59 protein-coding genes and 1 tRNA gene (2 of these 60 cut by a window edge) are annotated in these 53508 nt (G+C 65.2%); 31 read left to right on the top strand and 29 right to left on the bottom strand.

Going from position 1 to position 53508, the window contains the following annotated elements; genetic code table 11:
• From ACSFC5_RS13500 to ACSFC5_RS13540, 9 genes are all read left to right on the top strand, one after another.
• A protein-coding gene (locus ACSFC5_RS13500; RefSeq protein WP_440765770.1) for an NADH-quinone oxidoreductase subunit J crosses the window boundary here: on the top strand, window positions 1–196 show its 3' portion. It extends 74 nt beyond the left edge of the window; only the last 196 of its 270 coding nucleotides appear in the window; its start codon lies off the left edge, out of view; its stop codon occupies window positions 194–196.
• Window positions 193–687, top strand: a complete 495-nt coding sequence (locus ACSFC5_RS13505) for a hypothetical protein (protein WP_440765771.1) — start codon at window positions 193–195, stop codon at window positions 685–687. The genes ACSFC5_RS13500 and ACSFC5_RS13505 overlap by 4 nt, the downstream gene beginning before the upstream one ends.
• Window positions 684–989 carry an NADH-quinone oxidoreductase subunit NuoK gene (nuoK, locus tag ACSFC5_RS13510; protein WP_440765772.1) on the top strand — a complete coding sequence of 102 codons (306 nt, stop codon included), beginning with the start codon at window positions 684–686 and terminating at the stop codon, window positions 987–989. The genes ACSFC5_RS13505 and nuoK overlap by 4 nt, the downstream gene beginning before the upstream one ends.
• Before the next feature lies 1 nt (window position 990).
• Window positions 991–3024, top strand: coding sequence for an NADH-quinone oxidoreductase subunit L (gene nuoL, locus ACSFC5_RS13515; RefSeq protein ID WP_440765773.1), 2034 nt, complete (start codon window positions 991–993; stop codon window positions 3022–3024).
• Window positions 3024–4547: a complex I subunit 4 family protein gene (locus tag ACSFC5_RS13520; RefSeq protein ID WP_440765774.1), complete on the top strand. Its 1524-nt coding sequence runs from the start codon at window positions 3024–3026 to the stop codon at window positions 4545–4547. Before nuoL ends, ACSFC5_RS13520 begins: the two co-directional genes overlap by 1 nt.
• Window positions 4547–6082 carry an NADH-quinone oxidoreductase subunit N gene (locus tag ACSFC5_RS13525; RefSeq protein WP_440765775.1) on the top strand — a complete coding sequence of 512 codons (1536 nt, stop codon included), beginning with the start codon at window positions 4547–4549 and terminating at the stop codon, window positions 6080–6082. Before ACSFC5_RS13520 ends, ACSFC5_RS13525 begins: the two co-directional genes overlap by 1 nt.
• 128 nt (window positions 6083–6210) lie before the next feature.
• Window positions 6211–7761, top strand: a complete 1551-nt coding sequence (locus ACSFC5_RS13530; protein WP_440765776.1) for a DHH family phosphoesterase — start codon at window positions 6211–6213, stop codon at window positions 7759–7761.
• A gap of 121 nt (window positions 7762–7882) precedes the next feature.
• A complete protein-coding gene (locus ACSFC5_RS13535) occupies window positions 7883–8689 on the top strand; it encodes a CBS pair associated ParBc domain-containing protein (RefSeq protein ID WP_440765777.1) in 807 nt (268 codons plus the stop codon).
• A 126-nt stretch (window positions 8690–8815) separates the two neighbouring features.
• Window positions 8816–9583, top strand: coding sequence for an NAD(P)H-binding protein (locus tag ACSFC5_RS13540; RefSeq protein WP_440765778.1), 768 nt, complete (start codon window positions 8816–8818; stop codon window positions 9581–9583).
• Window positions 9584–9751: 168 nt separating this feature from the next.
• Here the strand turns inward: ACSFC5_RS13540 and ACSFC5_RS13545 are convergent, their stop codons facing one another.
• On the bottom strand, window positions 9752–10684 hold the full coding sequence (locus ACSFC5_RS13545; RefSeq protein ID WP_440765779.1) for a hypothetical protein: 933 nt from the start codon (window positions 10682–10684) through the stop codon (window positions 9752–9754).
• 125 nt (window positions 10685–10809) lie between these two features.
• Entirely contained in the window at window positions 10810–11076 is a 267-nt protein-coding gene (locus ACSFC5_RS13550; protein ID WP_440765780.1) for a DUF7520 family protein, read from the bottom strand.
• Window positions 11077–11429: 353 nt separating this feature from the next.
• Between ACSFC5_RS13550 and ACSFC5_RS13555 the strand changes: the two genes are divergently transcribed.
• Entirely contained in the window at window positions 11430–11564 is a 135-nt protein-coding gene (locus tag ACSFC5_RS13555; protein WP_440765781.1) for a hypothetical protein, read from the top strand.
• A gap of 91 nt (window positions 11565–11655) precedes the next feature.
• On the opposite strand, the gene ACSFC5_RS13560 is transcribed toward ACSFC5_RS13555, so the two are convergent.
• The 3 genes from ACSFC5_RS13560 to ACSFC5_RS13570 form a co-directional block, all read right to left on the bottom strand.
• Window positions 11656–11892: a DUF6684 family protein gene (locus ACSFC5_RS13560; RefSeq protein ID WP_440765782.1), complete on the bottom strand. Its 237-nt coding sequence runs from the start codon at window positions 11890–11892 to the stop codon at window positions 11656–11658.
• 22 nt (window positions 11893–11914) lie between these two features.
• Window positions 11915–12310, bottom strand: coding sequence for a DUF7541 family protein (locus ACSFC5_RS13565; RefSeq protein ID WP_440765783.1), 396 nt, complete (start codon window positions 12308–12310; stop codon window positions 11915–11917).
• Between the two features lie 132 nt (window positions 12311–12442).
• Window positions 12443–13507 (bottom strand): polyprenyl synthetase family protein, encoded by a 1065-nt coding sequence (locus ACSFC5_RS13570; RefSeq protein WP_440765784.1) that lies wholly within the window; start codon window positions 13505–13507, stop codon window positions 12443–12445.
• 146 nt (window positions 13508–13653) lie between these two features.
• Between ACSFC5_RS13570 and ACSFC5_RS13575 the strand changes: the two genes are divergently transcribed.
• The 5 genes from ACSFC5_RS13575 to ACSFC5_RS13595 all read left to right on the top strand — a co-directional run bounded on the left by ACSFC5_RS13575 (window position 13654) and on the right by ACSFC5_RS13595 (window position 18423).
• Complete coding sequence (locus tag ACSFC5_RS13575) at window positions 13654–14964, top strand: M28 family peptidase (protein ID WP_440765785.1); 1311 nt, start codon at window positions 13654–13656, stop codon at window positions 14962–14964.
• 74 nt (window positions 14965–15038) lie between these two features.
• Window positions 15039–15827 carry an NAD(+)/NADH kinase gene (locus tag ACSFC5_RS13580; protein WP_440765786.1) on the top strand — a complete coding sequence of 263 codons (789 nt, stop codon included), beginning with the start codon at window positions 15039–15041 and terminating at the stop codon, window positions 15825–15827.
• A gap of 57 nt (window positions 15828–15884) precedes the next feature.
• Entirely contained in the window at window positions 15885–16238 is a 354-nt protein-coding gene (locus tag ACSFC5_RS13585; RefSeq protein ID WP_440765787.1) for a BsuPI-related putative proteinase inhibitor, read from the top strand.
• Window positions 16239–16347: 109 nt separating this feature from the next.
• Window positions 16348–17265 (top strand): CbiX/SirB N-terminal domain-containing protein, encoded by a 918-nt coding sequence (locus tag ACSFC5_RS13590; RefSeq protein WP_440765788.1) that lies wholly within the window; start codon window positions 16348–16350, stop codon window positions 17263–17265.
• Window positions 17266–17274: 9 nt separating this feature from the next.
• Window positions 17275–18423: a DR2241 family protein gene (locus ACSFC5_RS13595; RefSeq protein WP_440765789.1), complete on the top strand. Its 1149-nt coding sequence runs from the start codon at window positions 17275–17277 to the stop codon at window positions 18421–18423.
• Between the two features lie 15 nt (window positions 18424–18438).
• On the opposite strand, the gene ACSFC5_RS13600 is transcribed toward ACSFC5_RS13595, so the two are convergent.
• The 3 genes from ACSFC5_RS13600 to ACSFC5_RS13610 form a co-directional block, all read right to left on the bottom strand.
• Window positions 18439–19014 carry a DUF7524 family protein gene (locus ACSFC5_RS13600; RefSeq protein WP_440765790.1) on the bottom strand — a complete coding sequence of 192 codons (576 nt, stop codon included), beginning with the start codon at window positions 19012–19014 and terminating at the stop codon, window positions 18439–18441.
• A gap of 15 nt (window positions 19015–19029) precedes the next feature.
• Window positions 19030–19245, bottom strand: a complete 216-nt coding sequence (locus ACSFC5_RS13605; RefSeq protein ID WP_090304605.1) for a methytransferase partner Trm112 — start codon at window positions 19243–19245, stop codon at window positions 19030–19032.
• Window positions 19246–19323: 78 nt separating this feature from the next.
• Window positions 19324–20694: an adenylosuccinate synthase gene (locus ACSFC5_RS13610; RefSeq protein WP_440765791.1), complete on the bottom strand. Its 1371-nt coding sequence runs from the start codon at window positions 20692–20694 to the stop codon at window positions 19324–19326.
• A 403-nt stretch (window positions 20695–21097) separates the two neighbouring features.
• On the opposite strand from ACSFC5_RS13610, the gene ACSFC5_RS13615 reads away from it, so the two are divergent.
• Window positions 21098–21403: a hypothetical protein gene (locus ACSFC5_RS13615; RefSeq protein WP_008163294.1), complete on the top strand. Its 306-nt coding sequence runs from the start codon at window positions 21098–21100 to the stop codon at window positions 21401–21403.
• 289 nt (window positions 21404–21692) lie between these two features.
• On the opposite strand, the gene ACSFC5_RS13620 is transcribed toward ACSFC5_RS13615, so the two are convergent.
• The 5 genes from ACSFC5_RS13620 to ACSFC5_RS13640 form a co-directional block, all read right to left on the bottom strand.
• A complete protein-coding gene (locus ACSFC5_RS13620) occupies window positions 21693–24485 on the bottom strand; it encodes a DUF7527 domain-containing protein (RefSeq protein WP_440765792.1) in 2793 nt (930 codons plus the stop codon).
• 48 nt (window positions 24486–24533) lie between these two features.
• On the bottom strand, window positions 24534–24812 hold the full coding sequence (locus tag ACSFC5_RS13625) for a UPF0058 family protein (RefSeq protein WP_006089374.1): 279 nt from the start codon (window positions 24810–24812) through the stop codon (window positions 24534–24536).
• A 68-nt stretch (window positions 24813–24880) separates the two neighbouring features.
• Complete coding sequence (locus tag ACSFC5_RS13630; protein WP_440765793.1) at window positions 24881–25531, bottom strand: DUF998 domain-containing protein; 651 nt, start codon at window positions 25529–25531, stop codon at window positions 24881–24883.
• Between the two features lie 166 nt (window positions 25532–25697).
• Window positions 25698–26852 (bottom strand): ABC transporter ATP-binding protein, encoded by a 1155-nt coding sequence (locus ACSFC5_RS13635; protein WP_440765794.1) that lies wholly within the window; start codon window positions 26850–26852, stop codon window positions 25698–25700.
• A 166-nt stretch (window positions 26853–27018) separates the two neighbouring features.
• Window positions 27019–27489, bottom strand: a complete 471-nt coding sequence (locus ACSFC5_RS13640; protein WP_440765795.1) for a DUF5793 family protein — start codon at window positions 27487–27489, stop codon at window positions 27019–27021.
• Window positions 27490–27695: 206 nt separating this feature from the next.
• Here ACSFC5_RS13640 and ACSFC5_RS13645 point away from each other — a divergent pair, with 206 nt between their 5' ends.
• The 4 genes from ACSFC5_RS13645 (at window position 27696) to ACSFC5_RS13660 (ending at window position 32575) form a co-directional block, all read left to right on the top strand.
• Window positions 27696–29537, top strand: a complete 1842-nt coding sequence (locus ACSFC5_RS13645; RefSeq protein ID WP_440765796.1) for a type II/IV secretion system ATPase subunit — start codon at window positions 27696–27698, stop codon at window positions 29535–29537.
• 8 nt (window positions 29538–29545) lie between these two features.
• Window positions 29546–31657 carry a type II secretion system F family protein gene (locus tag ACSFC5_RS13650; RefSeq protein ID WP_440765797.1) on the top strand — a complete coding sequence of 704 codons (2112 nt, stop codon included), beginning with the start codon at window positions 29546–29548 and terminating at the stop codon, window positions 31655–31657.
• A gap of 45 nt (window positions 31658–31702) precedes the next feature.
• Entirely contained in the window at window positions 31703–32404 is a 702-nt protein-coding gene (locus ACSFC5_RS13655) for a class I SAM-dependent methyltransferase (protein ID WP_440765798.1), read from the top strand.
• A gap of 100 nt (window positions 32405–32504) precedes the next feature.
• Window positions 32505–32575, top strand: a tRNA-Gly gene (locus tag ACSFC5_RS13660).
• A gap of 193 nt (window positions 32576–32768) precedes the next feature.
• Here the strand turns inward: ACSFC5_RS13660 and ACSFC5_RS13665 are convergent.
• The 5 genes from ACSFC5_RS13665 to ACSFC5_RS13685 all read right to left on the bottom strand — a co-directional run bounded on the left by ACSFC5_RS13665 (window position 32769) and on the right by ACSFC5_RS13685 (window position 36163).
• Window positions 32769–33587, bottom strand: coding sequence for an ABC transporter permease (locus tag ACSFC5_RS13665; RefSeq protein ID WP_440765799.1), 819 nt, complete (start codon window positions 33585–33587; stop codon window positions 32769–32771).
• Window positions 33587–34264 carry an ABC transporter ATP-binding protein gene (locus tag ACSFC5_RS13670; protein WP_440765800.1) on the bottom strand — a complete coding sequence of 226 codons (678 nt, stop codon included), beginning with the start codon at window positions 34262–34264 and terminating at the stop codon, window positions 33587–33589. Before ACSFC5_RS13670 ends, ACSFC5_RS13665 begins: the two co-directional genes overlap by 1 nt.
• Before the next feature lie 111 nt (window positions 34265–34375).
• Window positions 34376–35101 carry a DICT sensory domain-containing protein gene (locus ACSFC5_RS13675; RefSeq protein ID WP_440765801.1) on the bottom strand — a complete coding sequence of 242 codons (726 nt, stop codon included), beginning with the start codon at window positions 35099–35101 and terminating at the stop codon, window positions 34376–34378.
• A gap of 42 nt (window positions 35102–35143) precedes the next feature.
• Window positions 35144–35512, bottom strand: a complete 369-nt coding sequence (locus ACSFC5_RS13680; RefSeq protein WP_440765802.1) for a DUF7344 domain-containing protein — start codon at window positions 35510–35512, stop codon at window positions 35144–35146.
• A gap of 96 nt (window positions 35513–35608) precedes the next feature.
• Entirely contained in the window at window positions 35609–36163 is a 555-nt protein-coding gene (locus ACSFC5_RS13685; RefSeq protein WP_440765803.1) for a hypothetical protein, read from the bottom strand.
• 210 nt (window positions 36164–36373) lie between these two features.
• On the opposite strand from ACSFC5_RS13685, the gene ACSFC5_RS13690 reads away from it, so the two are divergent.
• Both ACSFC5_RS13690 and fen read left to right on the top strand, forming a co-directional pair.
• The gene (locus ACSFC5_RS13690) at window positions 36374–36973 is read left to right on the top strand and encodes a GNAT family N-acetyltransferase (protein ID WP_440765804.1); all 600 of its coding nucleotides are present in this window, start codon (window positions 36374–36376) and stop codon (window positions 36971–36973) included.
• A gap of 314 nt (window positions 36974–37287) precedes the next feature.
• Window positions 37288–38265: a flap endonuclease-1 gene (fen, locus tag ACSFC5_RS13695; protein ID WP_440765805.1), complete on the top strand. Its 978-nt coding sequence runs from the start codon at window positions 37288–37290 to the stop codon at window positions 38263–38265.
• 62 nt (window positions 38266–38327) lie between these two features.
• Here the strand turns inward: fen and ACSFC5_RS13700 are convergent, their stop codons facing one another.
• From ACSFC5_RS13700 to ACSFC5_RS13715, 4 genes are all read right to left on the bottom strand, one after another.
• Window positions 38328–39116, bottom strand: coding sequence for an acetoacetate decarboxylase family protein (locus ACSFC5_RS13700; protein WP_440765806.1), 789 nt, complete (start codon window positions 39114–39116; stop codon window positions 38328–38330).
• 16 nt (window positions 39117–39132) lie between these two features.
• On the bottom strand, window positions 39133–40500 hold the full coding sequence (locus ACSFC5_RS13705) for an alpha/beta fold hydrolase (RefSeq protein WP_440765807.1): 1368 nt from the start codon (window positions 40498–40500) through the stop codon (window positions 39133–39135).
• 134 nt (window positions 40501–40634) lie between these two features.
• Entirely contained in the window at window positions 40635–41618 is a 984-nt protein-coding gene (mvaD, locus tag ACSFC5_RS13710) for a phosphomevalonate decarboxylase MvaD (protein WP_440765808.1), read from the bottom strand.
• A 74-nt stretch (window positions 41619–41692) separates the two neighbouring features.
• Window positions 41693–42466 carry a hypothetical protein gene (locus ACSFC5_RS13715; protein WP_440765809.1) on the bottom strand — a complete coding sequence of 258 codons (774 nt, stop codon included), beginning with the start codon at window positions 42464–42466 and terminating at the stop codon, window positions 41693–41695.
• 228 nt (window positions 42467–42694) lie between these two features.
• Here ACSFC5_RS13715 and ACSFC5_RS13720 point away from each other — a divergent pair, with 228 nt between their 5' ends.
• Window positions 42695–43447, top strand: a complete 753-nt coding sequence (locus ACSFC5_RS13720) for a sugar phosphate isomerase/epimerase family protein (protein WP_440765810.1) — start codon at window positions 42695–42697, stop codon at window positions 43445–43447.
• A gap of 139 nt (window positions 43448–43586) precedes the next feature.
• Entirely contained in the window at window positions 43587–44048 is a 462-nt protein-coding gene (locus tag ACSFC5_RS13725) for a universal stress protein (protein ID WP_440765811.1), read from the top strand.
• 20 nt (window positions 44049–44068) lie between these two features.
• On the opposite strand, the gene ACSFC5_RS13730 is transcribed toward ACSFC5_RS13725, so the two are convergent.
• From ACSFC5_RS13730 to ACSFC5_RS13740, 3 genes are all read right to left on the bottom strand, one after another.
• Complete coding sequence (locus tag ACSFC5_RS13730) at window positions 44069–44497, bottom strand: universal stress protein (RefSeq protein WP_440765812.1); 429 nt, start codon at window positions 44495–44497, stop codon at window positions 44069–44071.
• A 73-nt stretch (window positions 44498–44570) separates the two neighbouring features.
• Window positions 44571–45047 (bottom strand): universal stress protein, encoded by a 477-nt coding sequence (locus ACSFC5_RS13735; protein WP_440765813.1) that lies wholly within the window; start codon window positions 45045–45047, stop codon window positions 44571–44573.
• 53 nt (window positions 45048–45100) lie between these two features.
• The gene (locus tag ACSFC5_RS13740) at window positions 45101–45520 is read right to left on the bottom strand and encodes a universal stress protein (RefSeq protein ID WP_440765814.1); all 420 of its coding nucleotides are present in this window, start codon (window positions 45518–45520) and stop codon (window positions 45101–45103) included.
• Window positions 45521–45728: 208 nt separating this feature from the next.
• Here ACSFC5_RS13740 and ACSFC5_RS13745 point away from each other — a divergent pair, with 208 nt between their 5' ends.
• The 3 genes from ACSFC5_RS13745 (at window position 45729) to ACSFC5_RS13755 (ending at window position 47299) form a co-directional block, all read left to right on the top strand.
• Window positions 45729–46148 carry a universal stress protein gene (locus ACSFC5_RS13745; protein WP_440765815.1) on the top strand — a complete coding sequence of 140 codons (420 nt, stop codon included), beginning with the start codon at window positions 45729–45731 and terminating at the stop codon, window positions 46146–46148.
• A 94-nt stretch (window positions 46149–46242) separates the two neighbouring features.
• A complete protein-coding gene (locus ACSFC5_RS13750) occupies window positions 46243–46740 on the top strand; it encodes a universal stress protein (RefSeq protein WP_440765816.1) in 498 nt (165 codons plus the stop codon).
• Window positions 46741–46846: 106 nt separating this feature from the next.
• Entirely contained in the window at window positions 46847–47299 is a 453-nt protein-coding gene (locus tag ACSFC5_RS13755; RefSeq protein ID WP_440765817.1) for a universal stress protein, read from the top strand.
• A 73-nt stretch (window positions 47300–47372) separates the two neighbouring features.
• Here ACSFC5_RS13755 and ACSFC5_RS13760 read toward each other — a convergent pair whose 3' ends face one another.
• The 4 genes from ACSFC5_RS13760 to ACSFC5_RS13775 all read right to left on the bottom strand — a co-directional run bounded on the left by ACSFC5_RS13760 (window position 47373) and on the right by ACSFC5_RS13775 (window position 50724).
• Window positions 47373–47855 carry a pyridoxamine 5'-phosphate oxidase family protein gene (locus ACSFC5_RS13760; RefSeq protein ID WP_440765818.1) on the bottom strand — a complete coding sequence of 161 codons (483 nt, stop codon included), beginning with the start codon at window positions 47853–47855 and terminating at the stop codon, window positions 47373–47375.
• Window positions 47856–47950: 95 nt separating this feature from the next.
• Entirely contained in the window at window positions 47951–48376 is a 426-nt protein-coding gene (locus tag ACSFC5_RS13765) for a universal stress protein (RefSeq protein WP_440765819.1), read from the bottom strand.
• Window positions 48377–48468: 92 nt separating this feature from the next.
• Entirely contained in the window at window positions 48469–49344 is an 876-nt protein-coding gene (locus ACSFC5_RS13770; RefSeq protein WP_440765820.1) for a universal stress protein, read from the bottom strand.
• 168 nt (window positions 49345–49512) lie between these two features.
• A complete protein-coding gene (locus ACSFC5_RS13775; RefSeq protein ID WP_440765821.1) occupies window positions 49513–50724 on the bottom strand; it encodes a CBS domain-containing protein in 1212 nt (403 codons plus the stop codon).
• Window positions 50725–50875: 151 nt separating this feature from the next.
• Here ACSFC5_RS13775 and nth point away from each other — a divergent pair, with 151 nt between their 5' ends.
• The 4 genes from nth to ACSFC5_RS13795 all read left to right on the top strand — a co-directional run.
• The gene (gene nth / locus ACSFC5_RS13780) at window positions 50876–51559 is read left to right on the top strand and encodes an endonuclease III (protein WP_440765822.1); all 684 of its coding nucleotides are present in this window, start codon (window positions 50876–50878) and stop codon (window positions 51557–51559) included.
• Window positions 51560–51667: 108 nt separating this feature from the next.
• Window positions 51668–51910, top strand: a complete 243-nt coding sequence (locus tag ACSFC5_RS13785) for a hypothetical protein (protein WP_440765823.1) — start codon at window positions 51668–51670, stop codon at window positions 51908–51910.
• Window positions 51911–52111: 201 nt separating this feature from the next.
• Complete coding sequence (locus tag ACSFC5_RS13790) at window positions 52112–52876, top strand: DUF2797 domain-containing protein (RefSeq protein WP_440765824.1); 765 nt, start codon at window positions 52112–52114, stop codon at window positions 52874–52876.
• A 123-nt stretch (window positions 52877–52999) separates the two neighbouring features.
• Window positions 53000–53508, top strand: the 5' portion of a protein-coding gene (locus ACSFC5_RS13795; RefSeq protein ID WP_440765825.1) for a helix-turn-helix transcriptional regulator. 316 nt of this gene lie beyond the right edge of the window; 509 of the gene's 825 nt are visible here — the first part of the coding sequence; the start codon lies at window positions 53000–53002; the stop codon falls past the right edge of the window.

Consider the following 53508-nt stretch of genomic DNA (forward strand, 5'->3'; position numbering starts at 1 on the left):
GGATCCGTGGCACTCGGCGCTCATGCTCGGCGTGGCGCTGACGAGCATCGCGGTACACTTCGTGATGCTGGCGGCGGAGTTCGTCGCCATGATGCAGGTCCTCGTCTACGTCGGCGGGGTGTTGGTGCTCATCACGTTCGCCGTGATGCTCACTCAGACCGACGATGAAGCGTCCGACGAGGTGGTACAGGCATGACGACCGGCCCGAAACTCAGACTCGGGCGTTCGCTCGCTCCCGGACTGTTGGCCGTCGCGCTGTTCGGTCTGATGGCGCTGATCGTCGTCAACACGTCGTTCCAGCCGATGGCGGACGGCGGCTTCGAGGTGGAGTCGATCACCGCCGCGATCGGCTACGCGCTGCTCGATTTCGCGACGCTCCAGGAGTCAGACGGCGTGACGGGTACCGAACCGTTCCTCGCCGCGTTCCTGCTGATCGCGCTCACGCTCGATGCAGCCCTCGACGCCTCGCTCGTCCTCGCGAAACGCGAGGAGGCGGGCGAACCCGTTTCGGCGCTCGGGAGTACGGGCCCAAGCGACGCCGCACCCGGAACCGGTTCCGGCGACTCGAGCGGCTTCGGTTCGACCGGGCCGACGGCGACGGACGGCGGTCCGGCCGCCGAAAGCTCGGGTTCCGAGGACGACGCGGCCGACGGGGACGCGGCGTCGGCTGGAGGTGACGACCGATGACGGTCGGGGTCGAGTACTACGTCCTCCTGTCGATGGCCCTGTTCTGTATCGGGCTATTCGGCGTGTTGACGCGTCGTAACGCACTGCTGTTCCTGATGTCCGTCGAGCTGATGCTGAACGCGGCGAACATCAACCTGATCGCGTTCGCGTTCTACCACGGCAACCTCACGGGGCAGGTCTTCGCGCTGTTTACGATGGCGCTGGCCGCCGCGGAGGTCGCCGTCGGACTCGGGATCATCCTGGTGCTGTACCGCAACTTCCGTGACGTCGACGTCACGGTTCCGACGACGATGAGGTGGTAAGATGGAAGGTGCATTCTCCTACGCGCCGGCGATAGCGGCGTTCCCCCTCGCGGCCTTCGTGGTCGCGCTCACCTTCGGCAAGTGGATGCCGAAGAAGGGCGCGATTGCGGGCATCGCGGCGACGGCAGGCTCCCTGCTGTTCTCGCTGTGGATGCTGGCGACGGTCGCGGGCGGCGAAGTGTATCACGAGACGCTCTACGAGTGGACGGCCGGCGACGCCGCCGGCGAAGCGGGCACGACGGGGATCGAGTTCACGTTCGGTCTCCTGATCGACCCGCTCTCGGCGCTGATGTTGGTCATCGTCTCGCTCGTGGCGTTTCTCGTCCACGTGTTCAGTCTCGGCTACATGAACGCCGAGGGCGAGACCGGCCTCCCGCGGTACTACGCCGGACTCGGGCTCTTTACGTTCAGCATGCTCGCGTTCGTCTACGCGGACAACCTGCTGATGGCGTTCATGTTCTTCGAACTGGTGGGTCTCTGTTCGTACCTGCTGATCGGCTTCTGGTTCCGAACGCGATCCGCGCCCTCGGCCGCGAAGAAGGCGTTCCTCGTCACCCGGTTCGGCGACTACTTCTTCCTGATCGGGGTCGTCGCCATCGCCGCAACCTTCGGCACGGTCGCGTTCGCGGGCGACGACTCGTTCGTCGCGGCCGCCGAGACCGCGATCGCCGACGGCGACACGCTGTTCGGCTTCGACGCCCAGACCTGGGTGACGATCACCGGCCTGCTCGTGCTGGGCGGCGTGCTGGGTAAATCCGCCCAGTTCCCGTTCCACACCTGGCTACCCGACGCCATGGAAGGCCCGACGACCGTCTCCGCGCTCATCCACGCGGCGACGATGGTCGCGGCCGGCGTCTACCTCGTCGCGCGGATGTTCGGCTACTACGCGCTCAGCCCGACCGCGCTGGCGATCATCGCCTTCGTGGGCGGCTTCACCGCGCTCTTTGCCGCCACGATGGGCGTCGTCAAAGACGACATCAAGCAGGTGCTGGCGTACTCGACGATCAGCCAGTACGGCTATATGATGCTCGGACTCGGCGTCGGCGGCTACGTCGCCGGAGTCTTCCACCTCATGAACCACGCCTTCTTCAAGGCACTGCTGTTCCTGGGTGCCGGGGCCGTCATCATCCTCATGCACCACGAACAGGACATGTGGAAGATGGGCGGACTGAAGGAGAAAGCGCCCGTCACCTACTACACGTTTCTCGCGGGCGCGCTCGCGCTCGCCGGGATCATCCCGTTCTCGGGCTTCTGGTCCAAAGACGAGATCCTCTACGACGCGCTCATCGTCGGCTTGGAGCAGCCGATCATCCTCGCCGCATACGCGATGGGCCTCGTGGCCGTCTTCTTCACCGGCTTCTACACCTTCCGAATGGTGTTCTTGACCTTCCACGGCGAGCCCCGATCCGAGGCCGCCGAGGATCCACACCCGGTCGGCTGGGCCGTCAAGATCCCGCTGCTCTCGCTGGGTGTCCTCGCGGTCGTCGCGGGTGTCGCGAACCTCGCGCCGGTCTACAAGCTGACCGGCCTCGAGTTCACGTTCCTCGAGTCCTGGCTCGACGGCGAGTACGGGGCCGTCGAGGGGCTGACGTACGGTGCCTACGGTGAGATGGTCGCCTACGAAACGGGCGCGATCGGCTCCGAAGAACTGACGGTCCTGATCGCGGCCGGGCTCTCGCTCCTGCTCGCGTTCTCCGGTGCCGGACTGGCCTGGAAACTGTACAACGTTCCCGAGCCCGTTCCACACACGGAACGACTCGGCAGCGCCCGCCGGACCCTCGAGAACAACTACTACCAGGACGAGTACCAGGTCTGGCTCGCGCGCGGCGTTACGCTGCCGCTCGCTCGAGCGGCCGACCGCTTCGACCAGAGCGTCATCGACGGCTCGGTCAACGGCATCTCGACCGCCAGCCTCTTCGGCAGTAGCTGGGTGAAACGACTGCAGACCGGTATCGTGACGAACTACGCGGCGTTGATCGTCGCCGGGTTCATCGCCTTACTGGTCTTCCTCGGCGTCTACGGAGGGTGGTTCTGATGATGATCGAAGCACTAATCGCCGTCGCACTGATCGGCGCGCTCGTCACGTTTATCGCGCCGAACCGAATCGCTGGCAAGTTGGCGTTCGCCATCAGCCTGGTGCCGGCTGCGCTCAGCGTCTGGATGTTTACGGCGTTCGACGGCAGCGGCAACGCCTTACTCGACGGCACGCTCGCCTTCGAGTCCCACCTCGAGTGGATCCAACTCGGCGAGTACTCGATCTCGTGGTTCGTCGGCGTCGACGGCATCAGCCTGCCGCTCGTCGTGCTGACGACGATCCTCTGTTCGCTCGCGATCATGAGCTCGTGGACGCCGATCGACACTCGCGAGTCCCAGTTCTACGGACTCATCCTCTTCATCGAGGCGAACCTGATCGGCGTCTTCACCGCACTGGATTTCTTCCTCTGGTTCATCTTCTGGGAGGCCGTGTTGATCCCGATGTACCTGCTGATCGGTATCTGGGGCGGCCCGCGCCGGAAGTACGCCGCGATCAAGTTCTTCGTCTACACGAACGTGGCGTCGCTCGTGATGTTCGGTGCGTTCGTCGCGCTGGTCTTCGGCCTCGGCGACGGCGTAACGAGTTTCGCGCTGCCGGAGATCGCGGATGCGATGCTCACCGACGGACCCGACGGCCTGTTCGGGCTCGAGGGAACCACTCTCGCGTCGGTCGTGTTCGTCGCGATGTTCCTCGGCTTCGCCGTGAAGGTGCCCGTCGTTCCGTTCCACACGTGGCTCCCGGACGCTCACGTCGAAGCGCCGACGCCCGCCTCCGTCCTGTTAGCGGGCGTCCTGCTGAAGATGGGAACCTACGCCCTGCTCCGATTCAACTTCACGATGTTCCCCGACCAGGTCGAGACGTACGCCGTGCCGATCGCCGCCATCGCCGTCATCAGCGTGATCTACGGCGCGATGTTGGCGCTGGCTCAGACCGACCTGAAACGGATCGTCGCCTACTCCTCGGTGTCGTCGATGGGGTACGTCATCCTCGGACTCGTCGCCTACACCCAGTTCGGGGTCGGCGGCGCGACGTTCCAGATGGTCAGTCACGGCCTCATCTCGGGGCTGATGTTCATGGCCGTCGGCGTCATCTACAACGCCACCCACACCCGGCTCGTCACCGACATGTCCGGGATGGCCGACCGAATGCCGGTCGCCGTCGGCATCCTCGTCGCCGGCGCGTTCGGCTACATGGGGCTGCCGCTCATGAGCGGCTTCGCCGCGGAGTACTTCATCTTCTTCGGCGCGTTCGGGGCCGACTTCCCGTACGCTCCGCTGTTTACCTCGCTGGCGATGTTCGGCATCGTCATCGTCGCCGGCTACCTGCTCTTTGCGCTCCAGCGCGCCGTCTTCGGACCGTACGAACTCGAGACCGACTACGACGTTGGTCGCGCCCCGCTGCACGACATCGCGCCGATGTTCGTGTTGCTCGGGCTCATCATCGCCCTGGGCGTGGCCCCCGACCTGATCTTCCAGATGATAACCGACGCAGTCGATCCGATCCTGAGCGGAGGTGACCTGTGATGGCGATGTTCCAGCTCGCGGAGTGGACCGCGCTCGCACCGGCGTTGATCCTGGCGGGGACGGCGCTCGCGCTGTTCGTCTTCGACAGCATCTCGCCGCACTCGACCAACCGCTCGCTGCTCGCGGGCACCGCGGCCGGCGGCGCGCTCGCGTCGCTCGCCGTCGCCGTCTGGTTCAGCGCCGCCGGCGTCGGCACGCCGACGGTCGACGGCGGACTCGGCGAGATCGAGCCGATCCACGGCTTCGTCGTCGATCAGATGGCGCTGTACTTCATGATCATCGTGGCCATCGTCACGGCCCTGATCGTGGTGGCCAGCTACGACTACCTGGTCGGTCACGCCTACCAGGCCGAGTACTACTCGCTGGTCGTCCTCGCGGCGACCGGCATGTCGATGATGGCCGCCGCCGACAGCCTCGTGACGATCTTCATCGCCCTCGAACTGGCGAGTCTTCCCTCGTACGCGCTCGTGGCGATCCTGAAGGACAACCGCGGGAGCGTCGAGGCCGGGCTGAAGTACTTCCTGATCGGCGCGCTCTCGTCGGCGATCTTCCTCTATGGCATCTCGCTCGTCTACGGCGCGACCGGCTCTCTGGAGCTGTCCGCCATCGCCGAGGTCGTCGCCGCGGGCGAGGCCGACGACTACGGCGGCCTGCTCGGACTCGGCATCCTCATGCTGATCGGCGGCTTCGCGTTCAAGACGGCCAGCGTCCCCTTCCACTTCTGGGCGCCGGAGGCCTACGAGGGCGCGCCCGCACCCATCAGCGCGTTCCTCTCGTCGGCCTCGAAGGCCGCCGGATTCGTCGTTCTCTTCCGCGTCTTTACGGAGGCGTTCCCGCTCGGCGAGCAGATGAACGCCCTGATCGGCTTCGACTGGACGGTCGCGTTCATCATCCTCGCGATCGTCACGATGACGGTCGGGAACTTCGCCGCGGCGACCCAGAACAACGTCAAGCGGATGCTCGCGTACTCCTCGATCGGCCACGCCGGATACGCGCTGATCGGGGTCGCCGGCCTCTCGGCTGACGGTGGCGAACTCGTCATGGGCGCGGCGATGATGCACCTGCTCGTCTACGGCTTCATGAACACGGGTGCGTTCCTCTTCGTCGCGCTGGCCGAACACTGGGGCGTCGGCCGCACCTTCGAGGACTACAACGGGCTCTCGACGCAGGCGCCGGTCGCCTGCGCCGCGATGGCCGTCTTCATGTTCAGCCTCGCTGGGATCCCGCCCTTTGGCGGCTTCTTCAGCAAGTTCTTCCTGTTCATGGGGGCGCTCGAGGCCTCGGCCGCCAACACGGCGATGCTCGCGGTGGCCGCCGCGCTCGTCGTCAACAGCGCGCTCTCGCTGTACTACTACTCGCGGCTGGTCAAGGCGCTCTGGATCGAAGAGCCCGCGACCGCCCGCGATCGACTCGCCAAACCGACCGGGCTCTACGCGGCGATCGTCGTCGCCGCCGTGATGACGGTCCTCATCCTCCCCGGCTTCGGTCCGGTGGTCGACGCGGCGCTCGACGCCGCGGTGGCCGCCCTCGGCTGAGGCGAGTCGGCGTATCCGACTCGGGAGCGCAACAGCAGGCGGTTCGCGGTTGCGCCGGAACTGATTTTTCGGGGTCCCCGAGCGCGGACCCGGTAGCTTTTCCCGCACGGGGTTGCAAACCGGCACGTATGGTTTTCCGGCTCGTGCTCGGGTGCGGAACGGTGGGCCGCCAGGTGGTCGAACAGATACCCGAGCGCACCGGCGACGCCCGGGACCGGCTGCTCGTCGTTACCGAGGACGAGAGCATAGTCGAGACGCTTCGCGACGAGAGTATTCCGGCCTGGTGTGCCGACCCGACCGATCCGGCGGTGATCGCGAACGTCGAACAGGCCGACGTGATCTTCGTCGCCAGCGACCGCACCGACGTCAATCGGGCCGCCCTCGAGCGAGCGCGCGAGCGGTTTCGGACGGCGTCGATCGTGGCCTATCTGGGCGGGAACGTGGCGTCGGCGGATCGGCCGCGGTTCGAAGAACTCGCGGATCACGTCGTCGACGCCAAGCGTGCGATGATCGATCACGTTATCGACGGCGTCGCGCGACCCTCCGCCGGTGCCGCGATCGGGTTGCGGAAACAGCTCGCGACCATTGACAGCCGGCTGGCCGTCGTCATGCACGATAACCCGGATCCGGACGCGATCGCGAGCGCCGTCGCGCTGGTCGAGATCGCCGCCGAGGTCGGCGTCGACGCCGACGCCTGCTACTTCGGCGACATCTCCCACCAGGAGAATCGCGCGATGGTCAACTTGCTCGATCTCCAGCTCCGTAATCTCTCGTGCGACGACTCACTCGAGGAGTACGACGCGTTCGCACTGGTCGACCACTCCCGGCCCGGCGTCAACGATCAGCTTCCCGAGGACCTCCACGTCGACATCGTTATCGACCACCACCCGCCCCGCGGCCCCGTCCCTGGGGAGTTCGTCGACCTGCGCGAACACGCTGGCGCAACCAGCACCGTCATGACCGACTACCTCGATCGGTTCGGTCTCGAACCCCAGCGAGCGACCGCCACGGCGTTGCTCTACGGTATTCGGATCGATACGAACGACTTCACGCGCGAGGTCTCGCCGGCTGATTTCGAGGCCGCGTCGATCCTCTGGCCCCACGTCGAGACGTCCGTCCTACGCCAGATCGAGCAGCCGACGGTCGAGGGAGAGACCCTGGATACGATCGCTCGAGCGATCAAGAACCGCATCCAGCGCGACTCGGTCGCCGTCGCGAGCGTCGGCCGACTCGCCAACCGCGACGCCTTGCCACAGGCGGCCGACCAGTTGCTGTCGATCGAGGGCGTCGAGACGACGCTCGTCTTCGGCTTTCGAGACGAGATGGTGTTTCTCTCCGCCCGATCGCGGGCGAGCGACGTCGACCTCGGCGAGACGCTCCGGGACGCCTTCGACCGGATCGGCAGCGCCGGCGGTCACGCCGACATGGCCGGTGCCCAACTCGAGATCGGCATCTTGGGGAGCGCCGACGACGAGGACGAGATCGAGTCGATCGTCAGCGTCGTCGAAGAGGTGATCACGAACCGGTTTTTCGAAGCGATCGAGAGCCGACCGGGAGTCTCCGTCGGGGCCTACACCCAGACCAGCGAGTGGCTGTTTTCGGTCGACGACGAGGACGAGATGAGCGAGCCGGCACGGGCCGACGACGAGGGTGAACTGGAAGGCGGAGAGTCGGCGTAACGCGACGAGCGAGAGCGTGACGACCGACGAAAGTCGGAGCTATCCGAGACCGGGAGCGAACAGCGTCGGCAGTCACCGCCGGGAGGACACGCTTTTGCGCGCGGAGTTCCTCGAATGACGTATGGAGGTCGCGTCGGACAGAAGCAAACCCCAGGTCCACGAGTACATGACGCGCGACGTGGTGACGGTCGCCCCCGACGAGACCGTCGGCAACGTCGCGGCGCGGATCGCCGAGAGCGACGAGCACAGCGGCTTTCCCGTCTGCGAGCGGCGACGCGTGGAGGGGTTCGTCAGCGCCCGCGACCTGTTGCTGGCCGACGACGACGAGCCGATTTTCAAGGTGATGACGACGGACCTGCTGGTCGCCCACCCCGACATGAAAGTGACCGACGCCGCCCGCGTCATCCTCCGGTCGGGGATCCAAAAGCTTCCCGTCGTCGACGACGCCGGCAACCTCGTGGGGATCATCTCCAACGCCGACGTCATCCGCAGTCAGATCGAACGCGCCACGCCCGAGAAGGTGGGGAAACTGATGCGAACGCTCGAGCAGATCCACGACACCGAACTCGAGCAGGAACGACGGACGGTCTCGCTGTCGGCGCTCACGCCGACGCAGGGCCGGGTCTACGCCGACGAACTCGAGGGACGACGATACGAACTCGAGCACGGGCTGGCCGAGCCGCTGGTGGTTATCGACAACGGCGGCACGCTGTTGCTCGCCGACGGCCACCACCGCGTGATGGCGTCGGACCGGTTGGGAATCGACGAGATGGACGCCTACGTCATCGTCGTCGATCGGGAGATCGAACTCGGCATGGCTGCCACCGCGGAGAAAGAGGAACTCGAGCGGATCGACGACATCGAGATCGTCGACTACGCCCGCCACCCGCTCGTCGAGACGACGAAACGGTTGCAGTCTAGGAAGTAGCCGACTACTACTCTTCGGTCGGAGACTATCGCCGAGTTTCATCGTCATAATTAGGTCTCCGAACACGACTGTCGGGCTTGCTGGCCACTGGTGAAGGTTATCCGTCCCCGGACAGTAGCCCGGTCGATGGCAGGTACCTCCTCCAGACTGACGGCTGTCGATCGCGTTCTCGTCGCCGGCGCGAGCGGAGAGACGGGCCACGAACTGCTCTCCGCGCTCCGGCCGACCGATCTCACCGTTCGCGCGACGACGCAGTCGTACGCGAACGTCGACACGCTCGAGCGACTCGGCGCGGACGAGGTGATCGTCGCCAACTTCTTCGAGTCGGCCGACGCCGTCGCCGCAGTCAAAGAGTGCGGTGTCGTCTACTGTGCCCTCGGCACGCCGGTGGGCGTACGCCACACGCTCGGCGGGAAGCTGGTCGATCGGACAGGCGTCATTAACCTCATTACGGCCGCGATGGGGGCTGACGCCGACTACTTCGTCTACGAGAGTGCGATCGGCGTAGGCAGTTCGAAGTCGGGACTGTCACTCCCCGCCAGACTCCTGATTCGCGGCTCGCTCCGTGCCAAACGGGACGCCGAGGCGGCGCTGCGTCGGTCGGGGCTGGGCCACACGATTATTCGCCCCGGCAAACTTACCAACGCGCCGCCCAGCGACGACCCCGTCGTCGGCGAGGGCGGCGATTCGGTATCGGGATCGATCCCGCGGGCCGACGTTGCCCGCCTGATGGCCGTGGCACCGTTTACGCCCGACGCACGGGATCGCACGCTCGAAGTTGTCTGTCGCCGCGGCCTGAACGAATCGCCACGGAACCTCGTTGACATCGACTGGGCGTTCGACCGACTCGAGGAAGAACGGGAGCGAACCGAACGGGATCGCCCGCAACGCTGAGGGGCACGGCGAGCCGATTTCTCGTCGCTAAGGGGCACGAGGGGAAGTTACGCGTCGTTGACGGCCACCCTCCCGCGTCGAGCCGAACGGCGTACGCTTCGAGCGCGACCGTGATTTCGATATCGCTCGATCCCTCGTTGCGCCGTGGCTCACCGTTCTGCGGGCCGTTCACAGAACCAGCGTGGTGAGCAGGCCGACAATTCCCGCGAGCGTAAATCCCGCGCCCGGGACGGCGATCAGTCCGCCGAAGATGAGATACAGCGAACCGGACCGACGGTTGTCCGAGAGCACCGTTTGCTGTCCGGCGGCTGAAATTTCGAACCAGTCGCCGCCGGTAACGGTAACCGCACGGTCTGTCGTCCGTCCGTCGCGGCCCGAGTCGACGACGCTCCCGCCGAAGACGTGGACGTCGTCTCCCGACTCGAGGCGCAGTTCCCGGTATTGGCGGCGAGGGGAACCGCGCTCGTCGTCGGTCTCGCCGTTGGTACCCGAAAGCCCGGCGGCACGCAGACGATCCAGTGCGCCGCCCTTGAGGCCCGAGCCATCGGTCCACGCGGCCTCGGCCGCCCAGTCGTCGAGCGAGAGGACGGCGTTCGTGGGGTCGACCGCGACGCGGTCGGTGCCGTCTTCGACCGCGAAGGGAATGCCGGCCGACGCACCGCCGTCGAACGACCAGCGATCGTCCTCGGTGACCTCACCGGTGGTTTCGGCCGTTTCGACCGTCCCGGTGCCGGCGTCGGAAGCCGCGCTAGCTCCGGTTTCGGCATCGGGAGCCGCGCCAGTCCCGTCGGCCGCAGCGTCGCTATCGGTCCGGCCAGTCCCGTCCGCTCGAGACCGAGCCTGAACCGTGTACGCCAGACACGGCGTGCCGGTGACGGGGGCCTCGAGACACCCGTCGTCGTCTTCGCGTGCGGTCCCCTTGAACGCGACGAGGCCGCTCGCCGCGGGGACGTCGCGCAGCGCCGTCGGCTCGGTCTCGCGGAGCGCTCGAGCGGTCCGGAGCCGACCCGCACCGATGGAAGCGATGTACAGCCCGACGCCGAGGATCGCGAGTCCGACCAGCGCGACGGCCCCGACGACGAAGACGTCCGTCGACAACATATCGGTCGGTTACGGTCCGTGAAGGATAACTCCCGCGACACCGACCGGAGACGCCGCGGTTGCCCCGCTCGCGTCGCTCGGCGAACGGTTCAGGAGGGTGTGCCGTCCCGCGGCGCGAGCGACACTCACACCGCGTTCTCGTCGAACCGCGAGATCGCCTGGACGACCACCAGCAACGTCACCAGAAAGGCGCCGATCGTCACGCCGCCGTAGAGCCCGAACGTCACCGGCGAGACGGGAACGGTCATCTCGAGTACGACGATCTCCTCGAGCCCGGTCCACGCGGGGAGTACGAAGCCCAACACGGCGCCGAAGGCGGCGGTGACGGCGGTCAGCGCGGCGACGAGACCGACGACGACGCGCCGGCCGCCGAGTTCTCGATCGTCAGTCACGCGTGACCGTTCGTCGGGAGGGACCGAGGGTGTTGCGTTTTCGTCCCGAATCCGAACGCGGACACTCGATCAGTCACGAGATCGTGTTCGCCAGCTGAAATACCAAATTCGTTTGGAACCACTGGTATTTCCGGTGTCCGTGTGCGTAGGCACACGGCAGTTCGCGGGCACGAACCGTGCCCCGCCCCTGCCGTCGCACTCCCACTCCACCCCCATCCCTATCCGCCGGACGCTGCCCGGTTCGCGTCTGTGGGAGTGTCGCCTCGACGGCGCTCGGGCCCGTATCTCTGCCGCTCGAGTCTCCGTCACCCCGTTTTTTGACCGTTGCTCCCGTAGCCTCGTGGAGAGCATCCGTGGACTCCGATCCGACCGAATCAGACGACTCGAGGAGCCGACGAGGACTCGCCGAGAAGGAGCTGTTCCTCTTGCTCCTCGTCGGAATCGCCCTCCTGATGGGACTGACCGGCTTCGTCCTCATCGTCAACTGACCGGGATCGACCGCGATTCGGGACTTGCGCCTCGCCCCGCGTTCAGCTCGCACTCGACTCGCCGTTGACTACCGACGCGACTGCACCGTCGTCAGTCGCGCCTCGTGTGTTCGTCGCCCTCGATCGCGCGCGCCGCGATGAGGGTGGCGAGCGCGAGCAGTCCCGCCGTGAGCAGCAGGATGGCGAACTGGAGCGTCGACTGCAGCAGCGAGAATCCCCACGGGTTGAACGCCGCGAAGAGGACGACGAAAAAGAGGATGATCAGGAACGGGATCAGGTTCACTGCCAGGTCGAGGGCGATTTCTGCGTCGAATGCGCGTCGGCTCATGAGTGGGTGTGGGCTGTGTCGATCAGTGGGTTCGGCTGCGAGAGCGGAGGATCGCGCTTCCGACGACGATCACGACGCCGGCGACGGCGACGGCGAGGCCACGACTCGCGAGTCCGACGAGGCCGTCTGCCGCGGGGACGGCTACTGCGCCGGTTCCCAGGGCGTAGAGCGCCGATCCCGTGGCAGCGAACAGCACGCCGAATCCGATCGCGAGCGGCCACGGACTCGAGACGTGCCTCGATTCCGCCAAAATGCCGGCGACGCTCGCGGTGAAGAGCACGAGTCCGCCGACGGCGATCGGAAAGAGGTCGACGACGATGCCGACTTCCGAGAGCACGAGGCCGACCGCGATAAGGACGGGCCAGGGGCTCGCTGTCGTCCGCTCCCGGTCGTTCGCACCCGAGTGGTCGGCCGTCACTGGCGACGGCTACCACGTCCGGCAAGTAGTAGCTAGGGCTCGGCGTCGGATCCCGTGACTGTGATCGGCCCGTGGCGGTTCGTCGATGCAGTAGCGATTCGTCGCCGCCGGCCGATTCGTCGCTGACCGCCGTCAGTCCTCGCGGTCGACGACGAACTCGGTGAACTCGCGGAGCTTTCGGGTCGTCTCGTCGTCGAACTCGAGGCCGTCGATCGCCGCGCGAGCCTGGGCCGCGAGGTCGAGGGCGTGTTCGCGAGCGTACTCGAGGCTGCCGGCGTCCTCGATGATCTCGAGGGCTTCGCTGATCTCCTCGTCGGTGTTCTCGTCGGCGCTCAGAATGTCCTGGAGTCGTTTCGCCCGCTCCGGGTCGCTCTCCTGAAGTGCGTGGATGACCAGCAACGTCTGCTTACCCTCCCGGATGTCGTTGCCGAACTCCTTACCGAAGTCGCCGGCCCGGCCCAGCGAGTGTTCGACGTCCAGAATGTCGTCGCCGATCTGGAAGGCGACGGCCGTCAGTTCGGCGTACGCCGCGACGGCTTCTTCGACCTCGTCGGGTTGGGCGGTGACGATCGCTGCGAGTCGGGCGACGATCCGGGCGAGACAGCCGGTCTTGCACGCACACATCTCGAGGTACTGCTCGGGCGTGATCCGAACGTCGCGTTCGTTGTGCCAGCAGATGTCCATCCCCTGGCCGAGGTGGGTCCGGTTGAGTTCGCACATCAGCATCTCGTAGGCGGCGAGGCGTCGGTCCGCCGGGAGGTCGGCGGGGTTCTCGGTCAACACCTTCAGCGGCAGGAAGTACAGCGCATTGCCGGCGTTGAGCGCGATATCCTGCCCGTAGAGGTGGTGCAGCGCGCGTTCGCCCCGGCGAATCGTGGCCCCGTCCTCGACGTCGTCGACGATGATCGTCCCGTTGTGGAGGATCTCCGGGATGCAGGCGTAGTGAATGTACTCCGCCGGATCCTCGCCGAAGCCCTCGACGAAGACGAGAAAGAGCACCGCGCGCCAGCGTTTCCCGCCCCGATCGAGCAGCTCCCACAGCGGCGTCGAGAGGGCCCGCTGGATGCCGGTCGGATCGTACTCGTAGGTGGGGGCGCCGAAGAACGACTCGAGGTAGTCGGCGTCGATTTCCCGTGGGACCAGGTCGGCGATCGCCTCGTCGATGGCCGGCCGCCAGTCGGCAAGCGTCTCCCGCATACTCGACTCGAGAGGGAGGGGGCTAAAAAAGATTCCCAGATCCACCTGTCAGTATCGAAAGCATGTCAACACGGAACGCTCTCTCGGGCCGTTCGAACAGTTCCGCGAACGGTACAGTTACCCACACGTACGTTCACCGCTCGAGTATGAGCAACTGGATCGGCGACGTCTTCACGAGCGACGTCGGCTGGGACCACCTCGAGCGACTGGTCGATATCGGCAACCGAATGGCCGGCAGCGACGGCGAGCGCGAGGCCGCCGAGCTGACGCGCGACGCGTTAGTCGAGGCGGGGGCGCGAAACGTCCGCCTCGAGTCGTTCGACGTTCAGGGCTGGACGCGCGGAGAGAGTTCGATCACGGCCCGCGAGACGACCCAGGAGTGTATCGCGCTGCCGCGCAGTCCGGCCGACCGCGTCACCGCGCCGCTGGTCGACCTCGGCTACGGTCTCCCGAGCGATTTCGAGGGCCGCGACCTCGAGGGAGCCGTCGTCATGGTCCGCAGCGACATTCCGGACCACTACGACCGGTATCTTCACCGCCGGGAGAAGTACTACCACGCGGTCGAGAACGGGGCCGTCGCCTTCGTCTACCGCAATCACGTCGCGGGCTGTCTGCCGCCGACCGGGAGCGTGGGAACCGACGACGACCCGATCGGCGGGATTCCGGCCGTCGGCGTCTCGAGTGAGGTGGGCGCACGACTCGCCCGACGCTTCGACGGCGACGAGATCGAACTCGCCGTCGAGGCGGATATCCACCCGGCGGAGAGCCAGAACGTCCACGCCGAACTCGGGCCCGACACCGACGAACGCGTCCTCGTGACGAGCCACGTCGACGCCCACGACATCGCGGAGGGCGCCCTCGACAACGGCGCCGGAACCGCGATGGTCATCGAACTCGCGAATGCGCTCGCGAAGCGAGCGGACGACCTCGAAACTCGCATCGAGTTCGTCGCCTACGGCGCGGAGGAGGTCGGTCTGGTCGGCTCCTCGTACCACGCCGAGACGACCGATCACGACACGATTACGGCGATCGTCAACAGCGACGGCGTGGTCCGCGATCGAACGCTCTCCGTGACGACCCACGGCTTCGACGAACTCGAGGCCGCGGCGACCGAGATCGCCGAGCGCTACGGCCACCCGATCGAGACGGTGCCGAAGATGGGACCCCACAGCGACCACTGGCCGTTCGTCCGGTGGGGCGTCCCCGGCTACCACGTCAAGTCAACCTCCGACGATGTCGGCCGCGGCTGGGGCCACACCTTCGCCGACACGTTCGAGAAACTCGAGCAGCGGACGTTCCGGGAGCAAGCGATCCTCCTGAGCGACCTCGTCGTCCACCTCGCGCGCGAGGACGTGACCGTCGAGCACCGAGCACCCGAGGCGATCGCGGCGGCCCTCGAGGACCAGGGGCTCGCGGAGGGGATCCGAATCACGGGCGACTGGCCGTACGACGAGTAGGGAGGCGGTCGAGAAGGAGGGCAACACGGACAGCTAACCCCACGTTTTTCTCCGATCCGCGCCAACGCCACGGCATGGACGCCGCGTGGTCGGGAGCCGAGCAGCCGGTCGTCGGTATCGTCGACTCGAAGACAGCGACGGCGCTGAACGCGGATTCGATCGCGGACGCTCACGACGCGACGACCGTCCGCGGCGACCTCGAGACCGTCCTCGCCGCCGAGCCGTCCCTGCTGGTGACCACGGGTGAAGACGGTCTCTCGGCCGCCGCTCGCGCCCAACCCGGCGTTCCCGTCCTCCCGATCGGCGACGTGGACGGGATCGACACCGTCTCCGCGGCGCGGGCTCCGGCCGCGCTCGAGGCCGTCCTCGAGGGAGATGCCACCGTTCGTCGCCACCCGGTTCTGGGGATCGAAGTCGAAGACGATACCGGGAGTAACCTCATCCGCGAGCGCGCGCTGTTCGACGCGACGCTCGTCACCGACGAGCCGGCGCGGATCTCCGAGTACGGCGTCGAGAGCCGCGGCGAACCCGTCTCGACGTTTCGTGCCGACGGTGTCGTCGTCGCGACGCCGGCGGGCAGTTACGGCTACAGCAGCGCGCTCGAGGCACCACACCTCGCCTCGAGTATCGACGCCGTTGCCGTCTCCCCGATCGCCCCCTTCGCGACGCGGACGCGGCGGTGGGTACTCCCCGACGACGACATCGCGCTCACGGTCGAGCGCGACGAGGGTGACGTGACGCTGGTCGTCGACGATCGATCCGTCCGAACAATCGACGTCGGCTCACGGGTTCGCCTCGGCGTCGACGGTGCGCTTTCGACGGTCGTTGTCTCGGATGGCGTCGTGAGTACGAACGGGGAGTAGTGCTCGAGCGCACGAGTTCCGAAAAGACCTATCCGGGTTCACCCCGAAGCCGCGGCTATGTCACTCGAGGGACGGCTCGAAGCGGACGTCTCGGGACCGGACGGCGAATCTGAACTGGTAACGTTCGCGTTTACCGTTATCAACAGGGGGTCGGAGTCGGTCGATCTGCAGTTCTCGGACGCCTGCAAGGCGGAGTTCGTCGTGGAAGAGGACGGCCGCGAAGTCTGGCGATTCAGCGAGGGCCGAATGTTCGCACAGATGCTCAGCACGGATCGACTCGAACCGGGAGCGACGGAGACCTACGAGGCCGAGTGGACGGCTCCCCAGCCGGGCGGCTACATCGTTCGTGCGGAGTTGCAGGCCCAGGAGCAGGTGTGTGCGGCGCGAACCGACTTTGCCGTACAAGAGTGAGCCGAGCGCGCCGGCGAGTCGCACAGTACGCGGGGAAGGGCGATTCGAGGAGGCGGCGACGAGGGCCGACAGCGAAGTTCCTAAACCGTCCCCATCCTAACGGGCGACCATGCAAGCGCTGGTTATCGCGGCGCACGGCTCGCACCTGAATCCGGACGCCTCCGACCCTACCTACGCCCACGCGGACACCGTCCGCGGGACGGGCGCGTTCGACGAGGTGCGCGAGGCCTTCTGGAAGGAAGAACCGCACTTTCGCGAGGTAATTCGAACCCTCGAGTCCGACGAGGTGTTCGTCGTTCCCCTCTTCATCAGCGAGGGCTACTTCACCGAGCAGGTCATCCCCCGCGAACTCCGTCTCGAGGAGTGGGATCCGGACCGCTGGGACTCCGACGGGACGGACGCCTCGCAGGCGACGCTCGAGGCCGACGACGTCGGGAAGACGATCCACTACTGCGGCCCGGCCGGCACGCACGACGCGATGACGGACGTCATCGTCCAGCGCGCCGAGACCGTCACCGAGGATCCGAACGTCGGCGAAGGGGTCGGCTTGGCGGTCGTCGGCCACGGCACCGAGCGCAACGAGAACTCGGCGAAAGCCGTCGAGTACCACGCCGACCGGATCCGCGAGATGGACCGGTTCGACGAGGTCGAGGCGCTGTTCATGGACGAAGAGCCCGAAGTCGACGACGTCACGGACTTTTTCGAGAGCGAGGATATCGTCGTCGTCCCGCTCTTCATCGCAGACGGCTACCATACCCAGGAGGACATTCCCGAGGACATGGGGCTGACCGAGGACTACCGCCTCGGCTGGAACGTCCCCGCGGACGTCGACGGCCACCGAATCTGGTACGCCGGCGCGGTGGGGACGGAGGGCCTGATGGCCGACGTCCTCCTCGAGCGCGCCGCGGACGCCGGGGCCGATATCGGCGACGCGCTCGAGGCCGTCCGCGACAAGGTAACGCTCTCGAACTCGAGCGAGACGGACCCCGACGCCGGCTCGGAGCCGGGCGCAGAGGCGGGGGACTGACGCGTGACGATGGCGACCGCCGATTTCGAATCGCTGGTGAGCGCAGTCGAGTCCGAGACGCCGATCGAGTTCGACGGCCTCCGAATCGATCGCGAGGACGACGCGTATACCGTCGAGACGTCCGAGGGTACGCAGACGGGGCTCGAAGAAGCGGATCTCCAGCAGGCGCTCGAGCCGATCGCGGAGTACGTCACGAACTGGGACTACTGGCAGCGCTCCGTCGGCGGCGACGGCACCGCTCGCCGCGCGTTCCTCCGCTGGTGCGAACGAGCGCCGCTCGAGGACGACGGCGGGAACGGAGCCGACACCGACCGGCCGACGGACGAGGAGACGCTCGCCGTCCCGGCGCGGTACGAATCCCTGCGCGACGGGATCGACCGCGAGTGGGGACAGCTGGCTATCACGACCAGGTTCGTCGATGTCGACGAACACGGCGGCGAGCGGGTCTACGACTGCTGGCACGTCGACGACGCCGACACCGATCTCACCGACCTCGAGGTCTACGACGACCCCCTCGACGCCCGCGAGATCGCAACCTACGACGAGGACGGCCGCTACCGGCCGCTGAAGACCGCCCCCACGCTCGTTTCGGGCTGGGCCTTCACCGGGCTCTCGGGTTCGGAACTCGTCGAGACGGTCGAGTTCTTCTACCCCGCGACGGTTGCCAACTGGCACCGCGAGCAACGAGCGGCGTTAGACGTCGACCACTGGTTCGAGACCGCCGAGCGCCAGACCGGCATCTACGACGTGATCGACGAACTCCCTCGCGAGGCCGTCGACTGGATGGCCGAAGCGTGCTGCGTCGACTCGCAGTGTCTCCGCCGGCGAGAGTGGCAGTACGAGGAGGACGACGACCTCGATGTCGACGGCGGCGACGGGACCTTCCCCTGTCGGGAGCCCTGCTCGCTCGTCGTCGCCGCCGCCCGCAAGTGGACCATCCTCGAGTCCGAAGAAGAGCGGCACTACGAACTCGAGTTGACCACCAGCGAGTTCAACCAGCTCGCGGAGCTGATCGACGCCGTCGCGGAAGGCCGAACCGACGAGATCCGCGAAGCGGACGTCAACGACGGCGCGAACCGTTTCCGCGCGCGATACCTCCGAGCGAAGCGATTCGACGAGGAGGGGAGTCTCGAGGCTCGAGACCAACGGGACGACTAACCCGACTCGAGCGCGTTACAGAACCAGTAAGGCGACCGCGACGCAGAACCCGATCGCGACGATTCCGACCCCGGCCATGGCGAGCGGCCCGCCGATCGCGGCTGCCGTCGTCGTCGCGATTGCGACGGCGATGATTCCGAGTGCGATGACGACGAGCGTCGCCGGCTCGAGACCGGTCGCGGCGACCGCGCGCTCGAGGACGTTCGGCTCCGGCTCCCGCTGGGCGGGTTTGGCGAGCGAGTCGTCGACGTCGACTTCGGCCGGCGCCGGTTTCGCGACGACGGGGATCGACAGCGACTCCGAGCCGTAGCCGGTTAGCACTTCGAGGGTTCCCTCCACCGGGCGATCGATGGCCTCGGACGCGACGTGGACGGGAACGTACGTTTCCCCCTCCGATTCGACGTAGTAGTTCGAGGTCTCGAGCGACGCGATCCGTTCGAGGTCGCCGCCGAGGCGACAGTGGACGTGGGCGGGCGGGCCGTGGCTCTCGAGGATCAGATCGAACGACTCCCGGGTCTCGAGGGTACCGACGGCTGTCTCGAGCGAATCTGCGGACCCGCGATTAACGTGGACGGTAACCTCTCGAGACATCGTGAATCGGGCCGCTCAGGCCGGGGTCTCCTCGCGCATATCCGGCGGCAGCAGGTTCGGGATCCCGTCTTCGATCGGGTACCGTTCGCCACATTCGCTACAGACGAGGACGCCGGCGACGATTTCGTCGGTCTCGTCACCGTCGTCGTCGGTCGCGTATTCGGCGTCCTCGAGTTCCAGATCGTGTTTGTCGAGCGGACAGCAGAGGATCTCCAGCAGCGACTCCTTCATAGTACGTAGGCTGGCCGCCTGCAGCAAAAGGTTTCGGGAACGCGTCGGGGCGCGAGTGACGGGCGCGAGTCCGACGCGTTACGACGATTCGTACGGATTCTCGACGATGACGGTCTCCTCGCGGCCGGGACCGACGCCGATCGCGTAGATCGGCGTGTCGAGTTCGTCGCTGATGTACTCGAGGTAGGTCCGGGCGTTCTCGGGGACGGCGTCGTACCCCTCCGCGGCGACCTCGTTCCAGTCGACTTCCGGCCAGCCGTCGAACGTTCGGAACGTGGCCTCACAGCGGCCCCACTGCTCGGTTGTCGGGGGCATCGTGAAGATTTCCTCTCCGTCGAACTCGTAGGAGTGGCCGACCTTCACCTCGTCCAGTCCGGCCAGGACGTCGACGTGGTTGATCGCGAGTCCCGTAAAGCCGTTCGCGCGGGCCGCGTGGCGGAGCATCGGCATGTCGAGCCACCCGACGCGGCGCGGTCGACCGGTGACGGTGCCGTACTCGCCGCCCTCGTCGCGGATGTACGTCGCGAGTTCCTCTTCGGCGTCGTCCGCTCCCTCCGAACCGTCGTAGTTCGGGGTCTGATCCTCGACGCCGCCGAGTTCGGTCGGGAGCGGGCCGGTACCCACTCGCGAGAGGTAGGCTTTGACGATGCCGACGACCTCCCCCTTCCCGACGACGGTTGGGCCGAGGCCGGTGCCGACGGTCGCACCGCCCGACGTCGGGTTCGAGGAGGTGACGTAGGGGTAGACCCCGTGGTCGATGTCGAGCGAGGTTCCCTGCGCGCCCTCGAGCATGACGTTGTCGCCGTCGTCGATGTGCTCCTGGAGGAAGGTCCCGCAGTCGACGGTCATCTCCTCTTCGGCGAGTCGCTCGCCGTACTCGCGGTAGGTCTCGTAGAGGTGATCGATGTCGAACGCCTCGCCGGTCTCCTTGCCGAAGACGTCCTCGGCGAGGGCCTTCTTCTGGGGCACGACGTACTCGAGGCGCTCGCGCAAGACTTCGGGATCGAGCAGGTCGCCGATCCGGACGCCGCGGCGGCCGGCCTTGTCCTCGTAGGTCGGGCCGATACCGCGTTTGGTCGTCCCGGCCGCGAGATCCTCTTTCTCTGCTTCCTCGATGCCGTCGAGGGCTCGGTGGTAGGGGAGGATGACGTGTGCGCGTTCGGCCACGCGCACGTCGGGGTCGAGCCCCCGCTCGCGGAGCGTGTCGATCTCGTCGAACAGCGTCTCGGGGTTGACGACGCAGCCGTTCCCGAGGACGCCGACCTTGCCCCGGACGGCGCCCGACGGCACGAGCGATAGTTTGTACTTCTCACCGTCGTCCACGACGGTATGTCCAGCGTTGTCGCCGCCCTGATACCGGGCGACGACGTCGGCGGCGTCGCCGTAGAGGTCGACGACTCCACCCTTGCCTTCGTCGCCGAGTTGCGACCCGACGATTGTGACGGTCATAACAGCGACGGGTTCTTGCCGGGCCGATAAACAGATTACGGTATGGACGGGTCGAACGCGTCGAGATATACACGGTTGTGGATAGGGTCGCCCGCTCGAGTCGGACGAACACCTCGTCTCGGTGCCGACCGATTCGGTGACCACTTCCCCGAACGACCCGGAAGGTTTGGCGGAGATGCAGACGCACTCGAGCGAGTTCCGAAGTCCAGCCCGCCCGCCAAGCACTCCCTCACCGAACATCATCGGTCCCGACGACGGGTGCCGATTTGGCCGCAATCGTGCGGCCAGTCTCTCCGTGAACGGAAGCGTTAACTACTGACAGGAACGAACACCGAGTTGACAGTGGGCAAGCGAATCGGCAGGAGTAACTTTTAAAAGGCCCAACGACAAGTTAACAAATGCCATGATAGACCGACTTGAGAAAGAAGTCGATATGTTGGAACGACATCTGCAGGTCCTGAAGATGGTTATCGAAAACGAACCGATCGGGATCGTCAAGATGTCGAACGAGACTGGTTACCCCCACCACAAGGTCCGCTACTCGCTGCGCGTCCTCGAAGAGGAGAACCTCATCGAGCCCTCCAGCCAGGGTGCGATCAAGACCGAGCGAACGGCGGAGTTCGTCGACGAGCTCGACGGCAAGCTCGACGACATTATGGACAAGCTCGACGGCATGAAGATCGAAGACGTCGCCGAGATCGAAGGCTAACCTCCCCCGCACGTCTGACTCGAGACCGACAGCCGCTCTCGAGCCGTCCTGGGGTATGGGGACCAGTCCCCGCTGAATCGAATCGCAGACTATCGCCGCTGCCGCCCGTCCTCGGTCGACCGACGTCGGTCGACAGCCGGCGAATAACTGCCGTTCTGGCGCTTTTGTCTCGCCCTCGAGGCCCACCTCGAACCGACCGATTCCGTAGACGCAGCCGCCGTAGACACGCCCGAGACGACGGACCGACGGGTGCGCGCACAGCGTACCGAACAAAAGGAAGCAGCTAGACTCAGAGTTCGGGAACGTTCATGTGGAACCCTTCGGAGCGCGACTCGACCAGACAGAGGTGATACCCCTCCTTTCGCGAGAGGTTGACGTAACTCAGCTTCGAGCCGCGACTGAGGAACCCGCCGCTCGTCGCCTGGTCCGCTACCTCGAGCGCGCCGGGTTCGAAGTAACTCGAGGTGACGACGACTGACGCCGCGAGATCCGAGTAATTGGCCTTGACCGCCGAGGCGGCCTCCTCCATCTCCTCGAGCATCCCCTGCGACGCGGGGTCCCGGGAATCGTTCAGGTTCGCGACGACGAGCGGATTCCCCATCTTGTCGAACGCGACGATGTCGAACGTTACCTCGTCGGGAACGTCCTCGGTCTCGTCGTCCGCCAGCGAGATCGACGCGCCCAGTTCGGCGCGGTCGATACGCGGAATCGCGTCGTAGAGGTCGCCCAGCGCGTCGCCGTTGCCCGTATCTCGAATCTCGTAGAGGACCGTCTCGGTCAGCCAGTCGACGAACCGGTACTCCATGGTGGACGACAGGAACTCCTCGTAGGGATCGCCGTCGACGGCCACGTCGGCCGCGTCGAAGCTGGTGTGGTGCTCGAGTTGCAGGTTCGAGGCCACCTCGTTTTTGTCCGCGTCGCCGTCGTGAGCCGTCTCCAGCGTCGGCTGGCTCTTCGAGCCGTATCTAACGAAGAGGTTTGTCTCGGCCAACGCCCGTTGGGGTGGGAGCTGGGTGCTCGCTGCCGGTGTTTCCGATCCCGTCCCGGTGGTAGCCGCCGACTCGCGAGCACGCTGCAGTTCGGTTTCCAGCTCTCTGATCCGGCTCTGCAATCGGTCGACCGTCGAGGTCAGCTCCTGGTTCTCCGACCGGAGCTGATCGCGTTCGGTCTCGAGTTCCCCGGCTTTCGTGACGAGCGCGTCGCGTTGGTCCTGCAGCGTCTCGAGTTGCTCCGTGAGCGTGGCGATACGCTGTTGTTCTTGGGTCCCCGTATCGCTCGTAATTCCGCGTCTAGATCCGGATTCGGTACTTTCCGTCGCCCGCGACTGTCGTTGCTGAGCGCTGGGCTGTTGGGTCGATCCGCTCGACGTCGAGCGGGAGGACGAGCGTGCACTCGAGTCGTCGGCTGGTGTGGACGCGTCGCGAGCACTACTTTCGGATCCGCCGGTCGTCGACTCCGACTGTCGGCGCGCGCTCGGTCGCTGTCTCGCCCCGCCGCCGACAGCCGACTCCCGTTTCGAGTCGGTCGACTGGCTGTTGTCGGGGTCGATGGACGGGATACTGCGCGTTTCGCGCCACTGCGCTTCCTCCTCGAAGCGCTCGTTCTCCGGATCCGCCTGCTGTTTCGATTCGGCATCCGATTCACCCGTCGACTCGGCCGGCTCAGCCGATTCCGATTCCTCGGCCGTGTCGTCGGCCGGCGACTCGACGTCGTCCTCGGTCCAGGAGATATCGTTCTGATCCAGTTGTTCCGCGGCCGCCTCCACCTCCGCGAGGTCGGGGCTGGTGCGCTCGGTGGTGCCCGACTCGGCCGACGACGACTGTTCGTCGGCGTCCGACTGCTCGTCGGTCGGCTCCGACGGTGGATCCGATGCGGCGGTCTGGTCCGCCGCTGTCGCCTCTTCCGCCGGCGCTGACGGTACCGACTCCGTCGGCGAGTCGACGGGTTTCGAGTCGGTCTCCGACGACTCCGTCGCGGTTTCGTCGAACGAGGTCGACACCGACTCGTCGGATGCAGTTTCGCTCGAGTCGAACCCGGCGGTCGGATCGGTCCCCGCACTCGGGTCGGTTCCCGCGTCGAGGGAGTCTTCGTTCGGCGCGTCGGGTTCGGACTCCGGCGCGGTGATACCGCTCGAGGACGCGTCCAGCACCGGCTCCTCGGCCGCGGTGATCCCGGACGACTCGTCGGTCTCTTCGGGAGCCGACGAGCCGCCAGTCACGTTGTCGAACGCGACGTCGTCGATCAGCGAGCTGGTGGTCGTCTCGTCGGCCGCCGTGGTCGGCTCTGATCCCGAAATGTCGATTGATTCGATGGCGGACTCCGTCGGGTCGGCCGACGGTTCGGCGTGGGTGTCGGGATCCGTACCGGCTTCGGTACCCGATAGCGTCTCCGAGACGGAATCGTCGTCCGAAGCTGTTCCTGACGTGATGTCGGTGTCCAGTCCCGTCGCCGATGCGGGGTCGGCGTCCGTCGATGCGGGGTCAGCGTCGGCGGGAGACGCGTTGGTAGTCGTTTCGGCACTGTCGTCGGCGTCGGCACCACCCCTCCCCGGCACGTCGGTCACGTCGATATCGACGTCGCGGACCTCGTAGATTCCCACCTCGTCGTCGGCTCGGTCGAACGCCTCGTCGCCGGTAAGCAGCCGTTCGGCGTTGCCGATGTAGGCGGCGGCCATTCGGCGGCCGCCGTAGTAGACCGCGTAGTAATCGCCGCTGAGGACATTCTCGCTCAGTTCGACGTACCCGGTGAACGACCCCTCCTGGAGCGTGCCATCGACCTCCCGGAGCGGCGTCTCGTTGGTGTAATACTTCGCTCTCGTCTCGCCGCCCTGTGCTTCCATCGCACAGAGCAGGGGGAGAGAGGGGTGTGGAGCCTCGTGGATCGTTCCGGTGGCGTTCTCGAAGTCCTCGATCGTGCCGTCGACGACGCCGACGATGCGGCCGTTGAGCATGAACAACCACGTTCCGGCGGCAGCGACGGCTCCCGAAAACTCAGAAGCAGCGAGATCAGTAAGACCGTCGTAACCACCACTGAACGGGCGAGAGTCCCATTGTTCGGCGCGCTCTTGCGTGCGCGAGTCCATACGTCAACAAGCGAGAACCGGACTAAATACGTTTCGCCTAGATACTGTCTATATTTTTGATTCGGCGTCCTCGGCGAGCTCCTTCATCCGTTTGCCGATCCGGCCCGCGCTCGAGAACTCGTCTTCGCTCATCCCCTTCGCGAGGGCGTTGCCCAGCACGAAGACCGCGTGTTTGTGTTCGCTCTTCGATTTGTGGACGTGCGAGGGGTCGACGTCGAGCTGGTGGTACGGCTCGAAGAGGGCCTCGTCGACGTCCTCCCGTTGGGAGAAGTACTCCATGATGACGACGAGTTCTTCGTGGAGCTCGAGGAGTTCGTCTTTATGCATGGACGCCCGTACGAACGGTTTCGGCATAAACGTTGTGTGCAACCCGGAAACAAGACGCTCGAGCGAACTCAGCGTGTCGGTTCCGTGCGGGATCGAGCGTCCCGTCGGTACTGACCGAACGCGAGAACGAAAATCCAGCAGCCGAAGGCGAGGGCGGCGACCATCTCGGGGACGGCGAACCACGCCATCGGGTCGCTCGCACCGGTCCGGGAGAGCAGCCACCCGAGCCACGCGAGCGGGTGGACGATTCCGAGCCAGACGGAGACGACTCCCAATCGCCGCTCGTCGGCGAGAATCTGCCCGGTGCCGTAAAGCCACTGGGCGAACGGCGCGAGACCGAAGTACAACAGCGCGGCCGGCGCGTGCAGGTCGGTCCCGAGGTAGAACTCGGTGTGACCGATGAAGAAGACGCCAACGCCGACGAGTCCGACGGTCGCGATCCAGAGCAGGACGACGCCGAGTCGCTCGAGGCCGCTCCGGCTCGCGAGCCAGAGCCGCCAGCCGAAGGGGAGTCCGAGCAGCCCGCCGAGGATCAGCCCGCCGTTGAAGAGGTAGAACGTCCGGGCCTCGTAGCGGCCCATATCCGAGAGCGCTCGGCCGCGCCAAGTGAACGTCTCCGGCGAGGCGAGCAGCGTCGCGAAAACGATCGCGCCGAGCGCGACGACCGGTGCGGCGAGTCCGCAGGTCGTCGCGATTCGTCTCCAGCTCCTGTCGGCCATTATCGACGAATGGACAGTCTCGGTAATCAACCCGTTCATCGAGAGTTGTCGCTCGCAAGCCGCCCTCGAGGCGAGGCGGTATCGGCACGGCTTGCGAAGCGAGAGAAAGGCGGACTCGAGACGGCGTCTCGAGGGTCATCGAGGGTCGAACGGAGTCGCGAGGAGATCAGTCGGCGGCGACCTGGGTCGTCCCGTCGCGCTGGCCGGCCGGGAACCACGCGAGTTCGTGGTCGGCGGTGACGCGGACGGCGACGCGCTCGTCGAGATCGATCCGATCGGAGTGGTTGTGCATGCACTCGATGGTCTCGCCGGAGTCGAGTTCGACGCGGTAGAGAACGGTGGGGCCGAGATAGCGGCGATACACGACGGAGCCGTTGGCCTCCTCGCCGTTCGCCGGGAAGGCCGTTACGTCGTCGGGACGGACGAGCAGGTCGATGTTGGTCCCGTTGTACTGGTGGGCGAGCCCGTTGACGTCGTCGCGGAGGACGCGGCCGAGGGCGGTGTCGACGCTGTCGCCGTGAACCTCCGCCGAGAGGAAGCTGGCGTGGCCGAGAAAGCCCGCGACGAAGCGGGATTCGGGCTGCTGAAAGACCTGCTGGGGCGTATCGATCTGTTCGATATCGCCCTCGTTCATCACCGCGACGCGGTCGGAGATCGACAGCGCCTCCTCCTGGTCGTGGGTGACGGAGACCGCGGTGACGCCCGCCTCCTTGATGATTCGGCGGACCTCCTCGCGCATCTCGACGCGAAGGTCGACGTCCAGATTCGAGAAGGGTTCGTCGAGCAACAGCATCTCGGGTTCGGGGGCGAGCGAGCGGGCGAGCGCGATCCGCTGTTGTTGGCCGCCGGAGAGCTCCTCCGGGTAGCTGTCGCCCTGGTCCTCGAGCCCGACGAGTTCGAGCAGTTCGTCCACCCGGAGGTCGCGTTCCTCGTCGGCCCACTCCTGTAAGCCGAAGGCGACGTTCTCGCGGGCGGTCAGGTGCGGAAAGAGTGCGAACTCCTGAAAGACGACCCCGACGCCGCGTTCCTCGGGCGGGACGAACCGGCCATCGCCCGCGACATCGTCGTCTCGGAGTCTGATCCGGCCGTCGTTCGGTTTCTCGAGCCCGGCGATCAGACGCAGCGTCGTCGTCTTGCCACAGCCCGAGGGGCCGAGCAACGTGAGAATCTCGCCGTCACAGACGGACAGCGAGAGGTCGGAGATTACCTCTTCGGTTCCGTACCGTTTGGCGACGCTCTCGAGTTCGAGTACCACGTTTTCCGCATCTGGCTCCGATGGTTGTTCCTCGGCCGCCGTCGTGAGTAGTTGTCCGTTCCCCATCGATCGACCCTCCGGCGTCTGCCGGCGTTCGTTTGGTTTAGGCGTCCCTAAAACACTTATAGCTACCGGTCGGTTCCAGCGGGGTGGGAAAAGCGATGGCCAAGCGGGTGGTGTAGTCGACGGTCGAGCGGGTGTGGTCGACGGTCAAGCGGTGGACGAACGCGACCTACAGTTCGACGCCGCTCGGGATCAGGCTGTGCTGGCGAAGCAGGTTCCCCTCGTCGTCGTAGACCAGAAACGTCCGTTTGTCGTAGGTGACGTAGTGTTCGCCGTCGAGGGTGATTTCGACCTCGTAGCGGCCCTCGTCCTCGGTGGCGTCCTCGCCGTATCCGCGGGCGGCCCGGATAAAGGTGAGGACGTCGTCGGCCGCCTCGTTCAGTTCGAGGATGAACTCGCCGGTAACCCGGTTCGTGACGCTAACGACACCCGCGGCGTCGCTGCCGAGCGGTTCCTGGAGTCGAAGCGCGACGTCCGTTTCGCCCGCCTCGAGAACGTCTCCGTCGGAGCCGGTCAGGCGCTCGCGGAGCATCGTCGCCGGGCCGGTAAAATCGATCGATACCGAGGGTTTGCTCGGTTCGCCGTCGGTCTCGACCCAGTCGACATTACTGACATCTAGTGTGAAATGCTCGCGCCTCATTCCGTACCCGAGGGTTCGCACTCACACCGTATCAACGTGACGCACCCCGTGTCCGAGTTCGTCCAGTTTGCATACCAGTTCGTGGCCGATCGTTCGGCCATCTCACTTATCAGGGTTCGGACCCGACTTGCCAGAAACCCGCCGCTCTGCGAGTCGACCGTCCACCGACCGCCGAACGCTGCATCGCTCGCGGGGCCACTCCACAGATGGTAGATCAGATCGACCCAGCCGCGACCGACCGCGCAGATTCTGACGGCCACGACGGCCGTTCCGAGCCGACCCTCGAGACGGCCCGCCGGACGATCCGCCGCGTCCTCGAGACGCTCCGGGGGTCGCAGATCGACGTCACCAGCTACGACCCTGCGAGCCACGGCCCGCTGCTCGAGTTCGACGGGATCGACGGTCTCGAAGAGGTCGACCGATACTGGGTGAACGCGCCCTTCTCGTTCGTCACGATCGGCCACGATCCGGAGACGAACCAGTATCGGTACCACACCGTCGAGCCGACGCTCCGAGAGGACGAAGCCGTTCTGCTCGAGACGCTGTTCGAGGATATTCGAGATCCCCTGTTGTATCGCGAGGACGACGCTACCGACGTCGAGACGCTCCTGCGGGAGACGATCCACGACTACCTCGAGCGTTACGGCGCGGACGTCGAAATGGCGACGTTCTACCGCCTCTTTTATTACGTCCATCGGAACTTCCGGGGCTACGGTCGCCTCGATCCGATCATGCACGACCCCCACGTCGAGGACATCTCCTGTGACGGCTACGAGCTGCCGATCTTCGTCTACCACGACGAGTACACCGACATCGAGACGAACGTCTCCTTCGCGAAGGACGACCTCGACGGCTTCGTCGTCCGACTCGCCCAGCACTCGGGTCGACACATCTCCATCGGCGATCCGATGGTCGAGACGACCTTGCCCGACGGCTCGCGCGCGGAACTCGCCCTCGGAGAGGAGGTTACCCCGCGCGGCTCCGCCTTTACGATCCGCAAGTACGCCGACGAGCCGTTCACGCCCGTCGACCTCCTCGAGTACGGCACGTTCAGCGTCGAGCAGATGGCCTACCTCTGGCTGGCGATCGAGCACAACAAGAGCCTCGTCTTCGCGGGCGGCACCGCCTCGGGGAAGACGACCAGCATGAACGCCATCTCGATGTTCATCCCGCCGCGCGCGAAGGTGCTGACCATCGAGGACACCCGCGAGTTACAACTGTACCACGACAACTGGCTCTCGTCGGTCACCCGCGAGCGCATCCACGAGGGGACGGACGTCACGATGTACGACCTGTTGCGCTCCGCGCTGCGCCACCGCCCCGAGTACATCGTCGTCGGCGAGGTCCGCGGCGAGGAGGCCATGACGCTCTTCCAGGCGATGAACACGGGCCACACGACCTACTCGACGATGCACGCAGACTCGGTTCAGACGGCGATCAATCGCTTAGAGAACGAGCCCATCAACGTCCCTCGACCGATGGTCCAGAGTCTGGACATCCTCTCGGTTCAGACGCTCACCCGACTCGAGGACGGTCGCGTCCGGCGGAACAAGGTGCTCGCGGAAATCGAGGGGATCGACCAGCGCACGGGCGAACTCGACTACTCGACGGCCTTTACCTGGGACGGCGACACCGACAGCTTTCGCTCCAGCGGGAGCCAGGTGCTCGAGGCCGTGCGCGACGACCGCGGCTGGAGCCAGGCGGAGCTCCTGACCGAACTCGAGAACCGCGAGCGCTTTCTCGAGTACCTGCAGGCGAATGGGATCTCCGACTACCGGCGCTTTACCGCGCTGGTCAACGAGTACTACGCGGATTCGGCGCGCATCCTCGAGACGATCGCGGACGCTAGCGACGACGACGTTACCGACTCGACCGGCGGTGGTGACATGAGGGTCTCGTTTACCGAGGGCGGCGCGGACGATACGGCCGACATCGAGACCGATGTGAACGACACCGAGGACGGTACAAGCGAGAACGAGGGCACAGGCGAGAACGAGCGTCGTAACGGCCGCGAGCACGCGCACGTGGACGGGGACGATCACCACTAATACCCATCATGTCCCTCTCGAACTTCCTCCCGCTGTTCGTCGCCGTGCTCTGTTGTTCGCCCGTAGTGGTCGCCAGATATTCGAGTCGAGTCGATCGCGTCCTCACCCGCACATCGATTCGGCTTTTCGGCGACTACGTCGACGAATTCCGCAGCGAACATCCCGGAAGGCAGTCGGCGCTCCGGGCCGCGCAGTTTCCGGTAACGTACCGCGAGTACGGTTCGACGACCCTGCTGTACACCGGGCTGTTCGCGATCCTCGGCTCGGTGCTCGGCATCTACGTCATCTGGGGCGTGCTGCTCGTGCTCTCGATCGATCCCGCGACGTTGCGCGAGGCGTTACCGGGGACCCTCGAGTTCCTCGCGAACCTCGGCGGCGTTCCGGCGCTGGCACCCCTCGAACTGTTCGGCCTGCTGTTCGCCTCCTGTCTCACCCTCGGGGCGATCACGGGCGGCGGCGCGTACTGGCTGCGCTGGTGGTACCCCGGCTACGTCGCCGACAACCGCGCTCGTCGAATCGAGGCCGCGCTCCCCTCGACGGTCGCGTTCGTCTACGCGCTCTCGCGGAGCGGGATGGCCTTCCCGAAGGTAATTCGAATCGTCGCCGCACAGGAGGACACCTACGGCGAGGCCGCCGCGGAGTTCGAGGTTGCGGTGCGCAACATGGACACCTTCGGAATGGACGTCGTCACGGCGCTCCAGACGATGGGGCGTCGGTCCCCGAGTCCGCAGTTCGCCGAGTTCTCGCAGAACCTCGTCAGCGTCCTCCAGAGCGGCCACAGCCTCTCGGCGTTCCTCGAGCGACAGTATCACGACTATCAGGAGGAAGCCGAATCCCAGCAGGAGCGCACCCTCGATCTGCTGGCGACGCTCGCCGAGGCCTACGTGACGGTGCTCGTCGCCGGACCGCTCTTTCTCATCACGATCCTCGTCGTCATCGGTATCGCCGTCGGCGACACGCTCGATCCGCTGCAGGCCCTCGTCTACCTGATCCTTCCCTTCGGCAACCTCGCGTTCGTGATCTACCTGAGCGTCGTGACGGACAAGATCACGCCCGGAACGGCGGCCGAGGGACCGACGGCCACGGCCGAAGGCGTGCCCGTCGGGGATGTGGCCACTCGCGCTCCCCTCGCCGACGGCGGTGAGCCGAGCGTTGCGGTCGCTGCCCCTGACTCGAGCGCTCATCCGAACGTCGAACGCGTTCGCTACTACCGACGGATCGAGGGACTCCGCGACCGATTCGGGAATCCGACGCGGGCGCTTCTCGAGCGCCCGTCCCTGTCACTCGCGATCACCGTGCCGATCGCCCTCGCGGGAATCGGTTGGCAGCTTCCGGGGGCGCTCTCCGGCGGTTTCGACGTCGCGGCGATCGACGACGCCGTCGCGCTCGGACTGTTGCTCGTCGTCTCGGTGTTCGCGATCTGTTATGAGGGCCACCGGCGTCGAATCGACGCCATCGAGACGGCGATTCCGGATCTACTCGATCGACTGGCGAGCGTCAACGAGGCGGGGATGCCGCTGGTCTCCGCGTTCGACCACGTTCGCGGCTCGGACCTCGGCCCGCTCGGGGTCGAACTCGACCGCGTCTGGGCCGACGTCCAGTGGGGAGCGGACTTACAGACCGCCCTCGGCCGCTTCGAAACGCGAGTGCGCACGCGGTCGACCTCCCGGGTCGTCACCCTGCTCACCGAGGCGATGAACGCCAGCGGGAATCTCTCGACCGTCCTCCGGATCGCGGCGCGACAGGCCGCGGCCGACCGCCGCCTCGAGCGCGAGCGCCGGGAGCGGATGGTCGAGTACCTGATCGTCGTCTACGTCTCGTTTCTCGTCTTCCTGTTCATCATCACCGTGCTCGCGGCGTACCTCCTACCGAATCTGCCGACGGGAGGCGCCGATATCGCGACCGATACCGCCGGGAGTGCCGCCGTCGACGGACTCGGTGGCTTCTCGGAGGGCGAGGGTCTGGCTTACGGCACGCTGTTCTACCACGCGACGCTCATCCAGGGGCTGCTCTCCGGACTGATCGCCGGTCAGTTGAGCACGGGTGACGTTCGCGGCGGCGCGAAACACGCGGCCGTCATGATCGGACTGACGATCCTCCTCTTCGCGATTATCGTCTGAGCCGGTTGCGAACGCTTTTTGCACGTTCCCCGAGGAGAGCCGACGATGGCCGACCAGCAGGATCGACCCGACGCACGCGACGTGAACCGACGGGTCGCCGTCCGCGACACCTACGACCGGATCGCCACGCACTTCGCCTCGACCAGGGAGTACGCCTGGCCCGAAGTCGAGGCGTTCGTCGAGACGCACGCGGACGGGACGGACGCGGTCTCGCGCGAGGACGCCGTCGGACTCGATCTCGGCTGTGGCAACTGCCGCCACGCCGAACTGTTGGCCCCCCATTGCGAGCGCGTCGTTGGACTCGACGTCAGCCGCGGGCTGCTCGAGACGGGCCGCGAGCGCGCGGCCGAGCGCGAGTTCGATGTCGCGCTCTGTCAGGGGGACGCCGCACGGCTGCCGCTTTCGTCCGACGCCGTCGACATCGCGGTCTACGTCGCGACGCTGCATCACCTTCCAACCCAGCAAGCGCGTCGGGACAGCCTCGACGAACTCGCGCGCGTGCTCGCCCCCGACGGCCGCGCGGTCGTCAGCGCGTGGTCGACCGCCCACGAGACGTTCGACGAAACCGAGGGCTTCGATACGACCGTCGATTGGACGCTGCCGGGCGGCGAAACGGTGGATCGATTCTACCACATCTACGCCCCCGACGAGTTCGAGGCCGAACTCGCCGACAGTGCGCTCGAGGTGGTCGATTGGGAGGTCTCGAGCGGGAACTGCTACGCGACGGTGGCCGGGTCGAACGGGTGAGCTTGCTCCGGTGCCGTGAGAGACGGGAAGAAATGGCCGACTCGAGCGGGTTGACCGAAAACGGAAGGCCCTTAAACACCGAGGAAGAATCGAAGAATGCGCGCGGGTGGTCTAGTGGCAGGACCTGAGCCTTCCAAGCTCATGGCCCGGGTTCAAGTCCCGGTCCGCGCACTTCTGTCGCGAGCAAACTCGCGAGCGACAGCAATCGTATGAGGGACTTGAAGTAGAGAAGTCGCAGCGCGTGAGCGAAGCGAACGCGACCGTCTTCGCGTGGTTCAAGTCCCGGTCCGCGCATACGCAACTCCGTTGTACCTTGCACTTTTCGTGGACTAAATTTCAAGTACGACGAGACAACGAATGACGGTTAGTCACTCGAGTCCGTCTCGATACGCCGTAACTGCTCGGCGTCGGTGAAGACGTATTTGCCGATCAACAGGCTGCTGGTCATACTCGTCAGCCCGCCGGCAGCGAAGATCATCGCCATGATGACGAACTGGTAGAGCGCCGCGTAGATGGGATTCTCGCCAGCGAGAATCATCCCGGCCATAATTCCCGGAATCCAGACCCACCCCAGGCTTTTCAGCGAGTCGATGACCGGGATGAGTGACGCTTGGACGCCAGTCTCGACGTGACGAGAGATGACGGCGGTCGGCGGCGCTCCGAGCGCCAGTCCGGCCTCGATCTCGGCCCGGTTCGACGCGATCTCGCTCTTGAACCGATCCAGCGCCAGCGAGTTGATCTGCATCGCGTTCGCGATGATCATACTCCCGACTGGGACCAGATTCCGAACGGTCGCCTCGATCGCGCCAGCGAGCGTCATCGTGACGATCACCAATCCGGAGCCGAAGACGATCGCGAAGAACGAAACCCGGACCACCCCTGGCAGCCCTTCGCCTCGATTCTTCGAGATCCACGTCGCCCCGATCATCATACACAGCAGGATGACGCCGCTCCAGACGAAATCCACCGTCAGCAGCACGCCGACGATCGACCCCATCGCGACGATCTGGATCAGTCCTCGGATGAGGGCGACGCCGAGTTCTCGTTCGAGTGTCAGCCCTCGCAGGTGGGAGATTCCGACGACGAGCGCGGCGAGAACGGCCGCAACCGCGACCTGTGCGAGACCGGTGAGGAGAACGGGATCGGCGAACTGCTCGAGGAACTCCTCGAGTACGGTCTCCATCAGGCTAACACCTCCTCGACCGGTCCGAGCCGATCCATCTTCCCGTCCCGGAGTATCAGCACGCGATCACCGAGCCGCCGCGCCTGTTCCTCGTCGTGAGTGACCATCACGACGGTAAGATCGAGGTCGCGAATAAGATCATCGAGAAGCGCCTCGACGCGCTCTTCGGCGGCGGAATCGAGATGAGAGGTCGGTTCGTCGAGCAACAGCACGTCCGGCTCGTTCAACAGGGTCCGAGCGATCGCGACGCGCTGTTTCTCCCCACCGGAGAGTTCTTCGACGTCTCGGTCCTCGTAGCCGGCGAGTCCCAGGCGCTCGAGCAACTCCTCGAGGCGCGTCTCGTCAACGGGTTCGTCTCGGAGTATCGGTCCGCGAGCGACGTTCTCGAAGACGGACCCGGGAACGAGCGCAGGGTCCTGCGGAATCAAGCCGACGCGCCTGCGGAGTTCTCTCGGCGGGATCTCGCGGTAGTCTTCGCCGTCGAGACTCACGGTTCCGTCGGTGGGTTCGTCCAGTCGATTGAGGAGCCTGAGAAACGACGATTTGCCTGCCCCGGACGGACCGACGACGACGAGGACCTCCGATTCAGGGACTGAAACTGAAACGTCCTCGAGAATGCGATCCCCGTCGACGGTCCGCCCGAGAGTACGGGTCTCGAGTTTTTGGTTCGGCGTCATTATGGATATGGAGTACTGGTTGGTTCGAGACGGAAGTACGGGTGGTGCGCACACAGCGCTGGCGAAATCGGTTCTAACTCGGTTCGACGCCGTACGGGGGGTTCCGACGATTCACTCGGCGCTCTCGAGAACGGCCTGCTCGAGCGCCGCAACCCGTCGCGTGTCGTCGACCCAGAGGCCGTCGAACGCGCCGGGATCGGTTTCAGTCGCCAAGAGGGCGCTGTTCCAGAGTTCGTCGCCGTCGCCGTCGAAGACGAGAAACCAGCACGACCCGATCTCGTCGCCCGAGTCGGGGTGGATCGTGACGCCCGGGATCGACGGGTGGGTCCACTCGTCGTCGATATAGACGTGGATCTCGAGCGCCGATTCGGCGGCGAGGCGATTGTAGACGGGGACCATCTTCTCGAGCGCCTCCGAGCGCTGGAAGCCGACTCGAAGTGTTCCGCTGCCGATCCGCCAGGCGCGGTTTTCGATCTCGCGACTGACTGCGAGCAGCCGTCGGCGGTCGAGATCGTGCCACACCGTCGACTCGAAGATATCGATCACGCGGCGGTAGGTCGTCTCGTCTAAGCGCTCGTCCCACGGATCGTGGATCGGCGGCTCGAGGAACTCTCTGACGGCGTCGAGATCGACCGCTGCGACGAACGCCGCATCCTCGCGAACGACGAGGAAGGCCTGGCTAGCTGCCGTCACGTCCGGGAGGGTTCGGTGCTCGACGTCCTCGACGCCGATTTCCGCCTCGAGTCGGTCGACGACCGCCGGTCGCGGTGGCGGTGCGTAGACGACGATCGACCGATTCGATCGGGTGTATCGATCGACGTAGGCGGAGAGTAACATCTGAGAGTTCGTGTGTCGGTAATCGTCGAGTGGGTTCCAGTATCACATACCGGTTTCGGCCTCGCAGGCTCGAGCGACCACGTCGCGAACCGGTTCGGGACAGGGGTCCAGTGAGAGGGTTTCCGCCTCCGTATCGTGTCGTACCACGCCGGTTTCGACGAGTCGCGGCACGTGGGTGTGGACGAGGTTCGAATACTGATTGGTCCGACACTGCGGTTCGACGATTCCGCCGTCGGTCGCGTGGATCCAGCCGGTGACGACGTCGGCGAGTTCCGACAGCGAGGCCGTCTCGTGCTCGAGCAGGAAGTAACAGACGTAGCGACGCGTCCGGTTTCGAAGCGCCAGAAACGCGTCGTCGAGCACGTCCGGGCTCGTTTCCGGCCCGGTCGACGGCAGCCGTGGTGGATCCATCCTCGTCGCTAGTAGTACCGATAGCGACGGGAATCTTTCGCCTTCAATCGCCGGTCACGATCGATCCCTGGGTTGCGATAGCTGATCGCCGGCGTATCAGTCCTCGAGTGGCCGGTCGGAGGACCGACCGTGTAAATCGACGGTCGCAGCGAAGACCGCGCCGAGGACCGTCCCGAACAGGAGGTGCCCGACGAGGCTCTCGATCGCGGCCGTCGGGAAGTCGCCGACTGCGCCGCCACCGCCCGCGGCGTCGGCCCAGACGGGGAGGACGAGGAGCGGGAGTATCGCCCAGACCGCGAGTCCGAAGACGAATCCCGCGCCGACGATTCGGGCCATCGCGCCGATCCCGGAGACGGCGTCCGTTTCGACGTCGGTCAACAGGATCCCGAGAATCGGATCCCGGGTGACGAGGAGCCCGAACACCAGCCCGAGACCGATCCCGTGAACGACGTGAACCCCCCAGCCGACGAGTCCGACGGGCTCGAGACCGTAGATCGAGGGGATCGCGACCTCGACGATCGCGGGGTCGAGAACCCACATGAGGACCCCGAACGCGGCGGCGCCGATCGCGCCGCCGAATGCCCCGCCGACCAGCCAGCCGCTGGCCCCGCTAATACCAAACGCCGTCGCGTTATCGGACTCGGTACTCATACCCTCGGGTACCACGAGCGTCCGCAAAAGGGTTCGACTGGCAACTACAACCTCCGCGGTGCCACCCCGACTACGGCCGGGAATTCGAGTGGTTCGAGGCGACGACCTCGAGTAGACGGCGGATGCCGGCCGCTCGAGTAGAGGACGACGGTCGCTCGAACGCGGGTCGATACCCTCGATCTTAGTGTGTTGGGCGCGAACGGTCACAGTGTGGAGTACGAACTACTCGGCTGGCCGCCCGACGGTCCCAAACTCCGGCTCGACTACGAGCGCTTCAGCTACGCCGGGAAGTTCGTCATGACGAACACCGGGAAGGCCGTCGCTCGAGACGCAAGCGCCGAACTCGACGAGAACGCTGCGGCAGCGGAAATCGACGGCTCCGTCGTCGAAGTCCCGATCGTCGCGGCCGTCGCGTTCAACGAGGACCGCACCGACGAGGGAACCCTCTGGCTGCGCTACGTGACCGTCGAGCGCGAGCGACGCGGCGAGAGGATCGGTCCGGAACTCCTCGCGCTCGTCCGAGACCGCGCCAGAGAGCGCGGCTACGACCGACTCCGGATCGCGGTCAACAACCCCTTCGCCTACGAGGCGCTCTACCGAACCGGCTTCGCGTACACGGGGGAGACCACGGGCATCGCCGAACTGGTCCTCGAGTACCCAGTTCCGAGCGACGATGCGGACTCGAGCGAGTTCGATCGCTACCAAACCGGTCTCGAGGAGTTCCGAAGCCGCGATCTCAGCGACGAAGAAGCGCAGTTCCTCGACGCTCGGTGTGACAGTGAGCCACCTGGCCTCGAATCTCGCGACTAAGCGCGGTTCGATCGATCGTCGGCGCGCGTCGGCGCGGCGAGCGAGCGGCGAGACGCGCCGAAACTCGCGAGGGGCGAGCGAACGGCCAGCGGCCGTGAGCGAGTCGGTTGGGGAGGGTGTGGCGCTCACCGTTGCCAGGGTAGCTTTCGTTGGAGCGGTCGTCCGCAGCGTACTACGCGTTCGGGCGGTCGTTCGCCGGCGTACTACGGTCGGGCGACTGGCAGCGGTCCGCGTCACTACCGGGCGTACACACGCTCGAGCAGCGACGACCGGAAGCCAATGATACAAATCCCAGTCGTCCCAAGGATTCCTCAATGGGAAACGCTGCACTTCGAGATATCGCCGTCATCGAGGAGATCCCTTTCGCCGACGTCGAGGGCGTCGTCGCCGTCGACGCGCACAACTGGCTCTACCGGTACCTGACGACGACCGTCAAGTGGACGAACAGCGGGAAGTACACCACGAGCGACGGCACCGAGGTCGCAAACCTCATCGGCATCGTCCAGGGCTTGCCCAAGTTCTTCGAGAACGATATCGTCCCGGTGATGGTGTTCGACGGCGGCCCCTCGGAGCTCAAAGACGACGAGATCGAGTCGCGTCGCGAACAGCGCCGAACGTACGAGGAGCAACTCGAGACCGCCCGCGAGGAGGGCGACCAGGTCGCGATCGCTCAACTCGAGTCTCGCACCCAACGACTGACGCCGACGATTCAGGAGACCAGTCGCGAACTCCTCCGACTGCTCGACGTCCCGATCGTCGAAGCCCCCGCGGAGGGCGAGGCCCAGGCGGCCCACATGGTCAAGCGGGGTGACGCCGACTACGTCGGGTCGGAGGACTACGACGCGCTGCTCTTCGGCTCGCCGCTCACCCTGCGTCAACTCACGAGCAAGGGGGATCCGGAACTGATGGATCTCGAGGCCACGCTCGCCCACCACGAGCTGACCCTCGAGCAGCTCATCGATGCAGCGATCCTCATCGGGACGGACTTCAACGAGGGCGTCTCGGGGATCGGTCCCAAGACGGCGATCAAGGCGATCACCGAGCACGGGGATCTCTGGAGCGTCCTCGAGGCCCGCGGAGCACACGTCGAATACGGCGACCGCGTCCGCCAGCTGTTTCGCGACCCGAACGTGACCGACGACTACGAGTTCGAGACGTCGCTCGATCCGGACCTCGAGGCCGCGAGGGAGTACGTCTGCGAGGAGTGGGCGGTCGACGCCGACGAGGTTGCACGCGGGTTCGAGCGGATCGAGGAGGGGGTCACGCAGACGGGGCTGGACCGCTGGACGTGATCCGACATCGGTTCGGCTCGAGCAAAAAACGGTCCGAAGGTGACCGTCCGCGAACCGCGTTGCTACGTGTCTTCGGCGAGGTAATCCCGAACCCGACGGGCCTGCGGGTAGGTGAACGTGACCGTTCCGTGTAACACCGACGGTGTCGACAGCGGTTCGACCGGGGCAAACTGCTGGTACCGCGATCCCTCGGGGAAGTCGAACTCGACTGCCTCGACCTCGGCCTCGTACAGTTCGCTGACGAACGGCAGCGGGAACTCGAGGAGTTCGCTGATCTGCGCCCCTCCACCCGCCGGCTCCGGGAGCTGGCGGTGGGCGTAGTAGTGGAGGTGGCCGGTGAGCGTGTCGATCTGGTCGTCACCGACGGTGGCTTCGGCTTCGATGACGGGGTCGCCGTCGACGGACAGCGTCGAGACCAACTCGCCGTCGTCCTCCTCCCACGCACACGTGCCGGCCTGCGTCGGAATCCCGCTACGCTCTCGGGTGTACGCCTGCATCTGCGGCGAATCGTTCCAGTACCCGACCCAGAAGCGGCCGGGGACCGGCATCTCTCCCTGTGCTTCGCTGATCGCGGTGCTGTCGCGATCCGCTATCTCGACCGTCAGGTAGGTCAGCGTGTACGGCTCGAGGTGGCTCGTCTGGGTCGTCGACGGCACCCGGTACATGTTCATCTGGACGAGGTTGTTCGGGTGGCGCTCGAGTCCGGGCGGCAGAACGGAGTCGAGCACCTCGGGGTCGGCCTCGTAGCCGATGATGAGCATTCGCGCGTTCTTGATCAACTGCGGCGACGGAACGGCAGTTCCGGGCGGCATGCCGGCGTACGTCTCGGGGTCGAATCGATTGTCGGTCATGAATATCGATCGGGAGTCACTTGTTCGCCTCGACGCCGACGTCCTCGGGTGCGAGGACGTCGGGAAGCGGGTCATCTCGGACGCCGCGAATATCCTCGAGCACCGGCTTCAGATAGGCGCGGAACAGTTCGGGTCGCTCGCTCATCGGGAAGTGGCCGGTGGCTTTCATCTCGTGAGCCGTCGCCCCCTCGCCGATCGCGTCGGCGGCTTCTCGGGCGTCGTCGGGGTTCGTCAGGTAATCGTACTCGCCGTTGAGCAGGTACATGCGAACCTGCTCGGCGTCGATATCGTCGGCGGAATCACTGTAGTCGTGATCCGCGGAGTAGTAGTGGAGATCCCCCTTGAGGACGCCGTTGGCGCCCTGCTCGTACAGATAGAGCGTTTCTCGCCGAGCCCACTCCGGGCCGTGGGGCGCCATCAGTCCCCACGTCGCGTGCGAGTTGACGTCGTTCGCATTGACGTGTGGGTGGTCGAGCCACTGGATGTAGAATCCGGGCGTAAACAGCCCAACCTCGAGCCCGATGAGGGCCCGGAACCGCTCCGGATACCAGTCTCCGAGTTCGAGCGTGATCGTTCCGCCCATACTCGACCCGATGAACACGGGGTCCTCGAGGTCGAGCGCGTCGGCGATAGAGACGATCGTCTCCGCGAATCGCTCGCCGGTGAGATCGTACTGCTCGGTCCACCACGATTCGCCTGACGGTGGAACCGATTTTCCGTGTCGCGGCAAGTCGTAGGCGATCACGCGGAACTGTTCAGTGATCTCGTCGTCGTTCAACACGTGCCGCCACTGTTGATTGTTACACCCAGCCGTGTGCTGACAGAGCAGGGGAATCCCGTCTTCGGGCCCGGCCGCCTCGTAGTAAATACGGTGATCTACACCCTCGAGATCGACGGTGACGTACTGTCCGTTGATCGGTTCGTCCGTCGCCTCAGCGGGGCGATTGGTGCCTTCCGTCCGCGGCTCTTCGCCGTTGTGAGCCGTCCGCATCAAATCCAGCGCGCGCTGGAACGGCCGGAAGTTCTGAAAGATGGCTTTGTGATTCCCGACGAGGTCGAAGTACCCCTCCTCGCCCTTGACCGCGGTCCGGTAGAAGGAGGCGAACACCTCGTTGTGGTGTGGCTGTGGCACCTCGCTGACGAACTCCTCCCACGCCTCGCGCGGACCAACGACGCCGAACGACCACGCGTCGTCCAGCCCCGGCGTTCGAACGTCCTGGACTTCTCCACTCTGCATCTCGACGAGGAAGTGCTCCTCGCCGATGCCGATCAAAAAATCGTCGTCGAATGCGTCCCGGCCGTGCAGTTTCATCTCCGGATCGGCGTTGACGACGGTCCGGTACTCGTTCCACCATTCCTCGCTAGCTAGTGTTTCGGTTGTCATTCGTGTACTCCCCCTACGCCGGTACCGTCAGTTGCTCCCGCGGCCAGCGTCAGGGATGGTAACTACCCACATGGGGCCTGATAAACCCACAGTCCGGTATCGAACCCGATCAAATCGAACGGCCCGCGGCGCGATTAGAACAGGTGCTTCTCTTCGTCAAGCAGTTTCGCGGGCCCGCCGACGTTCCAGACGGTGGTCGAGACGCCGCAGTCCGAAATCTCTTCTTCGACGCGCTCGGCGTGCTCGTCGGTGGTGTTGACGTAGACGCTCGCGCCGGTGTCGGTCGAGAAGTAGACCGGGATATCCTCCTCTTCGCGGAGTTGGCGGACGCGGTTGAAAATCTCGAGGGTCGCGGGCTGCCAGTAGACCCAACCCGAGGGGCCGGTCATCGTGGTCGCGGCGAGCGAGAGCGAGTCGTGTTCGGCCATCTCGAAGGCGTTCTCGAAGTCGTTGTTTCGGAGGTAATCGCGCATCTTGGCGATCTGGCCGTGGATGTGGGCGTTGCGGGCCTGGAACATGTGACTGTCGGCGGCCTCGTTGTGGGCGTCTTCGGTCTCCTTGTGGTACGGAACGAGACCCACGATGATCTTGAGGTTCTCGTGGAGATCCGTCGGAATCCGTCGGGAACGACAATCCTCGTCGTTCATCCCCGTATGAAGCTGGGAGAACGCGCCGGTGACGGCGCGCGCGGCCGAGGCCGATCCGACGCGGGCGATAGTCGAAATCTCCTGGCGCGAGGCGTCGAGTTCGGCCGCGTCGGCGAGCGCCATCGCGGCGGCCGCAAAGCCGGACGAAGAGGAGCCGAGACCGACGTTCGAGGGGAAGCTGTTCTCGCTCTCGAGACGGACCGGGTAGACGGTGTGGGCGGCGTCGGACTTCGAGCGCGCTTTCTCGACGACGGCTTCGACCCGTTCGTGAGCGCGGCCGTCGAGTTCCTCGCCGTCGACGACGAACGTGTCCTCGTCGTAGTCCATCGAGAACTCGACGGTCGTGCGCGTGTGGCTCGGGGCCGTACAGAGGCTGATGCTGTCGTGGTACGGAAGCCGCTCGATATCGTCGCGCATGCCGTGGTACTTGACCAACCCCTGAATCGGGTGGGCCATGGCGGTGGCTTTCATACCCGGATACGCGGATGACGCCCGCTTAAAGTTCACGGCATCCGATCGATCGTCGACAGATCGGGCCGCGTTCGTTACTCGAGGTGCGCGACGATGGACCGTCGCCACGCCTCGAGCGACTCGATATCGTCCTCGAGTGCGGCGATCCGAGCCTCGACGTCGCTCGACGTCGACTCCTCGAGGGCCTCGAGGTCGTCGGTCACGTCGTCGATCTGTCTGGTGAGTTCGGACCTGAGTAACACCACTTCGCGGTCGAGTCGCGCTTTGAGTTCGTCGATTCGCTGCGATTGCTCGTCCGTCCGCGCCTCGAGAGTCGCCTCGCGAGTCTCGAGACGCGTCTCGAGTTCGGAGAGTCGGTCGTCGCGTGTGTCGATCGCGGCGTCGAGTTCCTCTTTCGTCGCTCTGAGTTCGGTCCGGAGTCCGCTCACTTCCGAGCGGCGATCGGTCTGCTGGGAATCGAGGTCCGCGAGCCGGCGAGCGATCTCCTCGAGTCGGGGCTCGAGCGTCGAGTCGAGTCGACTGCGGAGGGCGTCATCGGTGGTTCGCAGATCCTCGATATCCGACCGGATTACGTCGAGATCGCCCCTCGTTACCTCGAGTTCGGCGTGCAAGTCAGCGAGTGTGGTCTCGACGGACTCCTCGCTCACACTCCCATCGGCGCCGGAGACGTCAGTCTCGGTCCCGTCGCCAGCGGCCGCGGAATCGTCGACCTCGAGCGCGCGGCGAAGCGCCGCTCGGTCGGCATCGGTTGCCTCGCGTTGGAGTTCGGATAGCAGCGACTCGAGGACGCCGCCGTCGACCGCGTTCGGTGGCTCGTCTGCCGACGGTGGCTCGTTCCCAGGTGACATCGTTATCGGGTCGGTCGCTCACGGCTCGCTGAACGGCCCGGTGACGAATCGAAGCCGGGTGGTGCGATACAGTGAACAGAGAGCGATCGTTATTTGAACGACAACCTTCACGATAATAATAGTATCCTTCTCTTCGAATACCCACTTCGATCGAACCGAGCATCAACGAAACTGACGCCGGGATCAGCCGGGGGAAGCTGTCAAGGGAATCGAAGACGACGAAGTCGTATGGACGTTGGGCTCACCGTCGGCGACTCGCTCGAGCGCCTGGAGACGACGATCGACGGGTTCGACCTCGCGGAGCTATCGATCGGCGAGGGAACCGATATCGACGAGATCGAAACGGACCGACTCGAGGAAGCGCTGACGGGCGCTGATGCAGACCTTTGCGTCCACCTCCCGTTCAGGCAAGTGGTCGCGACGCCGGTGTCCGAAATCAACGACGCGATCGTCGCGTATCTCTCCCGACTCCTCTCGTGGGCCGGGTCGGTCGGTGCCGAAAAGGCAGTCCTTCACGGAACCGCCCGAAACCCGCACGACACCGGCCTTCGGCCGACCTTCGCCAACCAGTTGCGCGCGATCGGGACGGCCGCAACCGACGCCGGCGTCGAACTCGTCGTCGAGAACGTCGGCCATCAGAAGCGCGGGTTGCCGCTGACGGTCCTCGGCGATCTCGCACGCGAGACGGAGACTGCGGTCTGTTTCGACGTGGGTCACGCATTCATGGAAGACGGCGACGACGGCGTCGACCGGTTCCTCTCGCAGTACGGGGATCTCGTTTCGCATCTGCACGTCCACGACGCACGCAGCCGCGGCGACACGCACCTCCCGATCGGCGCCGGTGAGATCGACTACGAGGTCGTCGCGACGCATCTCGAGGGGTTCGAGGGAACCGTCGCAGTCGAAGTTTTCACCGACGACGTCCCGTTACTGTGCGACAGCGCACGGCGCGTGACAGACACGTTAGCAATCGATCCGTGACTGCAACCGCTCGAAATAATTGGAGGAGGGAGAAAGCTGACCACCGAGAGCGAGAGTCGTATTCAAACGGTGCGTTTCGCTGAACGGTCGCCGGCGTTGCCTGATAGTCTTTTGAGACGCCGCGGGGAAGGAACGATCGATGTCTCGTCAATTACTCGTTCCGATCGACGGATCACCAATGTCCAGACGCGCACTCGAATACGCGTTCGAGGAGTATCCCGACGCACCGATCGTCGCGATTCACGTGCTCGATCCGATGGATCCGGGCTACAGTTCGGCAACCGAAGTCGACGTTCGGAACGAACCGCCACACGGTTCCGAGGAGTGGTACGAACGAGCGCGCGAGGAAGAGGATCGAATCTTCGACGAGGTTCGCGAACTGGCTGCCGAGTACGACGCGACGGTGTCGACCGAGACCACGAGCGGCGAACCCGCACGCGAGATTGTCGATTACGCCGACGAGAACGAGATCGGCGGCATCGTCATCGGTAGCCACGGCAGGACGGGCCCGACCCGGCTGTTACTCGGGAGCGTCGCCGAAATGGTCGTCCGTCGATCACCGGTCACCGTCACCGTCGTGCGCGACGAGTCCGCTCGATAGTCGTCGAATCAGGGACAGGGTCACCGAACGACGGTGACCGGAACGTCCGCGCGTCTGACGACGAGTTCCGCGGTACTTCCGAGCCGTAGTTCGGAGACGCCGCTCCGTCCGCGGTTCCCCATGACGATCCCGTCGAAATCGCCGTCCGCGGCGTAGGCGACGATCGTCTGTGCCGGCGAGCCGAACGCGGTGTCGGTTTCGACCGCGGTAGTCCCTTCGTCGGTCCCGGCGCGCGCGTCGTCGAACAGTGCGATCGCTTCGCCCCGCTGTTCGTCGAGCCAGGCTTCGGATAACGGCGGCAGTTGGTCCTCCGCATTGGGCGTCAGTTCGAACGGGTCGATCGCGTGAAAGAGGACGATCCGCGCGTCCGGGAACGTCTCGAGTGCGTACTGGAACGCCGTCTGTGCGTGCTCCGAGCCGTCGTGGGGGACGAGAATCGATTGGGGCATCGTCGTCGTTCGTCGTTGGTCGGAGAGCGTTGTAAACCCACGCGACGGACTCACGGCTCCCGATCGTCCTGGCTTAGCGCTCGAGCGACTCGTCTCCGTCGTCGGTGTCGCCGGCCGGAACGACGACGACGGGAATCGACGCTTCTCTGAGCAGTCGATCGGTCGTACTCCCGAGGAGCATATCCGCGACTCGGCTCCGTCCCGCTCGGCCGACGACGAGCGTGTCAATCGCGTTCTCGTCGGCGTACGCGAGGATCGCGTTGGCGGGGCGGCCGCGACGGATCGCGCCCTGAATCTCGAGGTCTCGATCCGCGACGGTCGCGACGAGATCGTCGACGAGTCGTTCCTTCGTCCGCTGGAGTTCGTCGACGTCCTTTACGCCGAAGTGCATCGGATTCGTCGTCGTATCGACGATAGCAAGCACGTGAACCGATGCACCGGTTTGTTCGGCGAGTCCCAATGCGCGCTCGAGCGCTTCGTCGGCGGCGGCGCTGCCGTCGGTCGCGACGAGGATCGATCGAATCGGCCCAGCCTGGTCGGCTCCGGACATCAGTAGTCGTAGCTCAAAGGTGAAGTCGATAGTACGTAACGGTTCGCGTCCGCTTATCGAACGACGACGACGGGAACCGTCGCCCGACGAACGACGTTTTCCGCGACGCTCCCGAGCAGGAGTCGCGAGACGCCCGCTCGACCGTGACTCCCCATCACGACCGTATCGTACCCCTCGTCCGCTGCCCGTTCGACGATGACGTGGTCCGGTTTGCCGGTGTCGAGTTCCGTCTGCAGTTCGTGGCCGCTCTCGGCCGCGATTTCCGCTGCTTCCTCCAGGACCGTTTGCCCGCTCTCTTCGTCGACGACGGGAACCCTGTCTTCGGTCTCCATGAACGCCTCCCAGTAGCCGTCCGGGATCGGAACGACGTAGAGGGCGGTGACATCGGAGTCAGTAAATTTCTCGAACGCGTACTCGAGTGCCTTCTTGGCCGGGGGTGAGCCGTCGTACGGCACCAGGATTCGATCGGTCATAGCCGTTTCTACGCCTTCCTCGGGTATAATACTCTCATCTCGACGACTCACGTATCGTCACCAGAACTGACGCGAACTCGAACTTTCGGACTGGAGAACGTCGTCCGCAGAGACGCGGATAGCAACCGCGATCGGCCCCTGTTATCCGTCGCGCACTCGGCGGTGCCTGAAACCTATTTGGTCCGGGTGGTGGTGAAACAGCACGTTCATGTACGGTACGATCCTCGTCCCGACCGACGGAAGCGATCCCGCGAATCGGGCGGTAGAACACGCGTTAGAACTCGCGGACAGGTACGATTCTCGAGTGCACGCGATCTACTGCGTCGAGACGCACCGATACGGCGAACCCGCCCTCAGCAGCGCCGAAATCGTCCTCACGAACCTCGAAGAACAGGGGGAGTCGATGCTCGAGGATCTCGGTGATCGGGCGGACAATGTGGGCATCGAGTGCACCTGGAACGTGTGTCACGGACGGCCCTGGGAGGAGGTACAAAAGAAAGCCGATGAGTTGGACGCCGACCTGATCGTAATCGGGTTTCAGGGACAGAACCACGTGCGAACGAACAGAATTGGAAGCGTGGCCGAGCGCGTGGTCCGGACCGCAAATCGGCCGGTGCTGACCGCCTGATCGTCGCGTATCGTCCGTCCTCCGACTCGAGCGATCCGAATCATCTCACGCCGAGCCCCCTCGAAGTTATTGGGCAGGGAGTGGAGCGTCACGTATGACGTTCGTCGTTCCATTCGATGGGTCAGCACTCGCAGAAGCCGCCCTCGTCAGAGCATCGGAGTACGGAGCCGCGCTGGACGAAGACGTCACGGCCGTGACCGTCGTCCCCGAACGAAAACGATACGCACGGGAGAAGGGATGGATCGACGCCGACGAATCGTTCGACGTCGATGCGACCGTCGAACGACTTCGGGAGCGAGTCGAGGAACTCGTGCCGGACGCGTCGTTCGAATACGAGCGAATGCGCGAGTTTCCGCCCGAACGACGGATCGCCGACCATATCGAACGGCTGGCGATAGCACAGGATCCGAGCGTCGTCTTCCTCGGAAGCGATAACGTCGGCCGCGTCGTCACCCCGCTGACGAGCGTCGGCGTCCACATCGCCGCGGAGGAATCCTACGACGTGTTCGTCGTTCGCCACCGAACACCCCCGAAACTCGAGACCGTCGATCCGCACGACGAGTTCTATCGGGAGACCGAACCGACCGAGTGAACGCCGCCGTTTCGTCTCACTGAAACCGCTACTCGGCCGCTCCCGTCGGCGCGTCCGGTTTCGACGCCCCCGTGATTTAACACGACATTCCGAAAAGCGATACCCGATGTACGATCGACTCCTCCTCCCGACCGACATGAGTCCCGGCGTCGATCAGGCCATCGACCACGCTATCGACGCCGCGACTCGATACGATGCCGAACTGCACGTGCTGTACATTGTCGACACCGACGCGTACAGTTCCTATCCCGGTGACGAGTACGTCCACGAGTTCGAAGGACTCGAACGTGCCCTCGAACAGGCCGGTCGCGACGCGGTCGACGAGATTGCCGAACGAACCGGCGAGGAAACCGTTCCAACCGAGACCGAGATTCGCCACGGCGTCCCCCACGAAGAGATTCTCGCGTACGCGGACGAGGCGGACATTGGACTCACGGTTCTGGGATCGAAACACCGATCCGGTGAGTACCGCCGATTGCTCGGAAACGTTGCCGAGCGGGTCGCCCACATGACCGAGCGTCCAGTGACGATCGTCAAAACCCCCGTCGCCGAGGAGTGAGCTTCGGTTCAGAGGGGGGCAAACGGATCCACGGACCGGGAATCGACGGCCACACCAGCCGCGTTCGACAGCCTCAGTTGGACTCGCCTCCGGCTTCGAACGCGGGCGGCAGCCCCTGGTGTTTGACGCCCGTTTGTTCGCGAATTCGGAACTCGTAGAGTTTGACGTCCCCCGACAGCGACGCCGTCTCGAAGAGATTCGGCTGCCACACGTCACTCATCGTCTCCTCGAGGTCGTCCCACTCCGACTCGGGAACGACGGTGAGCGCACCCGTCAGAAGGACGCTCTGCCAGTTGTACATCGTATCGACCGTGTAGACGAGGAAACTCGCGGTCTCCGTTTCGTCGCTTGCGCTCTCTTTCCGGCTACTGGATCCGAGCAGGTACGTGAAATAGAGCCGGTCGTCTCCGTCGTAGCCGTACGAGAGGGGGAGGAGGTAGGGGACGTCGGCGTCCGGAAGGCCGAGAACGCCGATCTTCTGGCTCGAGAGAAACTGCCGTATCTCGTGGCCGTCCATCGCTTCCAGCCCGTACTCCTGTAGTTCGTCGATCGACATCTGCGGATACTGTCTCCGAGTACACAGAAAAACCCCACACCCCGCTCGGCCGGCGAGAGCGCCGCGGTCGAGTCGTTCACCGACCGGGCCCCATCCTATCGAACGACGACGACCGGCATCGGTGCCCGGCGGACGACCGACTCGGCGACTGTGCCGAGCAGCAGCCGCGAGACACCGTTCCGGCCGTGGCTTCCGACGATGATCGTGTCGTAGGCATCGTCGACCGCGTGCTCGACGAGCCGGTGGTCGGGTTTTCCCGTCGCGATTTCGGTCTCGAGATCGCGACCCCGCTCGCCCGCAAACTCTACTGCGCTCTCGAGGACGCCCTCAGCGTGTTCGCGCGCTCGCTCGCTCAGCGGGAGTCGCAGCTCCGGTCCCTCGAGCGCCGCGACGGTACCTGCCGGTATCTGCACGACGTACAGCACCGTTATCGTCGCCTCGGGGAACGTCTCGAGGGCATATTCGAGTGCCGCCGCCGACGGGTCGGAGCCGTCGTACCCGACGAGGATTCGGTCGGCCATAGTCGGTCTACTCGATCTCGAGGGATAGTTCTCCCCCCGACGACGCGGGACCCGACCTCACAGCGATCGAAAAATAACGCAATCGTCACTCGTCACGGGAGCAGTCGCCGCAGACGCGAGGGAACGGGATCGTACCGCTTCGCCAGGATAACCGTGCCGGCTGCGTGTCGGCCGACCGCTTCGGAGACGGTTCCCAGAAGCGTGCGCTGGACGAGGCCGCCTCTCGAGACGCCGAGAACGGTCACGTCGTGCCGACTCGTCCAGTCGGTGATCGTCCCCGCGACGGTATCGCTCTCGACGAGCGCGCGCTCGACCGACTGCTCGTCGTCGAATTCGGCCGCCGCGTCGGCGAGCAGCGCCTGCGCGTCCTCGCCCGAACGGTCGGGGTCGTCCGACTCGAGGAGGTGCAATAGGGTGACCGATGCATCGTTTCGCCGGGCGATCGACGCGGCGGTCTCCGCCGCGAAGCCGCTGTGTGGACCGCCGGCGATCGGCACGAGGACCGAGTCGACGGCGTCCGGTCTCGGCGTCTTGATCCGCTGGACGAGGACGTCACAGTCGGCGTCTCGCAGCACTCTGTCGACGTGAGATCCCAAGATGACGCCCTGACGGGGCGGTCGGCCGCGCCATCCCAGCAGGATCGCCTCGACGTCGTGCTTGTCGACGGCGCCGACGATCCCCGTCGAGACGCCGCGAGCTAAACGAATCCGTGTATCAACCGGAATTTCACGGGATTCGACTCGCGCCGCCGCCTCTGCGAGCGTGTCCTCGACGTGGTCCTCGAGCAGGTATCGACGGCCGTCCTGCAGCGACAGTTGTGACGGGACGTCGAGAACGTACACGAGAAGGATGCGGTACGACCGATCCGCCGCGATATCGATCGCCGTCTCTAGCTGGCGGTCGGCGGTTTCCGCGTTCGCGATCGGGACTAACAACGTGTCGTCGGTATCCGATGTCTCGTCAAGCATATTCTTCAGCGTGTCAATCGTATTCCATCGTTATAGTATTCGGTCACGCACGGAAGTGGGAGACCGCGGTCGGTGCGGGCCCGACCGCGATCGGAATTCGAGGATCACGAACCACCGACTTCAGGTGTCAGGTATCCGGGTCTGTCACCAGTTCCTGGTGGCCCTCGATCACTCGCTCAGCCACCAGCCGTACACGTTCGCCGCATCCTCGCGATCGGCCGGCTTCTTGCTTCGGCCGTGGGTCTTCCCCTCGAGTATCTGGCGTTCGATCGCGTTCAGCGCGAGCGAGAACGCGTGTTTATCGCCGTAGCCTTCGTCCGAGGCGATGAACAGACCCTTGTCCGTGTAGAGTCGGACTCGGGCCGACACGAGCGGAATGCCCCGAAGGCGCTCTTTGTGCGCTTTGAAGTGTACCTTCGCCTCGAGCACGCGCAGCTGTCGGTACTTGCGGGTCACGGATTCGATCCGCTCGGCGAGTCCCTCCCGAGTCGTGTCCGTCATCAGCTCGCTGCCGAACACCTGGACCGAGAGCTGTCGGTCTTCGGACCAGGTCAACGACTCGAGCAGATCCGTCTTCGTGACGATGCCAACCAGCGAGCCGCTGTCGTCGGTGACGATCGACGAGGAGGCGCCGAACTCGAGCATCGTCTCGAGCACGTCGTCGAGCGTCTCGTCGAGCCTCGTCGTCCCGAGCGTGTCGACCATCACGTTCCGCACCGGTAGCTCGAGAAGGTCGACGCTCTCGCCCTCGCGAGCGCCGAAGCCGCCGTGGTGGCCGCCCGTGCTCGCGTCCATGTGTCCGTCGGGGTCGCCACCCTGCGAGCGCTGCAGTTCCCTCGTGACGAACTCGAGGACGTCGTAGAGACTCACGATTCCGACGACCTCGTCGGTGGTTCCTTCGGCGACGACGGGCAGATGCTCGATACGTTCGGTTCTGAACGTCGCGAGTGCCTTGCCCAGCGAGGTCGTCGTCTCGACCGTCACGATCTCCGTCGTCGCGACGTCCGCCGTCTCGAGGACGGAGAGAAACGGCTGGACCGTCCGGAGGAGGTCGTCGGTCCGAACGACGCCGACGAGTGCTTCAGCCTCGAAAACCGGCAACAGTCTGGTGTCGCCCGCGATCATGAGCCGCGCGGCCTCACGAACGTCGTCGTCGGAGCTAACCGAGGGGACGGCTCGGACGAGCGACCGAGCCTTCCGCGACGTCTTTTCGTGTGAGGAGAGCACGTCTCGGCGCGCGACTACGCCCTCCAACTCGCCGTCGCGGGTGATGAGCAGCGCCTTTCGGCCTGCATCTTCGAACGAGCCGCGAAGCTTCGAGACCGGCGTCGTTTCGTCGTACGTGTCGAACTTCCGGTCGACGATATCCGTTAACTCCATGCTCGAGAGACGGGACGAAGGGAGATACCTGTTGTCGACAATTCCCGCGTCCGTGTTGTATACGTAACACTCAACAGTCGACGCTCACCGGTCCACACGCGATGACCGCTGACCGATACGCTCAAATGGCCGCTCTCGCAACGAACGCCCCATGGGAACCCCGCTCGAGAGCCGCACGGAGCAGGCCGAAGAAGTCGTCGACCGCCTCGAGGAGGCGTATCCGGATTCGACCATCTCGCTGCGGTACTCGAATCGCCTCGAGCTGTTGATCGCGGTAATTCTCTCCGCGCAGTGTACCGACGAGCGCGTGAACAAGGAGACGAAGAAACTCTTCGAGACGTACGACGGCGCCGAAGACTACGCCAACGCGCCCCAGGACGAACTCGCCGAGGCCCTGAACTCGATCACCTACTACAACAGCAAGGCCGAGTACATCCGGACCTCCTGTGAGATCATCCTCGAGGAGCACGACGGCGAGGTGCCGGATACGATGGACGAGCTCACGGAGCTGTCGGGCGTCGGCCGGAAGACGGCCAACGTCGTTCTCCAGCACGGCCACGACGTCGTCGAAGGGATCGTCGTCGACACGCACGTCCAGCGGCTCTCTCGCCGACTCGGGCTGACCGAGGAGAAGCGCCCGGAAGCGATCGAACAGGAACTGATGGAGATCGTCCCCGAGGGCTACTGGCAGCAGTTCACCCACCTCTGTATCGACCACGGGCGGGCGATCTGTGACGCACGAAATCCCGACTGTGCCGACTGCGTGCTGGCCGATATCTGTCCCTCCGAGAAAGGCGACAGCGAGATCGATCTCGCCTCAGGCGAGCCCTGGTAGTCAGCCGGACGCGGCGCCGTCCGACGTACATCCCCCCATATCACGTCGCCGACCTGTGCAAGCCCAACGCCTTTTCGCGGATCGACGGTACCTGCAATCGGGATCAGTATGTCCGACAACACTGACGAGACCGGCAAAGACGAACACGGGCGGGACGTCGAACTGACACACGAGGACACCGACGCCGACGACGAGGAGGAGCTCACCGAAGAGGAGATGGAGGCCCGCGAGCGCCATGACGAAGAACAGCGCCGGCAGGACATCGAACACAAGTCCGACGATCGGGTCGACGACGCGCTCGAGCAGGAGAATCCGGACAATCACCGCGACGAAGAGCCGTTCAACGGCTAACCGCGGTTCGACGTTCGCTGTCGCGACGCTCGCGAGCCGACGACCCGCCGATGCCGGCGCTCGTTTTTTTCGTTCTGTCGAGGTCTCGAATGAGCTTCGTCCGCGCAGGCTGGAAGAGCCTGAATATCCGTGTTCTGGATCCCAGGTCGCCCATCTCGAGAAGGCGAACGGTATATCCCAAATCGCCCCCTACCCCGACGCGTGCAACTAGTCGGCTACGAACCGAGTGGACGCGGCGCCGCGCTCTTGTGCAGCGACGGCGGTTCCCTCGAGCGACGCTACCTCGAGCCCGGCGATACGCTCTCCTATTCGCTCGAGGGGCGCCACTGCGCCGGAACCATCGACTGGAGCGGAGACGAGCCCGAACACGTCGCCTGCGACCGGCCGTCGACGCCCTACTGCGAGTACCACACCAGCACCTGGATCTGCGCTCGCTGTACGGGCACCTGCCTGAAAGACGAAATGGACTGCTACGAGGAACACGCCGTCTACGTCGCCGCCTTCGCCCCCGACACGTTCAAAGTCGGCGTCACCAAATCTCGACGGCTCGAAACCCGCCTTCGAGAACAGGGAGCCGACCGCGGTGCCCACATCCACACCGTCTCGAACGGTCGAATCGCCCGCGAAATCGAGGCCGAGATCGCCGAGTGGCTGGTCGACCGCGTTCGGACGCCGACGAAAATCCGCTCGCTCGCCTCGAGCGTCGACCGTGAGGCCTGGGAGGCCGTCCTCGCCAAGTTCGACGTTCACGAGCGATTCGCGTTCGACTACGGTCTCGGCCTCGAGAGCCAGCCGGTTCCCGAGACGATCGCGTCGGGTATCGTCGTCGGCCTAAAGGGACGGCTGCTGGTCCTCGAGAACGGCGGGACGACCTACGCCGTGGACATGCGCGACCTCGTCGGCTACGACGTCACCGAGGGGACGACGAGCCGAGATCTCCAATCGTCGCTCGGCTCGTTCGGCTGAGCGACGGCACCGGGGGGCTGCAGGCGAACTCGCCGCAAGGACGAGATATCGCGATTGTCCGATTTCATGTCAGGTAATCACCTCACCGCGAACAGCTATACAGCTGGTATGCGTACGTCTATCATGGTCTTGAGTGACAAGAAAACCGGCACGATGGGGTCGCCGATCGACGATATCGCGTACCTCGCGCGGTCCGAGCACCGCGTTCGAACGCTTGTCGCTCTGCGCGACCGTCCCCGGACCCGATCCGACCTCTGGGAGCAGACCGGCGTTTCGTCGTCGACGATGCGACGGACGGTCCGGGCGTTCGAGGAGCGCAACTGGATCCACAGGGAGGGACACGTCTACGAGACGACGCAACTCGGCGCGTTCATCGCCTCCGCGATGGAGGAGCTGATCGGTCGAATCGAAACCGAGCGAGCACTTCGCGACGTCTGGCACTGGCTCCCGGGCGACGAGAACGGATTCACGCTCGAGGTCTGTGCCGACGCCGTCATAACGGTCGCCGAGCCCGACGCGCCCTACGGACCCGTTAATCGCTTTTCGGCGCTGCTCGTCGAGACGGACGAGTTCCGGTTCGTCGGCTCCGATATCGCCGTGCTCGAGCCGTGCAAGGACGTGCTTCGGAAGCG

This window comes from Natronorubrum marinum, assembly GCF_052040125.1.
Taxonomy (GTDB): Archaea; Halobacteriota; Halobacteria; order Halobacteriales; family Natrialbaceae; genus Natronorubrum.

What these genes read in the sequence shown, in the direction of transcription:
- ACSFC5_RS13505 (WP_440765771.1), top strand. Translation starts at nt 193, where the DNA reads ATGACGACCGGCCCGAAACTCAGACTCGGGCGTTCGCTCGCTCCCGGA.
- nuoK (WP_440765772.1), top strand. Translation starts at nt 684, where the DNA reads ATGACGGTCGGGGTCGAGTACTACGTCCTCCTGTCGATGGCCCTGTTC.
- nuoL (WP_440765773.1), top strand. Translation starts at nt 991, where the DNA reads ATGGAAGGTGCATTCTCCTACGCGCCGGCGATAGCGGCGTTCCCCCTC.
- ACSFC5_RS13520 (WP_440765774.1), top strand. Translation starts at nt 3,024, where the DNA reads ATGATGATCGAAGCACTAATCGCCGTCGCACTGATCGGCGCGCTCGTC.
- ACSFC5_RS13525 (WP_440765775.1), top strand. Translation starts at nt 4,547, where the DNA reads ATGGCGATGTTCCAGCTCGCGGAGTGGACCGCGCTCGCACCGGCGTTG.
- ACSFC5_RS13530 (WP_440765776.1), top strand. Translation starts at nt 6,211, where the DNA reads ATGGTTTTCCGGCTCGTGCTCGGGTGCGGAACGGTGGGCCGCCAGGTG.
- ACSFC5_RS13535 (WP_440765777.1), top strand. Translation starts at nt 7,883, where the DNA reads ATGGAGGTCGCGTCGGACAGAAGCAAACCCCAGGTCCACGAGTACATG.
- ACSFC5_RS13540 (WP_440765778.1), top strand. Translation starts at nt 8,816, where the DNA reads ATGGCAGGTACCTCCTCCAGACTGACGGCTGTCGATCGCGTTCTCGTC.
- ACSFC5_RS13545 (WP_440765779.1), bottom strand. Translation starts at nt 10,684, where the DNA reads ATGTTGTCGACGGACGTCTTCGTCGTCGGGGCCGTCGCGCTGGTCGGA.
- ACSFC5_RS13560 (WP_440765782.1), bottom strand. Translation starts at nt 11,892, where the DNA reads ATGAGCCGACGCGCATTCGACGCAGAAATCGCCCTCGACCTGGCAGTG.
- ACSFC5_RS13570 (WP_440765784.1), bottom strand. Translation starts at nt 13,507, where the DNA reads ATGCGGGAGACGCTTGCCGACTGGCGGCCGGCCATCGACGAGGCGATC.
- ACSFC5_RS13575 (WP_440765785.1), top strand. Translation starts at nt 13,654, where the DNA reads ATGAGCAACTGGATCGGCGACGTCTTCACGAGCGACGTCGGCTGGGAC.
- ACSFC5_RS13580 (WP_440765786.1), top strand. Translation starts at nt 15,039, where the DNA reads ATGGACGCCGCGTGGTCGGGAGCCGAGCAGCCGGTCGTCGGTATCGTC.
- ACSFC5_RS13585 (WP_440765787.1), top strand. Translation starts at nt 15,885, where the DNA reads ATGTCACTCGAGGGACGGCTCGAAGCGGACGTCTCGGGACCGGACGGC.
- ACSFC5_RS13590 (WP_440765788.1), top strand. Translation starts at nt 16,348, where the DNA reads ATGCAAGCGCTGGTTATCGCGGCGCACGGCTCGCACCTGAATCCGGAC.
- ACSFC5_RS13595 (WP_440765789.1), top strand. Translation starts at nt 17,275, where the DNA reads ATGGCGACCGCCGATTTCGAATCGCTGGTGAGCGCAGTCGAGTCCGAG.
- ACSFC5_RS13600 (WP_440765790.1), bottom strand. Translation starts at nt 19,014, where the DNA reads ATGTCTCGAGAGGTTACCGTCCACGTTAATCGCGGGTCCGCAGATTCG.
- ACSFC5_RS13605 (WP_090304605.1), bottom strand. Translation starts at nt 19,245, where the DNA reads ATGAAGGAGTCGCTGCTGGAGATCCTCTGCTGTCCGCTCGACAAACAC.
- ACSFC5_RS13610 (WP_440765791.1), bottom strand. Translation starts at nt 20,694, where the DNA reads ATGACCGTCACAATCGTCGGGTCGCAACTCGGCGACGAAGGCAAGGGT.
- ACSFC5_RS13615 (WP_008163294.1), top strand. Translation starts at nt 21,098, where the DNA reads ATGATAGACCGACTTGAGAAAGAAGTCGATATGTTGGAACGACATCTG.
- ACSFC5_RS13620 (WP_440765792.1), bottom strand. Translation starts at nt 24,485, where the DNA reads ATGGACTCGCGCACGCAAGAGCGCGCCGAACAATGGGACTCTCGCCCG.
- ACSFC5_RS13625 (WP_006089374.1), bottom strand. Translation starts at nt 24,812, where the DNA reads ATGCATAAAGACGAACTCCTCGAGCTCCACGAAGAACTCGTCGTCATC.
- ACSFC5_RS13630 (WP_440765793.1), bottom strand. Translation starts at nt 25,531, where the DNA reads ATGGCCGACAGGAGCTGGAGACGAATCGCGACGACCTGCGGACTCGCC.
- ACSFC5_RS13635 (WP_440765794.1), bottom strand. Translation starts at nt 26,852, where the DNA reads ATGGGGAACGGACAACTACTCACGACGGCGGCCGAGGAACAACCATCG.
- ACSFC5_RS13640 (WP_440765795.1), bottom strand. Translation starts at nt 27,489, where the DNA reads ATGAGGCGCGAGCATTTCACACTAGATGTCAGTAATGTCGACTGGGTC.
- ACSFC5_RS13645 (WP_440765796.1), top strand. Translation starts at nt 27,696, where the DNA reads ATGGTAGATCAGATCGACCCAGCCGCGACCGACCGCGCAGATTCTGAC.
- ACSFC5_RS13650 (WP_440765797.1), top strand. Translation starts at nt 29,546, where the DNA reads ATGTCCCTCTCGAACTTCCTCCCGCTGTTCGTCGCCGTGCTCTGTTGT.
- ACSFC5_RS13655 (WP_440765798.1), top strand. Translation starts at nt 31,703, where the DNA reads ATGGCCGACCAGCAGGATCGACCCGACGCACGCGACGTGAACCGACGG.
- ACSFC5_RS13665 (WP_440765799.1), bottom strand. Translation starts at nt 33,587, where the DNA reads ATGGAGACCGTACTCGAGGAGTTCCTCGAGCAGTTCGCCGATCCCGTT.
- ACSFC5_RS13670 (WP_440765800.1), bottom strand. Translation starts at nt 34,264, where the DNA reads ATGACGCCGAACCAAAAACTCGAGACCCGTACTCTCGGGCGGACCGTC.
- ACSFC5_RS13675 (WP_440765801.1), bottom strand. Translation starts at nt 35,101, where the DNA reads ATGTTACTCTCCGCCTACGTCGATCGATACACCCGATCGAATCGGTCG.
- ACSFC5_RS13680 (WP_440765802.1), bottom strand. Translation starts at nt 35,512, where the DNA reads ATGGATCCACCACGGCTGCCGTCGACCGGGCCGGAAACGAGCCCGGAC.
- ACSFC5_RS13685 (WP_440765803.1), bottom strand. Translation starts at nt 36,163, where the DNA reads ATGAGTACCGAGTCCGATAACGCGACGGCGTTTGGTATTAGCGGGGCC.
- fen (WP_440765805.1), top strand. Translation starts at nt 37,288, where the DNA reads ATGGGAAACGCTGCACTTCGAGATATCGCCGTCATCGAGGAGATCCCT.
- ACSFC5_RS13700 (WP_440765806.1), bottom strand. Translation starts at nt 39,116, where the DNA reads ATGACCGACAATCGATTCGACCCCGAGACGTACGCCGGCATGCCGCCC.
- ACSFC5_RS13705 (WP_440765807.1), bottom strand. Translation starts at nt 40,500, where the DNA reads ATGACAACCGAAACACTAGCTAGCGAGGAATGGTGGAACGAGTACCGG.
- mvaD (WP_440765808.1), bottom strand. Translation starts at nt 41,618, where the DNA reads ATGAAAGCCACCGCCATGGCCCACCCGATTCAGGGGTTGGTCAAGTAC.
- ACSFC5_RS13715 (WP_440765809.1), bottom strand. Translation starts at nt 42,466, where the DNA reads ATGTCACCTGGGAACGAGCCACCGTCGGCAGACGAGCCACCGAACGCG.
- ACSFC5_RS13720 (WP_440765810.1), top strand. Translation starts at nt 42,695, where the DNA reads ATGGACGTTGGGCTCACCGTCGGCGACTCGCTCGAGCGCCTGGAGACG.
- ACSFC5_RS13725 (WP_440765811.1), top strand. Translation starts at nt 43,587, where the DNA reads ATGTCTCGTCAATTACTCGTTCCGATCGACGGATCACCAATGTCCAGA.
- ACSFC5_RS13730 (WP_440765812.1), bottom strand. Translation starts at nt 44,497, where the DNA reads ATGCCCCAATCGATTCTCGTCCCCCACGACGGCTCGGAGCACGCACAG.
- ACSFC5_RS13735 (WP_440765813.1), bottom strand. Translation starts at nt 45,047, where the DNA reads ATGTCCGGAGCCGACCAGGCTGGGCCGATTCGATCGATCCTCGTCGCG.
- ACSFC5_RS13740 (WP_440765814.1), bottom strand. Translation starts at nt 45,520, where the DNA reads ATGACCGATCGAATCCTGGTGCCGTACGACGGCTCACCCCCGGCCAAG.
- ACSFC5_RS13745 (WP_440765815.1), top strand. Translation starts at nt 45,729, where the DNA reads ATGTACGGTACGATCCTCGTCCCGACCGACGGAAGCGATCCCGCGAAT.
- ACSFC5_RS13750 (WP_440765816.1), top strand. Translation starts at nt 46,243, where the DNA reads ATGACGTTCGTCGTTCCATTCGATGGGTCAGCACTCGCAGAAGCCGCC.
- ACSFC5_RS13755 (WP_440765817.1), top strand. Translation starts at nt 46,847, where the DNA reads ATGTACGATCGACTCCTCCTCCCGACCGACATGAGTCCCGGCGTCGAT.
- ACSFC5_RS13760 (WP_440765818.1), bottom strand. Translation starts at nt 47,855, where the DNA reads ATGTCGATCGACGAACTACAGGAGTACGGGCTGGAAGCGATGGACGGC.
- ACSFC5_RS13765 (WP_440765819.1), bottom strand. Translation starts at nt 48,376, where the DNA reads ATGGCCGACCGAATCCTCGTCGGGTACGACGGCTCCGACCCGTCGGCG.
- ACSFC5_RS13770 (WP_440765820.1), bottom strand. Translation starts at nt 49,344, where the DNA reads ATGCTTGACGAGACATCGGATACCGACGACACGTTGTTAGTCCCGATC.
- ACSFC5_RS13775 (WP_440765821.1), bottom strand. Translation starts at nt 50,724, where the DNA reads ATGGAGTTAACGGATATCGTCGACCGGAAGTTCGACACGTACGACGAA.
- nth (WP_440765822.1), top strand. Translation starts at nt 50,876, where the DNA reads ATGGGAACCCCGCTCGAGAGCCGCACGGAGCAGGCCGAAGAAGTCGTC.
- ACSFC5_RS13785 (WP_440765823.1), top strand. Translation starts at nt 51,668, where the DNA reads ATGTCCGACAACACTGACGAGACCGGCAAAGACGAACACGGGCGGGAC.